52 protein-coding genes (2 of these 52 running past the window's edge) are annotated in these 55,947 nt (G+C 66.0%); 23 read left to right on the top strand and 29 right to left on the bottom strand.

Annotated features, from left to right (window positions below; translation table 11 throughout):
• A protein-coding gene (locus IP91_RS21420) for a hypothetical protein (protein WP_199754694.1) crosses the window boundary here: on the top strand, positions 1-318 show its 3' portion. Its footprint begins 753 nt before the window's first position; the window shows 318 of its 1,071 coding nt (coding positions 754-1,071); the start codon falls outside the window, past its left edge; its stop codon occupies positions 316-318.
• Between the two features lie 6 nt (positions 319-324).
• Here the strand turns inward: IP91_RS21420 and IP91_RS21415 are convergent, their stop codons facing one another.
• Entirely contained in the window at positions 325-879 is a 555-nt protein-coding gene (locus IP91_RS21415; RefSeq protein WP_145651769.1) for an FKBP-type peptidyl-prolyl cis-trans isomerase, read from the bottom strand.
• A gap of 115 nt (positions 880-994) precedes the next feature.
• Here IP91_RS21415 and IP91_RS21410 point away from each other — a divergent pair, with 115 nt between their 5' ends.
• From IP91_RS21410 to IP91_RS21400, 3 genes are all read left to right on the top strand, one after another.
• A complete protein-coding gene (locus IP91_RS21410; protein WP_145651767.1) occupies positions 995-2,128 on the top strand; it encodes a cupin domain-containing protein in 1,134 nt (377 codons plus the stop codon).
• 33 nt (positions 2,129-2,161) lie between these two features.
• Positions 2,162-2,632 carry a DUF7931 domain-containing protein gene (locus IP91_RS21405; protein WP_145651766.1) on the top strand — a complete coding sequence of 157 codons (471 nt, stop codon included), beginning with the start codon at positions 2,162-2,164 and terminating at the stop codon, positions 2,630-2,632.
• Between the two features lie 323 nt (positions 2,633-2,955).
• Positions 2,956-3,231 carry a hypothetical protein gene (locus tag IP91_RS21400; RefSeq protein WP_145651764.1) on the top strand — a complete coding sequence of 92 codons (276 nt, stop codon included), beginning with the start codon at positions 2,956-2,958 and terminating at the stop codon, positions 3,229-3,231.
• A 392-nt stretch (positions 3,232-3,623) separates the two neighbouring features.
• Here IP91_RS21400 and bamC read toward each other — a convergent pair whose 3' ends face one another.
• The 8 genes from bamC to IP91_RS21360 form a co-directional block, all read right to left on the bottom strand.
• The gene (gene bamC / locus IP91_RS21395; protein WP_229474789.1) at positions 3,624-4,802 is read right to left on the bottom strand and encodes an NlpB/DapX family lipoprotein; all 1,179 of its coding nucleotides are present in this window, start codon (positions 4,800-4,802) and stop codon (positions 3,624-3,626) included.
• Between the two features lie 91 nt (positions 4,803-4,893).
• Entirely contained in the window at positions 4,894-5,772 is an 879-nt protein-coding gene (dapA, locus tag IP91_RS21390; protein ID WP_145651762.1) for a 4-hydroxy-tetrahydrodipicolinate synthase, read from the bottom strand.
• An 80-nt stretch (positions 5,773-5,852) separates the two neighbouring features.
• Complete coding sequence (locus tag IP91_RS21385; RefSeq protein ID WP_145651926.1) at positions 5,853-6,434, bottom strand: class I SAM-dependent methyltransferase; 582 nt, start codon at positions 6,432-6,434, stop codon at positions 5,853-5,855.
• 42 nt (positions 6,435-6,476) lie between these two features.
• On the bottom strand, positions 6,477-7,151 hold the full coding sequence (locus tag IP91_RS21380; RefSeq protein ID WP_145651760.1) for a site-2 protease family protein: 675 nt from the start codon (positions 7,149-7,151) through the stop codon (positions 6,477-6,479).
• 118 nt (positions 7,152-7,269) lie between these two features.
• Positions 7,270-7,893, bottom strand: coding sequence for an L-threonylcarbamoyladenylate synthase (locus tag IP91_RS21375; RefSeq protein WP_145651758.1), 624 nt, complete (start codon positions 7,891-7,893; stop codon positions 7,270-7,272).
• An 11-nt stretch (positions 7,894-7,904) separates the two neighbouring features.
• On the bottom strand, positions 7,905-8,774 hold the full coding sequence (htpX, locus tag IP91_RS21370) for a protease HtpX (RefSeq protein WP_145651756.1): 870 nt from the start codon (positions 8,772-8,774) through the stop codon (positions 7,905-7,907).
• Between the two features lie 102 nt (positions 8,775-8,876).
• Positions 8,877-9,710 carry a 3',5'-nucleoside bisphosphate phosphatase gene (locus IP91_RS21365; RefSeq protein ID WP_145651924.1) on the bottom strand — a complete coding sequence of 278 codons (834 nt, stop codon included), beginning with the start codon at positions 9,708-9,710 and terminating at the stop codon, positions 8,877-8,879.
• Between the two features lie 58 nt (positions 9,711-9,768).
• Entirely contained in the window at positions 9,769-10,653 is an 885-nt protein-coding gene (locus IP91_RS21360; RefSeq protein WP_145651754.1) for an alpha/beta fold hydrolase, read from the bottom strand.
• A gap of 184 nt (positions 10,654-10,837) precedes the next feature.
• On the opposite strand from IP91_RS21360, the gene IP91_RS21355 reads away from it, so the two are divergent.
• The 5 genes from IP91_RS21355 to IP91_RS21335 all read left to right on the top strand — a co-directional run bounded on the left by IP91_RS21355 (position 10,838) and on the right by IP91_RS21335 (position 17,175).
• Positions 10,838-11,362, top strand: coding sequence for a gamma carbonic anhydrase family protein (locus IP91_RS21355; protein ID WP_145651752.1), 525 nt, complete (start codon positions 10,838-10,840; stop codon positions 11,360-11,362).
• 3 nt (positions 11,363-11,365) lie between these two features.
• The gene (gene hslO, locus IP91_RS21350) at positions 11,366-12,307 is read left to right on the top strand and encodes an Hsp33 family molecular chaperone HslO (RefSeq protein WP_145651750.1); all 942 of its coding nucleotides are present in this window, start codon (positions 11,366-11,368) and stop codon (positions 12,305-12,307) included.
• Positions 12,308-12,470: 163 nt separating this feature from the next.
• Positions 12,471-14,894, top strand: coding sequence for a TonB-dependent receptor (locus tag IP91_RS21345; RefSeq protein ID WP_145651748.1), 2,424 nt, complete (start codon positions 12,471-12,473; stop codon positions 14,892-14,894).
• Positions 14,891-16,012, top strand: coding sequence for a glycerophosphodiester phosphodiesterase (locus IP91_RS21340; protein WP_145651746.1), 1,122 nt, complete (start codon positions 14,891-14,893; stop codon positions 16,010-16,012). Before IP91_RS21345 ends, IP91_RS21340 begins: the two co-directional genes overlap by 4 nt.
• Positions 16,013-16,113: 101 nt before the next feature.
• Complete coding sequence (locus IP91_RS21335; RefSeq protein ID WP_145651744.1) at positions 16,114-17,175, top strand: SDR family oxidoreductase; 1,062 nt, start codon at positions 16,114-16,116, stop codon at positions 17,173-17,175.
• A 206-nt stretch (positions 17,176-17,381) separates the two neighbouring features.
• Here the strand turns inward: IP91_RS21335 and IP91_RS21330 are convergent, their stop codons facing one another.
• The 6 genes from IP91_RS21330 to pyrG form a co-directional block, all read right to left on the bottom strand.
• Complete coding sequence (locus IP91_RS21330) at positions 17,382-18,548, bottom strand: hemin-degrading factor (RefSeq protein ID WP_145651742.1); 1,167 nt, start codon at positions 18,546-18,548, stop codon at positions 17,382-17,384.
• A 205-nt stretch (positions 18,549-18,753) separates the two neighbouring features.
• Positions 18,754-21,027, bottom strand: a complete 2,274-nt coding sequence (locus IP91_RS21325) for a TonB-dependent receptor domain-containing protein (RefSeq protein WP_145651740.1) — start codon at positions 21,025-21,027, stop codon at positions 18,754-18,756.
• A gap of 172 nt (positions 21,028-21,199) precedes the next feature.
• Positions 21,200-21,544 (bottom strand): cell division protein FtsB, encoded by a 345-nt coding sequence (gene ftsB, locus IP91_RS21320; protein WP_145651738.1) that lies wholly within the window; start codon positions 21,542-21,544, stop codon positions 21,200-21,202.
• Positions 21,545-21,616: 72 nt separating this feature from the next.
• On the bottom strand, positions 21,617-22,900 hold the full coding sequence (gene eno / locus IP91_RS21315) for a phosphopyruvate hydratase (RefSeq protein ID WP_145651736.1): 1,284 nt from the start codon (positions 22,898-22,900) through the stop codon (positions 21,617-21,619).
• Positions 22,901-23,194: 294 nt separating this feature from the next.
• On the bottom strand, positions 23,195-24,049 hold the full coding sequence (kdsA, locus tag IP91_RS21310) for a 3-deoxy-8-phosphooctulonate synthase (RefSeq protein ID WP_145651734.1): 855 nt from the start codon (positions 24,047-24,049) through the stop codon (positions 23,195-23,197).
• Positions 24,046-25,713 carry a CTP synthase gene (gene pyrG, locus IP91_RS21305; RefSeq protein ID WP_145651732.1) on the bottom strand — a complete coding sequence of 556 codons (1,668 nt, stop codon included), beginning with the start codon at positions 25,711-25,713 and terminating at the stop codon, positions 24,046-24,048. The genes kdsA and pyrG overlap by 4 nt, the downstream gene beginning before the upstream one ends.
• Before the next feature lie 203 nt (positions 25,714-25,916).
• On the opposite strand from pyrG, the gene IP91_RS21300 reads away from it, so the two are divergent.
• Positions 25,917-26,357 carry a PRC-barrel domain-containing protein gene (locus tag IP91_RS21300; RefSeq protein ID WP_145651730.1) on the top strand — a complete coding sequence of 147 codons (441 nt, stop codon included), beginning with the start codon at positions 25,917-25,919 and terminating at the stop codon, positions 26,355-26,357.
• Between the two features lie 193 nt (positions 26,358-26,550).
• Here the strand turns inward: IP91_RS21300 and IP91_RS21295 are convergent, their stop codons facing one another.
• On the bottom strand, positions 26,551-27,030 hold the full coding sequence (locus tag IP91_RS21295; RefSeq protein ID WP_229474786.1) for a GNAT family N-acetyltransferase: 480 nt from the start codon (positions 27,028-27,030) through the stop codon (positions 26,551-26,553).
• Between the two features lie 1,325 nt (positions 27,031-28,355).
• Here IP91_RS21295 and IP91_RS21290 point away from each other — a divergent pair.
• Positions 28,356-28,847: a hypothetical protein gene (locus tag IP91_RS21290; protein WP_145651728.1), complete on the top strand. Its 492-nt coding sequence runs from the start codon at positions 28,356-28,358 to the stop codon at positions 28,845-28,847.
• Between the two features lie 274 nt (positions 28,848-29,121).
• Entirely contained in the window at positions 29,122-29,271 is a 150-nt protein-coding gene (locus tag IP91_RS26115; RefSeq protein ID WP_158643184.1) for a hypothetical protein, read from the top strand.
• A gap of 85 nt (positions 29,272-29,356) precedes the next feature.
• Here IP91_RS26115 and IP91_RS21285 read toward each other — a convergent pair whose 3' ends face one another.
• Both IP91_RS21285 and IP91_RS21280 read right to left on the bottom strand, forming a co-directional pair.
• Positions 29,357-29,809 carry a hypothetical protein gene (locus IP91_RS21285; RefSeq protein WP_145651726.1) on the bottom strand — a complete coding sequence of 151 codons (453 nt, stop codon included), beginning with the start codon at positions 29,807-29,809 and terminating at the stop codon, positions 29,357-29,359.
• A 61-nt stretch (positions 29,810-29,870) separates the two neighbouring features.
• Entirely contained in the window at positions 29,871-30,365 is a 495-nt protein-coding gene (locus IP91_RS21280; RefSeq protein ID WP_145651724.1) for a GNAT family N-acetyltransferase, read from the bottom strand.
• A 233-nt stretch (positions 30,366-30,598) separates the two neighbouring features.
• Between IP91_RS21280 and IP91_RS21275 the strand changes: the two genes are divergently transcribed.
• Positions 30,599-31,276 carry a hypothetical protein gene (locus IP91_RS21275; RefSeq protein WP_145651722.1) on the top strand — a complete coding sequence of 226 codons (678 nt, stop codon included), beginning with the start codon at positions 30,599-30,601 and terminating at the stop codon, positions 31,274-31,276.
• On the opposite strand, the gene IP91_RS21270 is transcribed toward IP91_RS21275, so the two are convergent.
• Positions 31,273-34,515 (bottom strand): error-prone DNA polymerase, encoded by a 3,243-nt coding sequence (locus IP91_RS21270; protein WP_145651720.1) that lies wholly within the window; start codon positions 34,513-34,515, stop codon positions 31,273-31,275. The genes IP91_RS21275 and IP91_RS21270 overlap by 4 nt on opposite strands.
• A 291-nt stretch (positions 34,516-34,806) precedes the next feature.
• Between IP91_RS21270 and IP91_RS21265 the strand changes: the two genes are divergently transcribed.
• The 3 genes from IP91_RS21265 (at position 34,807) to IP91_RS21255 (ending at position 40,347) form a co-directional block, all read left to right on the top strand.
• On the top strand, positions 34,807-37,194 hold the full coding sequence (locus IP91_RS21265; RefSeq protein WP_229474784.1) for a TonB-dependent receptor plug domain-containing protein: 2,388 nt from the start codon (positions 34,807-34,809) through the stop codon (positions 37,192-37,194).
• Positions 37,195-37,360: 166 nt separating this feature from the next.
• On the top strand, positions 37,361-39,487 hold the full coding sequence (locus IP91_RS21260; RefSeq protein WP_145651716.1) for a bifunctional 2',3'-cyclic-nucleotide 2'-phosphodiesterase/3'-nucleotidase: 2,127 nt from the start codon (positions 37,361-37,363) through the stop codon (positions 39,485-39,487).
• On the top strand, positions 39,484-40,347 hold the full coding sequence (locus tag IP91_RS21255; protein WP_229474782.1) for a tetratricopeptide repeat protein: 864 nt from the start codon (positions 39,484-39,486) through the stop codon (positions 40,345-40,347). The genes IP91_RS21260 and IP91_RS21255 overlap by 4 nt, the downstream gene beginning before the upstream one ends.
• 10 nt (positions 40,348-40,357) lie before the next feature.
• Here IP91_RS21255 and coaD read toward each other — a convergent pair whose 3' ends face one another.
• The 6 genes from coaD to IP91_RS21225 form a co-directional block, all read right to left on the bottom strand.
• Complete coding sequence (coaD, locus tag IP91_RS21250) at positions 40,358-41,512, bottom strand: pantetheine-phosphate adenylyltransferase (RefSeq protein ID WP_145651714.1); 1,155 nt, start codon at positions 41,510-41,512, stop codon at positions 40,358-40,360.
• A 68-nt stretch (positions 41,513-41,580) separates the two neighbouring features.
• A complete protein-coding gene (locus tag IP91_RS21245; RefSeq protein WP_371860639.1) occupies positions 41,581-42,972 on the bottom strand; it encodes an ATP-binding protein in 1,392 nt (463 codons plus the stop codon).
• Positions 42,973-42,980: 8 nt separating this feature from the next.
• A complete protein-coding gene (locus tag IP91_RS21240) occupies positions 42,981-43,640 on the bottom strand; it encodes a response regulator (protein ID WP_130188050.1) in 660 nt (219 codons plus the stop codon).
• Between the two features lie 33 nt (positions 43,641-43,673).
• Complete coding sequence (locus tag IP91_RS21235) at positions 43,674-45,185, bottom strand: Do family serine endopeptidase (RefSeq protein WP_145651712.1); 1,512 nt, start codon at positions 45,183-45,185, stop codon at positions 43,674-43,676.
• 186 nt (positions 45,186-45,371) lie between these two features.
• A complete protein-coding gene (locus IP91_RS21230) occupies positions 45,372-45,827 on the bottom strand; it encodes an Hsp20 family protein (protein ID WP_145651710.1) in 456 nt (151 codons plus the stop codon).
• A 121-nt stretch (positions 45,828-45,948) separates the two neighbouring features.
• Positions 45,949-46,401, bottom strand: coding sequence for an Hsp20 family protein (locus IP91_RS21225; protein ID WP_145651708.1), 453 nt, complete (start codon positions 46,399-46,401; stop codon positions 45,949-45,951).
• Between the two features lie 242 nt (positions 46,402-46,643).
• Between IP91_RS21225 and IP91_RS21220 the strand changes: the two genes are divergently transcribed.
• The 4 genes from IP91_RS21220 to IP91_RS21205 all read left to right on the top strand — a co-directional run bounded on the left by IP91_RS21220 (position 46,644) and on the right by IP91_RS21205 (position 50,158).
• Positions 46,644-48,548, top strand: coding sequence for a M61 family metallopeptidase (locus IP91_RS21220; protein WP_145651706.1), 1,905 nt, complete (start codon positions 46,644-46,646; stop codon positions 48,546-48,548).
• Between the two features lie 225 nt (positions 48,549-48,773).
• Entirely contained in the window at positions 48,774-49,397 is a 624-nt protein-coding gene (locus tag IP91_RS21215) for a glutathione S-transferase family protein (RefSeq protein WP_145651704.1), read from the top strand.
• A gap of 85 nt (positions 49,398-49,482) precedes the next feature.
• Positions 49,483-49,680 (top strand): hypothetical protein, encoded by a 198-nt coding sequence (locus IP91_RS21210; RefSeq protein ID WP_145651702.1) that lies wholly within the window; start codon positions 49,483-49,485, stop codon positions 49,678-49,680.
• Positions 49,681-49,783: 103 nt separating this feature from the next.
• Positions 49,784-50,158: a VOC family protein gene (locus tag IP91_RS21205; RefSeq protein WP_145651700.1), complete on the top strand. Its 375-nt coding sequence runs from the start codon at positions 49,784-49,786 to the stop codon at positions 50,156-50,158.
• Positions 50,159-50,220: 62 nt separating this feature from the next.
• On the opposite strand, the gene IP91_RS21200 is transcribed toward IP91_RS21205, so the two are convergent.
• The 3 genes from IP91_RS21200 to imuA form a co-directional block, all read right to left on the bottom strand.
• Positions 50,221-51,015 (bottom strand): alpha/beta hydrolase family protein, encoded by a 795-nt coding sequence (locus tag IP91_RS21200; RefSeq protein WP_371860638.1) that lies wholly within the window; start codon positions 51,013-51,015, stop codon positions 50,221-50,223.
• A 213-nt stretch (positions 51,016-51,228) separates the two neighbouring features.
• On the bottom strand, positions 51,229-52,704 hold the full coding sequence (locus tag IP91_RS21195; RefSeq protein WP_145651698.1) for a Y-family DNA polymerase: 1,476 nt from the start codon (positions 52,702-52,704) through the stop codon (positions 51,229-51,231).
• Positions 52,634-53,350: a translesion DNA synthesis-associated protein ImuA gene (gene imuA, locus IP91_RS21190; RefSeq protein WP_145651696.1), complete on the bottom strand. Its 717-nt coding sequence runs from the start codon at positions 53,348-53,350 to the stop codon at positions 52,634-52,636. The genes IP91_RS21195 and imuA overlap by 71 nt, the downstream gene beginning before the upstream one ends.
• Before the next feature lie 185 nt (positions 53,351-53,535).
• Here imuA and IP91_RS21185 point away from each other — a divergent pair, with 185 nt between their 5' ends.
• Together IP91_RS21185 and IP91_RS26655 are read left to right on the top strand one after the other, a co-directional pair.
• A complete protein-coding gene (locus tag IP91_RS21185) occupies positions 53,536-53,952 on the top strand; it encodes a hypothetical protein (RefSeq protein ID WP_145651694.1) in 417 nt (138 codons plus the stop codon).
• A gap of 41 nt (positions 53,953-53,993) precedes the next feature.
• The gene (locus IP91_RS26655; protein WP_259772467.1) at positions 53,994-54,125 is read left to right on the top strand and encodes a hypothetical protein; all 132 of its coding nucleotides are present in this window, start codon (positions 53,994-53,996) and stop codon (positions 54,123-54,125) included.
• A gap of 95 nt (positions 54,126-54,220) precedes the next feature.
• On the opposite strand, the gene IP91_RS21180 is transcribed toward IP91_RS26655, so the two are convergent.
• Positions 54,221-55,285: an extracellular catalytic domain type 1 short-chain-length polyhydroxyalkanoate depolymerase gene (locus IP91_RS21180; RefSeq protein ID WP_199754692.1), complete on the bottom strand. Its 1,065-nt coding sequence runs from the start codon at positions 55,283-55,285 to the stop codon at positions 54,221-54,223.
• 157 nt (positions 55,286-55,442) lie between these two features.
• Between IP91_RS21180 and IP91_RS21175 the strand changes: the two genes are divergently transcribed.
• A protein-coding gene (locus tag IP91_RS21175) for a PRC-barrel domain-containing protein (protein ID WP_145651692.1) crosses the window boundary here: on the top strand, positions 55,443-55,947 show its 5' portion. The gene runs 314 nt beyond the window's last position; the window shows 505 of its 819 coding nt (coding positions 1-505); the start codon lies at positions 55,443-55,445; its stop codon lies off the right edge, out of view.

Raw genomic sequence — 55,947 nt, 5'->3', positions numbered from 1 at the left:
ATCCGCGTGCTGGCCGAGAAGTATCCGGGCAAGGTGCTGCTGGTCGATACCCACAAGCCGGCAGCGGCGGAACCCGTGGCAGAAGGCGCGGTCGCGCCGGGCACGCTGACCTGGCGCGGCAACCTGGGGCATGTGACCTTGCCGGACGCGTGGCACGTGGTGCGGGTGACGCCGGGCGACCCGGTGCAGTTCGCGCACGAAGCCGGGCATGGCGAGGAGAAGACGCAGGTAAAAGGCAACGGGCAGCCGAAGCCGCCCGCCGGGTCCGCGAAAAAATCCTCCGCGAAAGGGGAGCGGCCGCAGCCGCCCCTGAAATAACGACGATCAGTGGATCGGGTGGCTGCGGAAGTGGTCGCCCTCGCCGCCCTCGTCGCCGTCATCGCCTTCGTCGTCACCGTGGTGGTGGCCATGGGCGCCGTGCACGTGTTCGTGGGCGATTTCCTCGTCCGTGGCTTCGCGCACTTCCAGCACCTTCAGGTCGAAGCGCAGGGCCATGCCGGCCAGCGGATGGTTACCATCCAGCACGACCTTGTCTTCGGCGATATCGGTCACGGTGAAGATCATCGCTTCCTCGTCGCTGTCGCCATCGGGCATGCCTTCGAACTGCATGCCCACTTCCAGCGGTTCCGGCAGGCGCGCGCGCGGCTCCACTTTCACCAGTGCGGGATCGTAGTCGCCAAAGGCATCGTCCGGCTCGATCTGGATCGTGTTGGCGTAGCCGGCTTCCTTGCCGTCCAGCTCTTCCTCGATCTTCGGCAGCGTGTTCTCGTACCCGCCGTGCAGGTACACCATCGGCTGGCGGCCGTCTTCGATCAGATTGTTCTGCGCGTCGGACAGCTTGTACTGCACGGTCACGACGGTATTCTTGGCGATTTTCATTGCGTTTCCTTTCTTTATAAGCTGGCGCGATTATACTCCCTGCCCGCGGGTGCCGTTCCTGGCGCGCGAGCAGCCGGGATGGCCGGTACGCGCAGGCCATCCCTTATAATGGGGCATGAAAAATTCCGCGCCACTCCGCCTTCTCGGCGATATCACGCCAGCGCAGTTCCTGCGCGACTACTGGCACAAGAAACCCCTTCTGATCCGCGGTGCCATTCCCGGCTTCCAGCCGCTGCTGCCGTTCGACCAGCTGGCCGAGCTGGCCACCAAGGACTATGTCGAATCGCGTCTCGTCACCGCCACCGGCGGCGAATGGGACATGCAGCACGGCCCGCTGCAGGACCTGCCGGCGCGCACGCAGCGCGAGTGGACGCTGCTGGTCCAGGGCGTGAATCTGCAAAGCGATGCGGCCGATGCGCTGCTGCGCCAGTTCCGCTTCGTGCCCGATGCCCGCCTGGACGACCTGATGGTCAGCTTCGCCACCGATGGCGGCGGCGTGGGCCCGCACTTCGATTCGTATGACGTGTTCCTGCTGCAGGCCGAAGGCCAGCGCCGCTGGAGCATCGGCCCGCAGAAGGACCTGACGCTGGTCGATGGCCTGCCCCTGAAGATCCTGGCCAAGTTCAAGCCGACCGAGGAGTTCGTGCTGGAACCGGGCGACATGCTGTACCTGCCGCCCCACTACGCGCACGACGGCATCGCCATCGGCGACTGCCAGACCTATTCGATCGGCTTCCGCTCGCCGTCCTACCAGGAACTGGGCGAGGCCTTCCTGCAGTTCATGGCCGATTCGATCGACCTGCCGGGGCGCTATGCCGATCCGGAACTGGCGCCGTCGGCCAAGCCGGCCGAGATCCCGCAGGACATGCTGGGCAAGCTGGCCGACGAGCTGAACAAGATGCAGTTCACCGAGGACGACTTCACCATCTTCCTGGGCGAATACCTCTCCGAGCCCAAGCACAATGTGTTCTTCACAGGCCCGGACGAGCCGCTGCCGGCCGGCCGATTCGCCAAGGCCGCGGCCAAAAAGGGCGTGAAACTGTCGCGCAAGACGCAGATGCTGTACCGCGGCAAGAACGTCTTCATCAACGGCGAATCGTTCGCCATCGGCCGTGCCGACAAGGCGGCGCTGGAGGCCCTGGCCAACCACCGCCAGCTGACCGGGACGGAAGCGGCGGGCGCCTCGGAAGACGTGCTGGAAGCCCTGTACGCGTGGTACACGGATGGCTGGCTGGAACTGAACGACTGAATTCAACGACGCAGTAATCGACAAGGAGAGCGCATGGACAGGCAGCCGTTCGATACCCGCGCCGGTTTCCAGGCGCAGCTGGACCAGTGCCTGTCCCGCGCCCGCCTGACCTTGCAGATGTTCGATGCAGACTTCGGCTGGTGGGAGCTGGGCAGCACGCGCAACGACGCGCTGCTGCGGGCGTTTTTCGGCCACGGCGGGCGGCTGCAGCTGGTGGCGCACAGCAACGCCCGGCTGGAGCGGGATGCGCCCCGCTTCCTGCGGCTGCTGCGCGATTATGGCCACCTGATCGAATGCCGTGTCACGAACCGGGCGCTGCAGATGCTGACGGATTCCTTTTGTGTCGGGGACGGCCACCACATCGTCCGGCGCTTCCACAGCGATTATTTTCGCGGCGAAGCATTTTTTGATGCCCCTTCGTCAACCAGAACGGCTCTGGAACGTTTTAACGAAATCTGGACCGAAACCCGGCCCGGCCTGCACGGTAACGTGACAGGGTTGTAGCGGCGGATTCGGTACAATTTTGCCTGCACGACAGGTAGTGTATTAAGTAGGTGAACAAGGCAAGCCGGTAGTGGGCCGCAAGGCAACCGAGTATCGCAACTATAGTCATACCAGAAACATTGTGTTACGCTAAATAGTTGCAGAATGCTCTTGTGTTGCTATTGCGACTCATGAAAAATCGCTATAATATTCTGTTAGGAAGTTTCCGTTGTCGAGGGCACCATTTGGTCCGAAAGACCACGAAACGCCCTAATGAGCGATAATTACCGGTAATTATTCATCGCAACATCGTTATTAATTTGTGAATTAATTAAGGAAAACAAATGAAAAAATCCCTGCTGATCGCCTCCCTGCTGGCCGTTGCTCTGGCTGCTTGCTCGAAAAAAGAAGAAGTGCCTGCTGCTCCAGCTCCAGAAGCCACCGCTCCTGCCGCTCCAGCTGCTGACGTCGCTGCTCCAGTCGCCGCTCCTGCTGACGCAACGGCTCCTGCCGCTGCTGACGCTGCTGCTGCTGCTGCCGCCGCTTCGGACGCTGCTTCCTCCGCTGCATCGGCTGCTGCCGCTGCTTCGGACGCTGCTTCGGCTGCTGCTGCCAAGTAATTGGTACCGGACGGCTGCCTTCGGGCGGCTGGCCTGATAGAACCGCCCTTCGGGGCGGTTTTGTTTTGGGCGGAAGGTTTTGTCGGTCGTCGCGCCGCGGGGCCTACCCTAAGCGCCCGCGGTTATTACCTCGGTTGCGGGCCTTTTCGCGGGTATGCAACCTTCTGCTCGCACCTCGATGGCGTTGGCAAACTGCTGGGGTCCGCCTTCTCCTCGCACCTCGATAGCGTTGGCAAACTGCTGGGGTCAGACCCGCGATAATGGCAGTGACCAAGCTCGAAGCCTCGGGCGCTGTGGGTCAGCCCCCTGCCGTGCGGCGGCCCTTTGCGACTTCTGGCTCCCAAAACAAAACCGGCCAAGCGGCCGGTTTTGTTTGGTCGAGCAGGCTGAAATTACTTCAGCTCATCCTGCAGCAGCGACAGGATCTTTTCCGCCGTCGGCGAGCTGTTGGCCACGCCCTTGTTGTCCTGCACGGCCACCTGGCTGGTGTTGCCGCCTTCGGCCGCCTTGACGGTGATGCGGTAGCGCTGCGCTTCCTTGTCGGCATCCGACGAGCCCCAGCTGAACAGGCGCTTCAGGAAGCCCTTCTTCTCGACATCGTCCGCCACGTAGCGCACGAAGTACACGCCCTGCACGCGGTCGCGGTCTTCCACGGTGAAGCCGGCACGGTCCAGTGCCAGGCCCACGCGGCGCCACGAGCGGTCGAAGCCTTCGTCCGTTTCCACGTAGCGGCCGGCGCCCTCGCCTTTCAGCGTGGCGTGCAGCGGCTGCACGATGGCGTTGTCGACGGCCGTGCGGGCGGCGGCGCCTTCCGTGCCGCCCAGCTTCACGAGCAGGCGCGACAGGAATTCCGCTTCCAGGTTCGGGTCCGATGGACGGGGCGTCCACTGGACGATTTCCTTTTCCGGACCGGAGGCGACTTCTTCCGCGCCGCGGTGGCTGATGAAGATCTCGGTCGAGCCATCGGCATTGCGCTCGATGCGGGTGCGGTACTTGTCACGCTCGCCCGTCGAATAGGCCGAATCGAAGACGCGGCCGATGGTGCGGCGGATGATGCCTTCCGGGATCTTGGCGCGGTTCTCGTTCCACTCCGTTTCCAGCAGGCCGGCCGTGGCATTGTCCACCACCAGCGTGAAGCCGTTCTCTTCCCAGAATGCCTTCAGCTTCGGCCACAGGACGTCCGCCGGCTGCTTGACGACCAGCCAGCGCTGGTTGCCGGAGCGCTCGACGCGGATCTGCGAGTTGCCGGTGGTGGCGACCGTATTGCCGTCGGCGGCTGCACCGGGCGCTGCGCCAGGCAGTGCGGCACCGGCCTGGCCGGCACGCTGCGCGGCATAACCGGAAGCGGTGGCCACGCCGTTGCCGCCCGTGTCCGGCAACGCATAGCGGTTGTCCTTCTGCAGCTGGGTCAGGTCGGGCGGCACGTCCAGCGTGGACGCCTTCTTGGCCGATTTGTAGTCCACCGTGGTTTTGCCGACCACCGATTCGACCATGCCGCAGCCGGTCAGGCTGAGCATCATGACGCCGAGCACGAGGCTGGCTTGCGGAGTGGAGAAAGCTTTCTTGGTCATGTGGTTACAGAAGTAAAAGCTGAAAACAGCGGGATGATCGTCGCGGCGGCAGGGCCACCGCGGTCGTGGCACGTCGAAGTTCCGGCGGAGACTAGGCCAGGACGCCGGCGTCGCGCAGCGCGGCGCGCACGGCCGGCTGGCATTCGGCGGCAAGCGGCACCAGTGGCAGGCGGATGCCGGCCGGCATGCGACCCATTTCCGCCAGCGCCCATTTCACCGGCACCGGATTGGGCTCGATGAACAGTTTCTGGTGCAGCGGGAACAGCTTGTTGTTGATGGCGACCGCGCGGGCATTCTCGCCGGCCATGGCGGCGGCGCACAGCTCGGCCATCGCGCGCGGTGCCACATTGGCCGTCACGGAAATATTGCCCTTGCCGCCGGCGAACATCAGCGCCATCGCGCTCGGATCGTCGCCGGAATACACGGCGAAGTCGGCCGGCACCTGGCGCAGCAGGTCGAAGCCGCGGCCGATATTGCCGGTGGCATCCTTGATGCCGATGATGTTCGGGACAGCCGCCAGGCGCGCAACCGTCTCGTTGGACATGTCCGCCACGGTGCGGCCCGGCACGTTGTACAGGATCACGGGCAGGTCCACCGCTTCGGCGATCGCCTTGAAGTGCTGGTACATGCCTTCCTGCGTCGGGCGATTGTAGTAAGGCACCACCTGCAGCGTGGCATCGGCACCGGCTTCCTTGGCATAGCGCGTCAGCACGATGGCTTCGGCGGTGGAATTGCCGCCGCTGCCCGCGATGACGGGGATGCGGCCGGCCACGCGGTCCACGCAGGCCTTGATCAGGGCACAGTGCTCGGCCACGGTGACGGTGGCCGACTCGCCCGTGGTGCCCACGATGACGATGCCATCGGTGCCCTCGGCGATATGCCAGTCGATCAGCCGGTCCAGGCTTTCATAGTCGAGACTGCCGTCCGCATGCATCGGGGTGACGATTGCAACAATGCTGCCCTTGATCATAGATGGAACCACTTGCTAAAAGTTTTCAAAACGTCGATTGTAGACGATCGCCTGCTGCCGTGGTGCATTTCGCACTGGAATCAGTCCTCTGGTCGGCCTTGCGGACTGCCCAGCAGCGTGGCCTCGCGGGGGAAGCCGGGCCGCACGGCGCAGATCCGCTGCACCATGGCCTGCGCCGGATTTTCTTTCCCACGTACATTAACGACGCCCTCCTCGAATGCGATGACACGCAGCCCATGCTGCCCTGCCAGTTCCAGCAGCTCGCCCGCCTTCAGCAGGAAATCGGGATTGCTGGGCTTGCCGAACGCGGCGTTGCCCTCGGCGAAGGTTTCGTAGACCAGCATGCCGTTCGGCGCCAGGCTGCCCAGCATGTCCGCCAGCAGTGGCCGGTGCAGGTAATTCGTCACCACGATGCCGGCAAAGCGCTCCGGGCCGAACGGCCACACGGCGCCCTCGCCTTCCAGGTCGATATCGCTGGTGACGATGCCGGGACCGGCGGCTTCGGCCAGCGCGGCCGGATCGCGGTCGACGGCGATCACGGCATGGCCCAGGCCGACCAGGTGCCGCGCATGGCGGCCGCGGCCACAGGCCAGGTCCAGCACTTCGCCGCCGGGCATCAGGGGAGCGAAACGGCGCACCCAGGGAGAAACTTGGTCGATCATCATGGTATTTCTCGGTTCGGCAGATCAGTTCAGCAAATCGGTTCAGTTCAATAACAGCGCCGCCAGCGGCAGGACCAGCAGGTTGACCAGGGCCAGGAAGCCACCCACCAGGCGCCCCAGGATCGGGCTCAGCAGGCCCGTGTACATCAGCACGATCAGGCCGAGGAAGATCCAGGTCGTATGGCGCTCGATGCGCGCATAGCCGCGCGCCAGGCTCATCGGCAGCAGCGACGTGACGATGCGGCCGCCATCGAGGGGCGGCACGGGCAGCAGGTTGAACACGCACATCACGGCATTGACCTTGACGCCGGCTTCCGCCATCTTCAGCAGGAACGGCTCGCTCACGTTCATGCTGGCCATCAGCACCAGCGCGACCATCCAGCCGATGCCCATCGCCAGGTTGGCCAGCGGGCCGGCGGCGGCCACGAAGCCCATCTGCTTCTTCGGATTGCGCAGGCGCCCGTAATCGACCGGCACGGGCTTGGCGTAGCCGAACGGCATCTGGATCGCCAGGTACAGGACCAGCGGCAGCACGATGGTGCCGAACGGATCGATGTGCTTCGTGGGATTCATCGACAGGCGGCCCTGCTGGTAGGCGGTGGGGTCGCCGAAATAGCGCGCCACGTATCCGTGCGCAGCCTCGTGCAGGGAGATCGCGAACAGCACCGGGATCGCGTACACGGCAACGGTCTGGATGGATTGGCTCAGGTCAGTCATCGGGGCAAAATTTTACCAGACAGCATCATGCTGCCCGGCGGGTTTCAGGGAAAGGAAGAGGTAAAGTTGGGCAAAGATCGCCGGACCGAGGCCGGCTGCGGTTCGGTCCGGACGGGTGCTACAGCCCGACCACGGCCGGGTCGCCGCGGCCCAGGCGCACCAGCGTCGGCTCGGCACCGGACAGGTCGACGACGGTCGTCATCTCCATGCTGCAGGCGCCGCCATCGATGATCAGGTCGATCTGCTTGCCGATGCGGGCCTCGATCTCCTCCGGGTCGTTCAGCGGTTCCGTCTCGCCGGGCAGGATCAGCGTGGACGAGATCAGCGGTTCATCCAGCTCGCGCATCAGCATTTCCGCGATGGGCGACTCCGGCACGCGCAGGCCGATGGTCTTGCGCGACGGATGCGACAGCCGGCGCGGCACCTCGCGCGTGGCCTCCAGGATGAACGTGAACGGCCCCGGCGTGGCGGCCTTCAAGGTGCGGAACTGCTTGTTGTCCACCCGCGCATACACGCCGATCTCGGACAGGTCGCGGCACAGCAGCGCCAGGTGGTGCTTCTCGTCGATGCCGCGGATGCGTCGCAGCTTTTCGACGGCCGCCTTGTCGTCCACGTGGCACACCAGTGCGTAGCAGGAATCGGTGGGGATCGCCACGACGCCGCCGCCGTGGATGATCTGGGCCGCCTGCTTGATCAGGCGGGCCTGCGGGTTCTGGGGATGGATCTCGAAATATTGTGCCATGGGTTCCGGGCTTACCTGAGTGCCTGCAATGCGGCGATGCGTTCTTCGAACGGCGGGTGGGTGGAGAACAGCGCGGACCAGCCGCCGCCGCCGGAAATGCCGGACGCGGCCATGTTCTGCGGCAGGCCGCCCGGTTCCACGCCGGACAGGCGCGCCAGCGCGTTCTGCATCGGGCGGGTGCTGCCCAGCAGCTTGGCCGAGCCGGCGTCGGCGCGGAATTCGCGCTGGCGCGAGAACCAGGCCACGATGATCGAGGCCAGCAGGCCGAACACGATCTCGCAGACGAACACGGTGATCATGTAGCCGGGGCCGCGGCGTTCCTCGTTCTTCAGCAGCACCTTGTCCACGAAGAAGCCGACGATGCGCGCGAAGAACACCACGAAGGTGTTGACCACGCCCTGGATCAGCGTGAGCGTGACCATGTCGCCGTTGGCGATGTGCGCCACCTCGTGGCCCAGCACCGCCTCGACTTCCTCGCGGTTCATCGACTGCAGCAGGCCGGTGGACACGGCCACCAGCGCGGAGTTTTTAAACGCGCCGGTGGCGAAGGCATTCGGCTCGCCGTCATACACGGCCACCTCCGGCATGCCGATGCCGGCGCGCCCGGCCAGGCCCTGCACGGTGGACAGCAGCCACTGCTCGGTGGAATTCTGCGGCGCATCGATCACGCGCGCGCCGGTGGTCCACTTGGCCATCGGCTTGGACAGCAGCAGCGAGATGATGGAACCCGTGAACCCCACCACCAGCGAAAACGCCAGCAGGCCGCCCATCTCCAGCTGCCCACCCGCACCGGGACGGCCGATGCCGAGCAGCGACAGCACGATGGACAGCACCAGCATCACGGCGAGGTTGGTGGCGATAAACAGAATGATGCGTTTCATGGCGAGTCTCCGGTCAAAAAAGGCCGTGATTCATGTAAGGTTATTCGTGGAAAATACAAGCGTGCCGCCTGCCAATATTGGCCTGCGGGAATTAAAGCCGTCTTAAAACCAGTCGTGCCAGACCGGCGTGACATTGGCCGGCAGCGGCGGCAGCGCGGCGAATTCCACGCGGGCCTCGCCGGGCGCATGGAAATCCGTGCCGCGCGAGGCCAGGAAGCCGTAGGCATTGGCCAGCTGCGCGTAGACCGGATACTGGTCCGGCGTGTGGCTGCCCGTGACCACTTCGATGGCGCGGCCGCCCAGGGCCTTGAACTCGTCGAACAGGGCGCCCTGCTGCAGCGGCGTGAACCGGTAGCGGCCGGGGTGGGCGATGACGGCAATGCCGCCGGCGCCGTGGATCCAGCCCAGCGCTTCCTTCAGGGTGGCCCAGCGGTGCGGCACGTAGCCCGGTTTTCCTTCGCTCAGGTACTTCCGGAACACTTCCGGCGTGTTCGCGCAATAGCCCTCGCGCACCAGGAAGCGGGCGAAGTGCGTGCGCGACATCAGCGCCGGGTTGTCGACGAAGTCCAGCGCGCCTTCGTAGGCGCCGGGGATGCCGGCCCTGGCCAGCTGCACGCCGATCTCGCGGCCGCGCGCGTCGCGCCCGGAGCGGGTGTCGGCCAGGCCCTGCAGCAGCGCCGGATTATGTTCGTCGATCTGCAGGCCCACGATGTGCACCGTCTCGCCGCCCCACGTGATGGAGATCTCCACGCCCGGGACGAAGCGCATGCCTTCCGACGCCGCCGCCGCACGGGCCGCGGCGATGCCGCCCACTTCGTCATGGTCCGTGAGCGCCCACACATCCACGCCCGCCTGGCGCGCATGGCGTGCCACCGCGGCCGGCGCGAGAACGCCGTCGGAGACATTCGAATGGCAGTGCAGGTCGACTTTCAGCATGGTGGATTGGGTGCTCATGAGGCGTCATTGTACGCTGCCTGCGCGGCGCCTGTCGCCCTCACCGGCCCCGGCCGAGGAAGTCGTCGAGCAGCGCCGCCAGCATGGCCGGCTGGTCGTGGTGCAGCATGTGGCCGGCATCGGGCAGCATCTTCGCTGTCACGTCGGCCAGGTTGGTCATGCGCCGGTCCACTTCCAGGCGGCCCGCTTCCCGGCCGCCCAGCCACAGCCACATATTGGTGTCGGCCGCCTCCACCCATAGCACGGGCGCCGTGATGCGCCGCCAGCACGCCATGATGTCGTCCGCGTGGTACGGCAGCGGGCTGGCCCGCTTGTGCACCGGGTCGCCCAGGATTTCCCACTCGCCGGCGGCATTCCGCGCCGACCAGTGGCCCGCCAGGAAGGCGGCCCGTTCGTCCGTCAGGCGCGGGTTGGTCTTCTGCAGCCGCGCCGCCACGGCCTGCAGGGTCGGATAGCCACGCATCTCGGGCGGCGCCTGCAACTGGTCCAGCCAAGTAGCGTAGCGCCCCGGCGCATCCTCCGGCACGGCGCTTTTCAGGCCGAAGCCCTCCAGGTTGACGAACCTGCGGATGCGCGCCGGCCGCACGCCCGCATAGATGCCGGCGATATTGCCGCCCATGCTGTGGCCCACCAGGTCCACCTGTCCTTCCGGCTGGTAGTGCAGCAGCAGCGCTTCCAGGTCCGCCAGGTAGTCGGGGAACCAGTAGGTGTCCGCGCCGGACCGTTCGGTCAGGCCGAAGCCGCGCCAGTCCGGCGCGATCACGTGCCAGTCGCCCTCGAGATGGTCGACGACGAACTGGAACGAGGCGCCCACGTCCATCCAGCCATGCAGCATGAAGAGCTTGGGCGCGCCGTCGCGGCCCCAGTGACGGACGTGGGTGCGCAGGCCGCGCACGGTGAGGAATTCGGAACGGGATGGGGTCATCGATGGCTCTCGGGTAAGCGCGGCCTTGAAAACCGGTGCCGCGGCGCCACATGCGGACCTTCGGTTTCGCAAGCCGCAGGGCAACCGCATATTAGCACGACCGTTCTAATGCTTTTTTTCCAGCGGCTCCGGGGAAGGGAGGGCGTAAAATATCGCCAATATTCCCTCTCCGAAAGGCCAGCCGATGGGCATTTACCAGCTGGGCAGCGACGCGCCCGAGATCGACGCGAGCGCCTTCGTGGCCGACAGCGCCCATGTGATCGGCAAGGTGACGCTGGCGGAGAACAGCTCGGTGTGGTTCGGCGCCACGCTGCGCGGCGACAACGAGCGCATCACCATCGGCGCGAACAGCAATGTGCAGGAAAACACCGTGATGCACACGGACATGGGCTACCCGCTCACGATCGGCCGCGACGTGACGATCGGCCACCAGGTGATGCTGCATGGCTGCACGATCGGCGATGGCGCGCTGGTCGGCATCCAGGCGGTGATCCTGAACGGCGCCAAGATCGGCCGCGGCTGCCTGGTGGGGGCCGGCGCCCTCGTCACGGAGGGCAAGGAGTTTGCGGACCACACGCTGATCATCGGCTCCCCTGCCCGGGCCGTGCGCGAACTGACGGCGGAAGACGGCGCGCGCCTGCTGGCGATCGCCGCCGGCTATGTGGAACGCGCCGGGCAATACAAGACAACTTTGAAAAAGATCGGATAACGCATGACCCAGGATACGCTGCAAAAATTCATTTTCGAGAACGCTGCCGTGCGCGGCGAGCTGGTGGACATCTCCGCCACGTGGCGCGAGATCCAGTCGCGCCACCAGTACCCGGCGGCCGTGAAGCGCCTGCTGGGCCAGATGGTGGCCGCCGCCGCCCTGCTCTCCGCCAACCTGAAGTTCAACGGCTCGATCGTGATGCAGATCCATGGCGATGGCCCGATCCGCCTGCTGGTCGTGGAATGCGATTCGCAGCTGCGCATGCGCGCCACCGCCAAGCTGGTCGGCGACGAGCCGATCCCGGACGACGCCACGCTGACGGAACTGCTGAACCAGGGCGGCCGCGGCCGCTTCATCATCACGCTCGATCCGGCCGAGAAGGTGCCGGGCCAGCAGCCCTACCAGGGCGTGGTGCCGCTTGACGGCGAGGACGTGGCCACCGTGATCGAACACTACATGCTGCGCTCCGAACAGCTGGACACGAAGCTGTGGCTGGCCGCCAGCGACGACGTGGCGCGCGGCCTGCTGCTGCAGAAGCTGCCGCTGCATGGCGGCAAGGCCGAAGCGGCGCCGCTGTCCCAGGAAGAAGCGCTGGAGACGTGGAACCGCGCCGTGATGCTGGGCATGACGCTGAAGGAAGAGGAAATCCTGAGCACCACCATCGACGTGCTGCAGCAGCGCCTGTTCTGGGAAGAGACGATCCGCGTGTTCGATCCCGCGCACCCGGAATTCTTCTGCAGCTGCACGCGTGAAAAGGTGGGCAACATGCTGAAGATGCTGGGCCAGCAGGAAGTGGAGGAAGCGCTGGCCGAACAGGGCGAGCTGGGCGTGAACTGCGATTTCTGCGGCAAGCATTATGACTACGATGCCGTCGACTGCGCGCAGCTGTTCGCCAGCGATGCACCGGCCGAAGCGCTGATCCATCCGAGCGAAGCCAAGCACTGAGAATCCGCTTGAGCGAACGAGCCCGCCGCGCCCCCGCCCGGCGGGCTTTGTTTTGCCCGTCATATTGCTGTCATCCCGTCGTCATCGCCCCGTCATATCGCCCCGCTACGCTGCGCTTCGTTGCATTTTCCCCAACGAATAACAACCGAACGAAGAGCAGACGATGAAGAAGCAGATCAAGGCCGCCGTGCTGGCGAGCCTGGCCCTGACGCCGCTGGCGATGGCACAACAAGTGGCGGCCGCCGTGGCAGCGATGGAAACCGCCGCCGCCCCCGTGGCGGAGAGCGGTGCCGGCAGTGATGCAGGAACTGAAAGCGCCGCGGCGGCGGCCGGCCCGATGGCCACCGTGGAAGTGGCTTCGCGCCGCACCCGCTCCTCCGTGGCGCTGAAGAGCGACGAGATCCAGAAGATCCTGCCCGGCACCAATCCGCTGAAGGCACTGCAAACGCTGCCCGGCGTGAGCTTCCAGACGGCCGACCCGTGGGGCAACAACGAGCAGAACCTGTCGCTGTTCGTGCACGGCTTCTCCGGCCAGCAGCTGGGCTACACGATGGATGGCGTGCCGCTGGGCGACCAGCAGTACGGCAACTACAACGGCCTGTCGCCGCAGCGCGCCGTGATCTCGGAAAACGTGCGCGGCGTGGTGCTGTCGTCCGGCGCGGGCGACCTGGCCACGGCGTCCACCAGCAACCTGGGCGGCACGATCGAGACCTTCTCGGCCGACCCGCTGGCCACGCGCGGCCTCGCTGCGCAGCAGACCGTCGGCAGCCACAAGACGTCGCGCACTTTCCTGCGCTATGATTCGGGGAAAATGAGCGGCCAATCCGGCGACAGCAGCTTCTACGTCTCGGCCCTCCACCACGAAGCGCGTGCCTGGGACTTCCAGGGCCGCCAGGGCGGCGACCAGCTCAATGCCAAGTTCGTCAACGACAACGCCAGCGGCCGCCTGACCGTCTTCTTCAACTACAGCGACAAGATCGAGCCGAACGAGGACAGCACGGTGCGTTCGGCCACCGAAAAATTCCAGCCCTATACGCGGCCGTTCACGTATCCGGACTTCAACCTGGCGCTGGGCTACCTGTCGCCGACCGGCGCCACGCCCGCGGCGGACGGCAACAACTACCGCAACTACTACAGCGATGCGCAGCGCGAGGACTACCTGGGCTACGTGAAGTACGACTGGAACCTGTCCGACAGCGCCACCTGGTCGAACCAGGTGTACTACCACTACGACGACGGCGTGGGCGTGGTCGCCGGCCCGATCGGCGTGGCCGGCCTGCCCGCGCTGTTCGCCATCTACTACCCGAACCAGAACCTGAAGCAGGTGTTCGGCAATTCGGGCTATGCCACGCGCACCACCGAGTACCAGATCAACCGCACCGGCTGGCTGTCCACCTTGCGCAGCGAGATCGGCAACCACACCGTGCAGGGCGGCCTGTGGTTCGAGCACAATGAGTCGCAGGCCTACCGCCGCTGGTACGCGCTGGACGTGAACAACCCCAGCTCGCCGTACGACCGTCCCGAGAACCCGCTGATCACGCAGTACGGCAGCGAAATCGACAACAAGGTCGTGCAGCTGCACCTGCAGGACGAATGGCGCGTGCGGCCCGACCTCGTGGTGCAGGGCGGCTTCAAGTCCAGCCTGCAGTTCGCGCGCGGCATGATGCCGGTGCAACCGAAGCCGGGCGCGATTTCCGGGAATTCGCCGGCGCTGCCGGAAGGCGATATCGACACGAAGAAATGGTTCCTGCCGCAGCTGGGCGCGCGCTGGGACGTGACGCCGCGCGAGCAGGCGTTCGTGAACGTGCAGAAGAACATGCGCCAGTTCGTCACGTATGGCGGTGGTGGCGCGTCGCCGTGGAGCCTGGCCAGCCAGGCCGCGTTCGACCTGTTCAAGGCCACCGCCAAGCCGGAAACCTCCGTCACGTTCGAGGCCGGCCTGCGCTCGAGCCGCACCTTCGATGCCGGCGTGCTGACCGGCTTCGACGGCCAGGTCAACGTCTACCACGTGAACTTCAAGGACCGCCTGCTGACCATCAGCCCTACGCCCGTGATCTCGTCCATCATCGGCGGCAATCCGGTGCTGGCCAACGTGGGCAGCGTGAAGATGGACGGCATCGACCTGTCCGGCACGTTCCACTTCGGCCGCACGTTCTCGTTCTACGACGCGGTGTCGTACAATAAATCGAAGTACGACGACAACTACAGCAATGGCAAGGACACCGTGGCCACGGCCGGCAAGCGCATCCCGGGCAGCCCGGAATGGATGAACAAGTTCATCGCCTCGCTGAACGTGGCGGACACGGAGTTCCAGCTGTCCGGCGACTACGTGGGCAAGCGCTACGCCACCTATACGAATGACCTGTCCGTGAAGAGCTACTTCCTGCTGGGCCTGGGCGTGTCGGGCAAGCTGCCGTTCCTCGATGGCGGCTGGGTGAAGAACGCCCGCTACCGCGTCAACGTGACGAACCTGGCCGACCGGCAGGGCGACCTGAACGTGGTCGTCGGTGCGGCGGACAAGACCTACAACACTTTCCCGATCGCCCCGCGCCAGGGCTTCGTGACCCTGATGGCGGATTTCAAATGACGGTGCAACGTTACCTGTCGCGCCGCGCGTTCATCGCCGCGGGTGCTGCCACGGCAGGCGCCCTGCTCCTGCCGGCCACGGCCCTCGCCAGCGTGCCCGCCGCCGCGGGGCGCCCGCTGGTGTTCGCGCACCGGGGCGCCTCGGCGCTGCGGCCCGAGCACACGCTGGCGTCGTACGCCAAGGCGATCGCCGATGGCGCCGATTATGTCGAACCGGATCTCGTCTCGACGAAGGATGGCGTGCTGGTGGCGCGCCACGAAGCCTTCCTGTCCGAGACGACGGACGTGGCGGGGCGTGCCGAATTCGCCAGCCGCCGCGCCAGGAAGACGGTCGACGGCGAAGCGCATGACGGCTGGTGGGTGGACGACTTCACCCTGGCCGAGCTGAAGACGCTGCGCGCCATCGAACGCATTCCCCAGGCCCGTCCCGGCAGCGCGCAGTACGACGGCATGTTCCAGGTGCTCACGTTCGAGGAGGTGATCGACTTCGTGGCCGCGCAATCGGCCACGACGGGCCGCCTCATCGGCCTGGTGCCGGAACTGAAGCACTCCACGTACTTTGCCCGCGTGGGCCTGCCGCTGGAGGACCGCTTCATCGCCACCCTGGCCGCGCACGAATACACCCGCCGCGCACCCGTCGAGATCCAGTCGTTCGAGGTGGCCAACCTGCGCTACCTGCGCGAGAAGCTGGGCAGGCGCGCCAACCTGCGGCTGATGCAGCTGGTCGGCGTGGGCAATGTCAGGCCGAGCGATGTGACGGCGGCCGGCGGCACCCTCACCTTCGCGCAGATGGCGACACCGGCCGGCCTGCGCGACGTGGCCCAGTATGCCGACACCTTCGCGCCACCGACCCGTGCGCTGATCCCCTGGGGCGCCGATGGCCGGCTGGCCGCGCCCACCGCGATCGTTGCCGATGCGCGCGCCGCCGGCCTGCGCGTGGAACCGTGGACGTTCCGTCCCGAGAACCGCTTCATGGCCGCCGACTTCCGCGACGGCGCCGGCGACAATGCCCGCAACGAGGCCGGTTCGGTGGCCGAGATGCGGCGCTACCTGCAGCTGGGGCTGGACGGCTTCTTCACCGATGATCCGGCGCTGGGGATGCGGGCGGTCGCCGGCTGACGCGTGCCCATTCGTATCGTGCGGCGCCGCACCGCTTCCGCGGGCGACGCCTGCCGGCTAGGTTTCCGCTACAGTCGTGCTTTGTCCACCAGGAGAACAGCATGACGAACAAGGCACTCATCATTGGCAGCAGCGGCGTGGTCGGCAGCGCGCTGGCCGAGCGGCTGCTGGCCGAAGGCTGGCAGGTGCACGGTGTCTCGCGCGGCCGTACGCCGGGCGTGCCGGGCGTGCAGCAGATCAGCGCCGACCTCACGTCCTCCGATGTGGCAGGCGCCCTGGCCGGCGTGGATCCCACCCATGTCTTCATCACGGCCTGGTCGCGCCAGGCGAACGAGGAAGAAAACATCCGCGTCAACGGTGCGATGGTCAGGAACGTGCTGGATGCGGTCGGCCCGGCCGGCACCGTGCAGCACGTGGCGCTGGTGACGGGCCTGAAGCACTACCTCGGCCCGTTCGAGGCGTATGGCAAGGGCGCCGTGCCCGTCACGCCGTTCCGCGAGGAGCAGGGCCGGCAGGACGTGGCCAATTTCTACTACGAGCAGGAAGACCGCGTGTTCGACGCGGCGCGGCAGTACGGCTTCACGTGGAGCGTGCACCGGCCGCACACGATCATCGGCTTCGCCATCGGCAATGCCATGAACATGGGGCAGACGCTGGCCGTCTACGCCACGCTGTGCAAGCACACGGGCCAGCCGTTCGTGTTCCCGGGCAGTCGCCAGCAATGGGAGGGCCTGGCGGACATGACGGATGCGCGCCTCTTGGCGAAGCAGCTGCTGTGGGCCTCCACCAGCGATGCCGGCCGCAACGAAGACTTCAACGTCGTCAATGGCGATGTGTTCCGCTGGCAGTGGCTGTGGCCGAAGCTGGCCGACTACTTCGGCGTGGAAGCGGCACCACTGCCGGCCGAGACCAGCCCTCTCGAAGCCCGCATGCAGTATGCGCCGGCCCTGTGGCGCGAGATCGCGCAGCAGCACGGCCTCGCCGAGCCGGATGTCACGCGCCTGGCCTCGTGGTGGCACACGGATGCCGACCTGGGCCGGCCAATGGAAGTCATCACCGACATGACGAAGAGCCGCAAGGCCGGGTTCCTGGAATACCAGAGCACGCCCGAGGCCTTCTTCGACCTGTTCGAGCGGCTCAAGCGCGAGCGGCTGATTCCCTGATCGGCCGCGGCACTTGAAGACCGGCGGAACGGTCGCGGCGCATGAGAACCGGCTGAGCGGTCGCGGCGCATGAGAACCGGCTGAGCGGCTGCGGCGCATGAAACCGGCGGAACGGTCGCGGCGCTTGACAACCGGCTGTGCGGGCGCGGCGCTTGAAAACCGGAGGCGGCGGCGGCCTTGCTTGGGCTGCCGCAGTTGCAGCGCCCCTACCCCTTCGGCAGCCCGCTGGCCAGCTCGATCCACGCCGGCGGCTGCGGCTTGCCCCGTTCGCGCACGCCGAAGAACGTGACGACCAGGTCGCCCCCGTCGTCATAGAACTCCACCGAAGTCACGCCGGCGCGCTGCAGCACGTAGCCGGCCCGGAACGCCTTGTCGCGCAGGTGCAGGTTGAAGTCGGGATCAAGCACGTTGAAGTAGCCGCCGGCTTCCTGCACCTTGCCCACCTTGCCGCTGTAGATCTGCGTAACGCCGGGGTTGCCGAGGAAAGCCATGATGGCGATCCCTTTCGCGGACGCCCCTTCGAGCAGCTGGCGCACGGCCTGCGGCGTGACCTTCCGCGCCGCGCCGGCCGGTGCCAGGCGCAGCGCCTGCTCGCGCGACAGCTTGAACTCGGCGACGATGCGGTTGAACTGGTGCACGTCCGTCATCTCCTGCCAGGCCTGCCGGAACTCCTTCACGTCGACCGACGCATCCGGCTTGTCCGCCGCCTTCAGTGGCGCGGCCAGGACCGCCAGCCTGCCGTCCTGCGCCGGATGGCGGAAGTCGGCCACCAGCTTGTCGAACACGGCCACCTTCGTGTCGTCCTTCAGGTAGACCTTGTGCACGGCGGTGCCGTATGCATCGAAGAACTGCAGGCTACGGGACACCGTGCCATCCTTGCCCGGCTGGACGACGGCAAACGCATGCTTCCAGTGGGCGAAGTGGAAGCGCAGGTCGATCGGTCCGCCCAGGTAGCCGCCGGCAATGTTCAGTTCGCGGGCTTCCTTCTCGGCGTCCCGGGCACCGTCATCGCCCTGTTTCGCTTCCGGCAGGCGGGAAGCGACGCCGGTGACTTCGATGACGCCGTTCTCGTTGCGCGTCAGGCCCAGCACCTTGCCCAGGTCGAGCGCACGGCGCATGATCTCCCGCGGCGCATGCCCCGTGTCGGCCAGGCGCGTGGCGGTCGTGCCGATGCCGGTCGCCAGCAGTTCCGCCTCCGACACGCCCAGCGTGCGCGCCGCGTCGCGGATGCCGAGCTTCGGCTGCTCGGTCCTCAGCGTGGTCCAGCGTTCGGCCAGCGTGGCCGCGGCAGCGTGCGTGAAGAACAGCGCGCCGGCCAGCGCCAGCACGCAAGCCGCGGACGACTTCCAGTGGTGCCCATTCCGCTGCTGCATTTCAGGCTGAGGCATTTTCGGCTGAGGCATTTTCGGCTGAGGCATTTTCGGCTGAGGCATTTTCGGCTGAGGCATTTTCGGCTGAGGCATTTTCGGCGGATGTGCGTTGGGCCGCTGCATTTTCGGTCGCGGCGTGTTCAGTTCCGGCATGCTCAGTTGCGGCATGTTCGGTTGCGGCATTTTCGGTTGGTTCATCCGGTTCTCCTCAGTAGATCAGTTTCAGCGTGACGGCGCCATGGCGCCCCGGGCGGGCCTGGCGCCCGATGTCGGCGAGCGTGGCGGCCGTGGTGCCGGCGGCCAGGCTGCGCGACGAGGCGTAGTCCCAGTAGGTCTTGTCGGCGAGGTTGTAGACGCCGGCCGTGATGACGGCATGCGTGCCGATGTTCAGGTAGGCGGTGAGATCGGCCACGGTGGCGCCGGGCACGGCGAAGCGCGGGCCGTTGACGCTCGTGACGACGTCGCTGCCGGCCTGCTTGCCGCGCACGTTGAAGATGGACAGCGCGCCGCCACCCCGCTTGCCCGGATCGTCCCAGGCCAGCGTGGCGCTGACCTTGCGCGGCAAGGTCGACGCCAGTTCGCTTTCGGCACCCGTGTCGTTGTTGCGCGCCCTGCTGTGCTGGACGCCCGCCGCCAGCAGCAGGCTGGCGCCATCGAGCGCGCCGTTCCAGGCGCCGAAATCGAAGCGCCCCGTGGCTTCGGCGCCCCAGCTCTTCGCATCGGCCACGTTCTCGGGACGGAACAGTCCCTGCACGATCGTCGGATAGTTCACCGGGTCGGGCGGCTGCGCGGCATATTCGATGAAGTCGTCGTACTTCGTGTGGAACAGCGATCCGCTCAGAGTCAGGCCGCGCACCGGGTGGCCGGAGATGCCCAGCTCGAACGCGTTGCTGGTCTCCTTCTTCAGCGCGGCATTGCCCAGCACGGCATAGCCGGTGCCGGCGCCCGTGTAGCTGAACGAGTCGTAGGTGCCCGTCAGTTCGGCCGGCGTGGGCAGGCGCGTGCCGCGCGTGTACTTCGCGAACACTTCCAGCTCGGGGGTGAGCAGGTACGTCAGCGCGAGGCTGGGCGTGACGACATCGTCGCGGCGCTCCACCACTTCCCTCTGCGCGGCCGGCACGGCGACCACATAGGTCTGCAGGTTCTTCGGTTTCAGCTCGCGCCAGTCGTAGCGCAGGCCCGGCGTCAGCGTCAGGCGCTCGGCCAGCTTCACTTCGCCGCGCGCGTAGGCGGCGAACTTCGTCGTGTCCGTATCGGCCATGCGGTTCTTGCTGGTGATCTGGTGCGCGCCGGTCGCCAGCACGATGCGGTCCTCGTACCACGGCCGCCGGATCTCGCCGTTTTCCGCGCTGATGCCGTACGAGAGCTTGTGCGCGCCCACCTGCTTCACGGCGTCGCTCGTGAAACCGCGGGTGTCGTTGAAGTAGCCCGTGTCGATGGCGCGCTGCGTCCGCTGGCCGGTGCTGATGTACACCCCGTCGGTATGGTCTTGCACCTTCGAGTTCTGCACGTAGAGGCGTGAATCGAGGCGGTCGAACAGCGCGGTGCTGCTGGTGAACCGGTGGTCGAGACTGAAGCGGCTGCGGCGCGTGGTCGAATCCTGCGCCACGCCGGCCGGATACAGCGCGCTGGTCTTGTTGATGTATTCGCGCTGGTGGCTGGCCTGGTAGGCATCGACGGTGGCGGTGAGCTTGTGGCCCGCTCCCGGCGACCATGCCAGCTTGGCCAGCAGCGCATCGGAGTTCCAGTCGTCCGGATTGAGCACTGCATTGCCGGCCGATTCCAGCAGCTTGCCGTCGCGGTGCACCAGCAGCGCCAGCACTTGCAGGTTGCCGGCATGCGCTGCGCCGGTGACCGCATGCATGCGCATCTCGTTCGAGCCGTCGTAGCCGAACTTGTAGTCGGCGTACACGGGTTTGTCGGCGCTGACATAGTCTTCCGGCGCCTTGGTGACGAACTGCACGGCGCCGCCCAGGCCCGGCGTGCCGGGACCGCTGGCCGTGGTGCCGGAGACGATGGTCACTTCGCGGAAGGTCTCCGGATCGAAATAGTCGCGGCCGATGCCGAAGCTGTTCAGCGTCGAGCCGTCCGGCTTCGGTGCCGCGTCGGGCAGCGCGATGCCGTCCAGGTCCATGCTGACACGGTTGCCATCGATGCCACGGATATTGAAGCCCGTGTTGCCGGTGCTGTCCCACACGCTGCCGGACCCGCTGGCACCGTTCGGCACGCTGACCAATGGCGCATAGCGGGCGATGTTCTGCATGTTCTGCGCGCCCTGGCGGGTCAGGTCGTCAGACGTGAAGGTGGTGGTCGTGCCAACCGTGCGAACGTTGTCGTCACGCGGTGCGGTGACGAGGATTTCGCCAAGCGCGGTGGTGGTGGTGCCTGTGGATGGCGATGCGTTTTGCGCTTGAGCCAGCGGGCTCAGCGCGGACAGCAGGAGAGCCGGCAGCAGGGGCCGGCGCGCAGTCAGGGCGTTCATGGTGTTCCAGTCGGGAGTCAGTCGAAAGCTGGCTTCCGGTAGAACGGCTTAGCTGGCGCAGAGCGGTATCTTAATGCAAATGATTCTCATTTTCAAGAACTTGATGAACCATCAGCCACAGATGCTTCCGCCGCCCGAAGGATGTCCCGGTGCCTGGCACCAGGCCACGAGCTCAGCGACGCGCGGGCTTCTCGGGCTTTTCGCTGGCCGGCAGTGCGGGCGTGACGCCGTCGCCGGCGGCCTGGCCCTTGCGCAGGATCTGCACGTAGATCTCGTTCTGCTTGATCATCGACAGCTCGTAGCGCGCGCGCTCCTCGACGGCGCCGGTGCCGTCCTTCAGGTCGCGCACTTCGGAGTCGAGCTTGGCGTTGCGGCCACGCAGCTCTTCGTTCTTGTCATGGGCGGCTTCGACCTGCTGTTCCAGGTCCTTCACGCGCAGCCATCCGCCCTTCCCCAGCCATAGTGGATACTGGATCAGCAGCAGCAGTGCCGCCAGGGCAAGGGTTATCAAACGCATAGGGAAATGAAGAACCGGCCGGGAGAACCCGGCCGGCGTCTTGTCAAAAAGTTGCTGTCAGTTTAGAGCATTTTACTTCAGGTTGTAGAACGCATCGCGGCCCGGGTAGGAAGCGATGTCGCCCAGGTCTTCCTCGATGCGCAGCAGCTGGTTGTATTTCGCCATGCGGTCCGAACGGGACATCGAACCGGTCTTGATCTGCAGCGCGTTCAGGCCCACGGCGATGTCGGCGATCGTGGAATCTTCCGTTTCGCCCGAGCGGTGCGAGATCACGGCCGTGTAGCCGGCGCGCTTGGCCATCTCGATGGCGGCGAACGTTTCCGTCAGCGTGCCGATCTGGTTGATCTTGATGAGGATGGAGTTGGCGATGTTCTTCTGGATGCCTTCCTTCAGGATCTTGGTGTTGGTGACGAACAGGTCGTCGCCCACCAGCTGGACCTTCTTGCCCAGCGCTTCCGTCAGGATCGCCCAGCCTTCCCAGTCGCCTTCGGCCATCGCGTCCTCGATCGAGATGATCGGGTACTTGTCGGCCCAGGTGGCCAGCAGGTTGGTGAATTCGGTCGCGCTCAAGGAAAGGCCTTCGCCTTCCAGCACGTACTTGCCATCCTTGTAGAACTCGGAGGCGGCGCAGTCCAGGCCCAGCGCGATCTGCGTGCCCGGCTCGTAGCCCGCTTCCTCGATGGCCTGGATGATCAGCTTGATGGCTTCCTCGTGATTGGTGACGGACGGTGCGAAGCCGCCTTCGTCGCCCACCGCCGTGGTCAGGCCCTGCTTGTGCAGGATTTTTTTGAGCGTGTGGAACACCTCGGCGCCGTAGCGGATGGCTTCCTTGAAGGTCGGGGCGCCCACCGGGATGATCATGAATTCCTGGATGTCCAGGTTGTTGTCGGCGTGCGCGCCGCCGTTGATGACGTTCATCATCGGCACCGGCAGCTGCATCGAACCGGAACCGCCGAAGTAGCGGTACAGCGGCAGGCCCGCTTCTTCGGCGGCGGCCTTGGCGACGGCCATCGACACGGCCAGCATGGCGTTGGCGCCCAGGCGGCCCTTGTTCTCGGTGCCGTCCAGGTCGATCAGCGTGCGGTCCAGGAAGGCCTGTTCGTTCGCGTCCAGGCCCATGATGGCTTCGCTGATCTCGGTATTGATGTTCTCGCAGGCCTGCAGCACGCCCTTGCCGAAGTAGCGCTTCGGATCGCCGTCACGCAGCTCGATGGCTTCGCGCGAACCGGTCGACGCGCCCGACGGCACGGCGGCGCGGCCCATCACGCCCGATTCCAGCAGCACGTCGCATTCGACGGTAGGATTGCCGCGCGAGTCGATGATCTCGCGGCCGATGATGTCTACGATGGCACTCATGGGTAGTCTCCAAGTTGGGTAACGGTGACGTGCGCCGCGGCTTCGTTGAAGCCAGCGCAAAATTGCAGCAAGGGTAACAGAGGATGGCTTTGTAGGGAAGGAGAGCGCCCTACTACATTGTTCGGCTACGGCACCGGTTTCGCCAGTGAAAACGGGCCCGGCAGGCGATGGAAAACGATCCGCCGGCCGAACGGGAAAGGCCTGGCGGTAAATGAAAAAACCGGCCGCCAATGCAGAAAGGGCCCGGCAGCCATGGTGGCGCGGGCCCTTTCAGTGAAACAGCGACGACAGCGCTTACTCGAAGCTGTTCTCGAGGAAGCCGGCCTTCTTCGTGATGCGATCGAGTTCGATCAGCGTCGACAGCAGTTCCTTCATGCGGCCCAGCGGCACCGCGTTCGGGCCGTCCGACAGCGCGGTGGCCGGCGTCGGGTGGGTTTCCATGAACAGGCCGGCCACGCCCACGGCGACGGCCGCGCGCGACAGCACGGGCACCATGTCGCGCATGCCGCCGGACGAGGTGCCGTTACCGCCTGGCAGCTGCACGGAGTGCGTCGCGTCGAAGACGACAGGGGCGCCCGTCTCGCGCATGATCGCCAGCGAGCGCATGTCGGACACCAGGTTGTTGTAGCCGAACGAGGCGCCCCGTTCGCAGGCCATGAAGTTGTCTTCGTTGAGGCCCTTCGCCTTCGCCGCGGCGCGCGCCTTGTCGATGACGTTCTTCATGTCGTGCGGTGCGAGGAACTGGCCTTTCTTGATGTTCACGGGCAGGCCGGACTGGGCGCAGGCCGTGATGAAGTCCGTCTGGCGGCACAGGAAGGCCGGCGTCTGGATCACGTCCACCACCGACGAGACGATCTCGATCTCTTCGATCGAGTGCACGTCCGTCAGCACCGGCACGCCCAGTTCGCGCTTCACGTCGCCCAGGATCTCCAGGCCCTTCTCCATGCCGGGGCCGCGGTACGACGTGCCGGAGGAGCGGTTCGCCTTGTCGAACGACGACTTGTAGATGTACGGGATGCCCAGTTCGGCCGTCATTTCCTTCATGGCGCCGGCCACGTCGAAGGCCATCTGGCGCGACTCGATCACGCAGGTGCCGGCGATCAGGAAGAACGGCTGGTCGAGGCCGATGTCGAAGTTACAGAGTTTCATGCTGCCTCTCCTTGCTGTGCCGATGCGCCGCGCGCTTTATGCTCCAGCGCCGCCGTGATGAACGACTTGAACAGCGGGTGGCCGTCGCGCGGCGTCGATTTGAATTCGGGGTGGTACTGCACGCCCATGTACCACGGGTGCGCATTGTCGCCTTCGCGCGGCAGTTCCATGATCTCGCACAGGTCTTCCGTCGGCGTACGGGCCGCCACCACCAGGCCCGCTTCTTCCACGCGGCTCAGGTAGTGGTTGTTCGCCTCGTAGCGGTGGCGGTGACGCTCGGTGACCACGCCGCCGTAGATCTCGTGCGCCAGCGTGCCCGGCTTCACGGCGCAGGCCTGCGCGCCCAGGCGCATGGTGCCGCCCAGGTCCGAGTTCACGTCGCGCTTCTCCACCTTGCCGTCCTGGTTCTGCCACTCGTCGATCAGCGCGACGACCGGCTGGTCGGTCTGCGGCTCGAACTCAGTGGAGTTGGCGTTCGTCAGGCCGGCCTTGTGGCGCGCGTATTCGATCAGCGCCACCTGCATGCCCAGGCAGATGCCCAGGTAGGGAATGCCGTTCTCGCGGGCATACTGCGCCGCCTTGATCTTGCCTTCCACGCCGCGCTTGCCGAAGCCGCCCGGCACCAGGATCGCGTCGTACTTGGCCAGGTCGCCGGTGCCCTTCGCCTCGATCTCTTCCGAGTCGATGTACTCGATGTTGACGCGGCTTTCCGTGTGGATGCCGGCATGGCGCAGCGCTTCCGTGAGCGACTTGTACGATTCGGTCAGTTCGACGTATTTGCCGACCATGCCGATCGAGACTTCCTGCTTCGGATGTTCCAGCGTGTGGATCAGGTTCGCCCACATCGACAGGTCGGCCGGGGCCGGATCGATGTCCAGCGCCTCGCAGATGATCGCGTCCAGGCCCTGGTCGTTCAGCATCTGCGGCACCTTGTAGATCGTGTCCACGTCCCACACGGAGATCACGGCGCGTTCCTCGATGTTCGAGAACAGCGAGATCTTGGCGCGCTCGTCTTCCGGGATCGCGCGGTCGGCGCGGCACAGCAGCGCGTTCGGGAAGATGCCGATCTCGCGCAGCTTCTGCACCGAGTGCTGGGTAGGCTTGGTCTTCAGTTCGCCGGCGGAGGCGATGTACGGCACCAGCGTGAGGTGCACGAACGCGGCGTTCTTGCGGCCGGCGCGCAGGCTGAGCTGGCGTGCCGCTTCCAGGAACGGCAGCGATTCGATGTCGCCCACGGTACCGCCGATTTCGCACAGCGCCACGTCGTAGCCTTCCGCACCGCGGCGGATGTAATCCTGGATTTCGTTCGTGATGTGCGGGATCACCTGGACGGTCTTGCCCAGGTATTCGCCGCGGCGTTCCTTGCGGATCACGGATTCATAGATCTGGCCGGTGGTGAAGTTGTTCACCTTGCGCATGCGGGTGCTGATGAAGCGCTCGTAGTGGCCCAGGTCCAGGTCGGTCTCCGCGCCATCGTCAGTGACGAACACTTCGCCGTGCTGCATGGGGCTCATCGTGCCCGGGTCCACGTTGATGTACGGGTCCAGCTTGAGCATGGTGACTTTGAGGCCGCGCGATTCGAGGATGGCGGCGAGGGAGGCGGCTGCGATCCCCTTACCAAGGGACGAGACGACGCCACCAGTGACGAAGACAAATTTGGTCATTGCGAGATGAGGTGCCCGAACGGGCACGATGCGGGAAATTGAAATTATAGCGTAATCCGCCCGCCTCATCATCCTCCCCTTGCCTCTGGCCCGACGCGGCGTGGGTCGGAGAGTGTCGGTTTATTGTGCGAAAACTAACAGACTTGACACCATCGGGCGTCCACAATGGACTCCACTTCAACAGCATTCAACAGGAGGCAACCATGAGCTACGAACGCGATGCATACGGCAACTACGTCGACCAGGGCAAGCAGGACAATCAGGGTCCCGGCCCGCGCCTGATGGGTGCCGACACGATCATTGGCGATCACATCCACAACCTGAAGGATGAGCACCTGGGCTCCGTCAAGGAAATCATGCTGGACATGCAGAGCGGCCGCGTCGCCTACGTGGTGATGGCTTCGGGCGGCGTGCTGACGATCGGCGAAAAGCTGTTCGCGATTCCCTGGGAAGCGCTGGCGCTGGACACCGCCAACCACCAGCTGCGCCTGAACATCGACAAGGAGCGCATCGAGAACGCGCCCGGCTTCGACAAGGACAACTGGCCCGACATGGCCAACCAGGCCTGGACCACGGAAATCCACAGCTACTACGGCACCACCAGCCGCTCGACCGGCTCGACGCTGGACCGCGATCTGCTGTAACGGCAGCAGGCATTCGGCGGCTGGCGGATGTTCCGCCGCCGCCCTCCCCTCACCGGTTGTGTCCTGCGCGGACCGCCGGCTGCGGCCCGCCGGATAACCCCTTGCCGGCCGCTAACGCGCTCTCCAGCGAGGGCGCGTTTCTCGTTCCAGAGCGCGTTTTCGGGTAGCCTGTTCTCATGTCCTGGGCGTTTTCTCATGTCCCGGTTAGTTGCTGCGTCCAGCGCATGGGCACATCCACGATGCCATCGTGCGCTACCGGCTCCCCTTCCGGTACAAAGCCGAGATGCCGGTACATCGCCATCACGCGCACCGCCGCGTTCACGGTAAAGCTGCCCGGATTGCCCAGCGCGATCGCTTCGTCCCGTGCCAGCTCCCACAACCGTCGGCCAAGGCCCTTGCCGTGCAGGGATTCGCTGACGAACAGATGGAACAGGTGGGCGTTGTCGCGCATCGCAACGATGCCGGCGAGCAAGCCATCCTCCATCGCCACGTGATAACGGTACCGTTCCTGGGCAAGGTAGCGGCGCTGGCCGTCGATGCCGACACTGGCCATGAACTGTTCGGCGCCCTTGCCTGACGGATGCTGCGTCAGGAAGGGCATCAGCGCCATGATCAGGGCGGCGATCGCGGGGGCGTCTTCAGGGGTGGCCGGGCGGAAGGTCAGATTGTCCATCAGAATATTTTATGGGTGGGCTGTCGGGCAGCGCAACGGCTCAGCTGTGAATGGCGAACTGCGATGTTGACGGGATTCCGGACAGGCCACAGCGATGGGTGCCGGTCCATGGGCGACTGGGGACTGGGCGACTGGGGACCGGGGACTGGGGCGGCACGGTTGGGGCCTGGTCGGGTTGGGTGTGTGGCCGGCGGTCGGCGCCGGGTTACGGTTCTGGGGCGCAGGCATTGGGCGAGCAGGATGAAAGCGCCTCGCTGCCGTCGCGTTCTTCGGTGTGGACCTCGTAGGGTCGATGCGGTCGAGGAAAAGGATGAATGCATCGCGCTGCAACTGCATCGCGCGGCAAGCGGCGGCAAGGCGGCAAGGCGTGCGGCGGATGGCGTGTGACGGATGGGGTGTGACGGATAGAGTTTGATGGATCGCGCGTGACGGGCGGCGGACGGGCGGCTGGCGGCTGGCGGTGTGTGACTTGTGCCGTATAGCGTGTCGCGTGTGGCGTGCTGCCTGTAACGGCCGGCTGGCGGGGTGGCCGGTGGTTGACAGAGCGACGGTAGGAGCAGGAGGAGCGGTAGCAGGAGGAGCGGTAGCAGGAGCTGTGGTAGCAGAAGCGGCAGCGGCAGCAGAAGCGGAAAGGAAGCAGCTGGAAGCAGGCGCGTACCGTCGATTCAGCACCACAGTCGAGTTTGCCGCGGCACGAACAGGGTGGGTATCCGGCCCGACTCCATCAAGTGAATTTTCTTCAAATTCTCATCCTTCCGCTTTTTTGCCATCAAACGCCCTCTTTTGCCTTCTATGCGGGAGCAGCTGGAGAGCATTCGAGGGCAATCGGGCGTAAAAGAGCGCCACGACTCAAAATTGGAAAAAGTTTCCCAGAGGGGTAACATTTTCACGACTGAACCAGTTCCTCCTCAGACTTATTTCTGCTGTACGGTCGTCCTTGCCCGCGGCCATCTGGAACGGGCTAATGCGCATTCTCCATCCGGCGCTGGCAGTCCGCGCTGCATCACCCTCTTTGACGTTTTCCGGTGAAACTATGCCGTCCGGTAATCGCTGACAGGGCCTTTTGATTTCACACGCAGCATGACGGCTGCCTAGTTTGTCCGCGTCGTATTCCTCCGCCCCAATTCGGATTTATGCATCACGCCGGAGCTTGTGAACAGCTGGAATGTAGTTGCCCCTCTGGGAAATTTTCTTCAATTTCTGCGCATTTTTCTCCTTGGTCCTGCAATGCCCTGAATTGAACTCTTCCGCCACTGCCGAGTCGAACATTCAGAGGTATTCGAGGGCGTTCGAGAGCGATAGAGAATCCGGCGGAGGAAATAGCGATGACTTACATGACGGCCGTGGGACTGGCACCCGCTACGTTGGTCAAACTGATCCAGCACTTTGAAAATCGGCAAGACGAAGTCGACCTGGCGGTCGAGCTTACAGCGATTGTCGACACGTGGCTGGCCGATCGGGCGAGCGCCGCCCGGTTCGCGGATAGGCAGGGCGTGCAAGCAGCCGACGTGCCACGCGGCTATCACTGGAAGGAGCTGTTCCTGCCCCATGGCACGCGCTTGCGCCTTTACTTGAACGGACCGGACGATGAAGCGGTCGTCATCGGCAACCAGCTGATGTTCGAAGGGGTGCCGACGTCACCGAACAAATTCGTGAGCCGGTACCGGCACCTGCCCTGCAACGCCTGGGAATACCTTTCCGTGCTTTTTCCCGGCGAGCGAAAATGGGTGCGTGCGAATCACCTGCGTCGCAGCCATGCCGGACCGCGCGACAGGCGCAACAGGTCGCTCCAGACAAAAAGCTCGTCTTTGCCATAGCGCAGAAGGTCCGTGTCCGGCGAAGAAGCTTTCGGCATCACGGCTTTAAGAGAACGGCAAACGCACTGCGGTCATGCGTGGATTGCTCCGAATGGTCACACCGGATGTGATATGCCAAACAATTATGCAGATCGTGAATACCAGGATTGCGCCAAGATATACGTTTGGAATATACCGAGAATCTAAAATCGAAATTGGATTTATATCTTCGATGCGCCCATACTGGCTTCATTGTCGAAGCAATTCATTCGAAGCACTTATTCAGGAGGTCATCATGACTTACGCCATCAACGCAGTGAAACGTGTGTCCGCAGAAGGCTCCGTGTCGCTCAGCCGTCTGGCCAGTTCGCTGGGCGCCTTTGCCCGCCGCGCACTGGAGCAAGCCGGCGCCCCTTACGTGGACGGCCACCTGCCACCGCACTAAGCCGCCGCGTTAAGTATTGCGCTGCCGTTCAAACAAAACCCCCGCCGATGCGGGGGTTTTGTTTTTGCCGCGGCGGCTTCCGTCTTCAGTCCGCCACTGTCCAGTCAAACGTTCCCGATCCATCCTCCAGCAACTGCCGCAGTCCCGCCGCGAAACGTGCTTGCGATGCTGCGCTGACAGGCGCTTCGGCAGTGACCGTTTCATAGCCCTGGGGGCCGGGGTAGGCAATCTCGAACAGCAGCTGGAGATCATTCGCGCCCTGGCCGGTGTACTTGAAATTCACGCGGACACCATCGCCTTGCCCGAACGGCACGGCGCCCGGGGTAATGGTGCCGTCGGCCAGACCGGCCAGCGTGGTGGCCTTGTCTTCCAGCTCGCCCGCAGCCACTTCTACCGGGGCAGTAAACGCGCTTTCATTAGGGGTGAACGTCAGTTGCCGGGCATCCTCCGGATAGGGTTCAAGCGCGACACGCAGCGTTGCGAGGGGTGACAGATCTTGCGATGGCATGGCTTCTCCTCCAGTTGGAATAATGCCCATGCTACCGTTTCCGGCCACCGGCGGGCGATTATCTTTTATGAAAATTCCATCGGCGCGGCGTTCAGGATACCCGCAAGCTCCGCCCCAGGAACAACGCACCGGGAAGCGGGTTGTAAATGTAGGGCGGGATCGGTGTAAAACCCAACTCCGTGTACAGTTTCACCGCGGTCGTCATCGTGCCGAGCGTGTCCAGGCAGATGGTGCGGTAGCCGGCCATGCGGGCTTCTTCGCAGATGCGCTCGGCCAGTGCGCGGCCCAGCCGGCGCTCCCGGTAACCGGGCCGCACGAACAGCCGCTTCATTTCGGCGCATTCGTTATCGACGGGGCGCAGCGCCACGCAGCCGATTGCGTGCGCGCCATCCCAGGCCAGCAGGATGCGGCCACGGGGCGCGGCGTATTTGCCGGGCAGGTTCGCCAGCTCGGCTGCGAAATCCTGGAAGCACAGTTCGAAACCCAGCGTGGCGGCGTATTCGCGGAACAGTTCGCGCACGATGGCCTCGTCACGCGGCAGGTCGGCGTCGCGAATGCTCAGTGTCGTGTGGTACGGCTGGTCCATGGCTACCTCCCGTTGGCGGGCAATGATCGAGCAGTCATGCTAGCGTGGCCGCCGGTCCGCGGCTGCGGCACTTTGAAACGTGCGTGCGGTGGTTCGCTCTCCATATGTGCGGGGCTCAACAGAAATCCTGACTCGACCGTCGCGACGTCATGTTGCCCGCTGCCGGCATCGCAAATGGTCTACCATCGCAGCGATTCGACAACTCATGCAGGAGCCGAAATGCAGGAGCCGAAATGATCCGTGCGCTATTGCTGCTGGCCTGGCTGGGCCTGGGCCCGTCCCTGGCGCAGGCCGCGGCGACCTGCCCCCGCAACGGTGACGGATGGACGGCGGCCTGCTTCACCGGCACCGGCAGCGAGCGCCGTGTCAAGCCGCGCTACCTGGCGAGACTGGATTGGAACCGCTACGGCATGGCCACGATCATTGTCGACCAGCCCCGCGAACTGCTGGCCGTCGACCGTAGGGGCAAGGTGGCCGTGCCCGATATCCGCCATACGGGCGACTTCGATTATCCGGATGCGGAACATGGCATCGGCCGCTTCACGGCCCGCTCGGCAACCGGCCGGCGGCAATGCGGCTACTTCGCGGCGGAACGCTTTACGGTGGTGGTCGCGCCCGTGTATGACCAGTGCGAGGCCTTCCACGATGGCGAGGCGGCAGCATGCCAGGACTGCGTGCGCTATTGCCGCGACGAGGACTGCCATGACAGCGTGCTGGTGGGCGGCCGCGGCGTGGTGCTGGCGCCGGATGGCAAGGTGCTGCGGTCCTTCACGCCGGCGACGATGGACAATGTCTGCGGCCGCGACCAGGCCAGCGTGCGGCGCCCCGGCGCCACGGCCGTTCTGACATGTCCGCCGGCGGCCGACTCGCCCTTTGCACTGCCGCCGGCTGATCCAGCAGCGGACAGCTAGCAGAAATCGCGGCTCGACGTGGGCAGGCGCCCCAGCAGGGGCGACAGGTCCACCAGGCGCTTGGCGACCAGGTGCCGCACGATGCCTTCCTGCTGCCAGACGCCATACACGCCAAGGAGCGACGCGCCCAGCACCTCGCGGCGGTACTGGTCCACCAGGTCCGGCCAGACGATCACGTTGACGTTGCCCGTTTCATCCTCGATCGTGATGAACAGCACGCCCTTCGCCGTGCCGGGCCGCTGCCGCACGGTGACGATGCCGGCGCCGCGCGCCAGCTGGCCGTCCGCGAAGGTGTTCAGCACCTCGGCCGGCAGGAAGCGCTTCTGCAGCAGTTGCGGGCGCAGCAGCGCCAGCGGATGGCGGCCCAGCGTCAGGCCCTGCGAGCGGTAGTCGCCGATGATGTCGTCGCCTTCGCTCGGCGGGCGCAGCGCCGGCGCTTCTTCGACCGGCATGGTGGGCCGCAGCAGGTCCTTGTCCGGCGCGGCGCCCACCGCTTCCCACAGGGCCTGGCGGCGGTTGCCGGCCAGTCCCTGCAGGGCATTCGCGCCGGCCAGCACCTGCAGGTCGTGCCGTTCCAGCTGGGCGCGGCGCGCCAGGTCCGCCACGCTGGCGAACGGCCGCAGGCCGCGTGCCTGTTCGATGCGTTCGGCCGATTCGACGCGCATGCCGCGGATCAGCGACATGCCCAACCGCACGGCGGGTTGATCGCCGTGCGTTGTCCCATCCTGCACGGCAGGTTGATCGCCGTGCGCTTTTCCATCCTGCAGGCCGGATCGCACCCCGGCGTCCTTCTCCTCCAGCGTCGAATCCCAGCCGCTGATGTTCACATCGAGCGGCCGCACTTCCACGCCATGGCGCCTGGCGTCCTGCACCAGCTGCGACGGTCCGTAGAACCCCATCGGCTGGCTGTTGAGCAGCGCGCACAGGAAGGCGGCCGGTTCGTGGCACTTGATCCACGAGCTGATGTAGGTCAGCAGCGCGAAGCTGGCCGCGTGCGATTCGGGGAAGCCGTATTCGCCGAAGCCCTGGATCTGCTCGCAGATGCGGTTGGCGAACTCGATGTCGTAGCCCCTGGCCGTCATGCCCTCGACGATGCGGCCGCGGTACTTGTCCATGCCGCCCTTGCGCTTCCAGGCCGCCATCGCGCGGCGCAGCTGGTCCGCCTCGCCGGCCGAGAAGCCGGCCGCGATCATTGCCACCTGCATCACCTGCTCCTGGAAGATCGGCACGCCCAGCGTGCGCTCGAGCGCGTCGTTCAGCCCTTCCGGATAGTCGATCAGCGAAGGATCGAGGCGGCGCTGCAGATACGGGTGCACCATGCCGCCCTGGATCGGGCCGGGGCGCACCAGCGCCACCTCGATCACCAGGTCGTAGAAGCGGCGCGGACGCAGCCGCGGCAGCATCGTCATCTGCGCGCGCGACTCGATCTGGAACACGCCGATGGTATCGGCGGCGCACATCATGTCGTAGGTGGCCGTGTCGTCGCGCGGCACGTCCTGCATGCGGAACTGTTCGCCGCGCCGCGCCGCGATCAGGTCCAGCGCGCGGCGCAGCGCGGTGAGCATGCCCAGCGCCAGCACGTCCACCTTCAACAGGCCCAGTTCCTCCAGGTCGTCCTTGTCCCACTGGATCACGCTGCGGTCCTTCATCGTGGCGTTCTCGATCGGCACGAGGCGCGACAGCTTGTCCTGCGCGATGACGAAGCCGCCCACATGCTGCGACAGGTGGCGCGGGAAGCCCAGCATCTTCTGCGCCAGGCTGGCCCAGGCATTGGCCAGCGGCGTGTCCGGATCGAGGCCGCATTCGGCGAAGCGGTTCAGCAGCTCGTGCTTGCTGTCGAACCAGTGGTGCGACTTGGCCACCTTCTCGACGATGGCCAGGTCGATGCCCAGCGCCTTGCCGGCGTCGCGCAGCGCACTTTTCGGCCGGTAGCAGATCACGGTGGCGGCCAGCGCCGCGCGGTGCCGGCCGTATTTTGCGTAGATGTACTGGATGACTTCCTCGCGGCGCTGGTGCTCGAAGTCGACGTCGATGTCTGGCGGCTCGTCGCGCTCGCGCGAGATGAAGCGGCCCATCAGCAGCGTGCTCTCGGCCGGATTGACCTCCGTGATGCCGAGGCAGTAGCACACCGTGCTGTTCGCCGCCGAGCCGCGGCCCTGGCACAGGATCTCCTGCGAGCGGGCGAAGCGCACGATGTCGTACACGGTCAGGAAGAAGTATTCGTACTGCAGCTCCGCCACGAGTTCGAGCTCGTCCTCGATCTGCTGCTGCACCTTGGCGGGGATGCCGCTCTCGAAGCGCGCGTGGGCGCCGCGGTAGGCTTCCTGGCGCAGGTAGGAGGCCGGCGTGTGCCCGGCCGGTATCAGCTCGTTCGGGTATTCGTAGCGCAGCTCGTCCAGCGAGAAGGTGCACAGCTTCGCGATGCGTACCGTTTCGGCCAGCGCCTCGCGCGAATAGACGTTCGCCAGCCGCACGCGCGGGCGCAGGTGCTGCTCGGCGTTCTGCGCCAGGTCGTAGCCGCAGTCGGCCACCGGCTTGCCGAGGCGGACGGCGGACAGCGTGTCGTGCAGCGGCTTGCGGGAGCGCACGTGCATGCACACATGGCCCACGGCCACGACCGGCAGGCCATGCTGCGCGGCGATCTCCTCCACGCTCTGGCGGTGCCCTTCGTCGAAGGCGCGCTGCAGCAGGTTCAGGCCCAGCCAGGCACGCTCGCCGAAATTGGTGGCCATCCACGCGGCCTGCACGTGCAGCCGGTCCACGTCCTCGTGCTCCCACACGGGATAGGCCGGCAGCAGGATCAGCAGGCAGTCCGGCAGGCCGCGCAGGTGGACGCGCTCCGGCGGCGGTGCGGCGATGTCTTCCGCGCGCAGCACGTAATGGCCCTTCTCGGCGCGCGTGCGGCCCAGCGTGATCAGCTCGGAGAGATTGCCGTAGCCGTTGCGGTTGGTGGCCAGCGCCAGCAGCGTCAGCGACTCCTCGCCCTGGTGGTTGGTGAGGCGGAACCAGCTGCCGATCAACAGGTTGTGGTGCCAGCCCGCCCCCTTCGCCTCGCCATGGGCGCGCACCACGCCGGCCAGCGAACACTCGTCCGTGATGGCCAGCGCCGTGTAATCGAGTTCGATCGCGCGCGCCACCAGCTCTTCCGCATGCGAGGCGCCCTGCAGGAACGAGAAGTTCGTCATGCAGAACAGTTCGGCATATGGTGGCAGGCCTTGTGGCGGTGCAGGGTTGGACATAAGGTGAGCAAAATACTGTATAAACGTCCAGTATTCTACACCCCGTTTGGCACTGCCGAGCCCGTGTCCTGGGGCCAGGCCCCCGGGACATGCATTATCAAAGGCGATATTGTTCGGCAGCTCAACCATCCAGTTGAATAAAGATTGGTCGCTTAGCAGATTTGCCAGCACTGTGAAAGCAAATAAACAATTTTTACAATGGCAGTGCAAATTTGTGACAACCTCAAAATTGCCCTTAGTGCAAGCACGGTCGTGCCGATAAAATCGCCGTTTTGCTTATCGGAGAATGCCGTGTCCACGCTACGCCTTGCCGTCCTGTCCGCCCTGTACGGGTCGACCGCCCTTGCCTTCTCGCCCGCCGTGCTGGCCCAGGCCACGACGGCCGAGCCGATGCAGTCGGTCAGCGTGGTGGGTTCGCGCCGCATCACCAGCTCGGCGACGGACACCGTGGTGCCGGTCGACGTGATCCCGATGACGGCCGCGGCCGAACGGGGCGGCCAGTTCGACCTGTCGCAGACGCTGACCAATATCTCGCCCTCGTTCAACTCCACACGCCAGTCCGGTGCCGATGGCGCCGACCTGATCGACTCCGCCGCGCTGCGCGGCCTGGGCTCGGACCAGACGCTGGTGCTGGTGAACGGCAAGCGCCGCCATTCCACCGCGCTGGTCAACCTGTTCGGCGCGCGCAACCGCGGCAACACGGGCACCGACCTGAACGCAATCCCCATGCTGGCCATCAAGGACGTGCAGGTGCTGCGCGACGGCGCCGCCGCCCAGTACGGCTCCGATGCCATCGCCGGCGTGATGGACATCGGCCTGAAGAAAAGCCTGGGCTGCGAAGCCGTGGCGGGCTATGGCCAGTACTCGGCCGGTGACGGCGAGAACTACCTGGCGTCCGCCTACTGCGGCATCGCGCTGGGCGGCGGCGTGGTGGGCATCACGGCCGAATACCTGGACCGGGGCCGCTCCGACCGCTCCGAGCCGGACAATCCCCGCATCATCGGCGACAGCAAGACCAAGAACAAGACGCTGTACGTGAACGGCGAGATCCCGACCGGCGCGTTCAACAACACCGGCCGGCTGTACTTCACGGGCGGCCTGCAGAAGCGCGACGCGTCGTCGGCCGCGTTCGGCCGTGGCGGCATCGGTTCGGACGATATCCCGAGCCGCAACTCGGCGGCAATGTACCCGGACGGCTTCGTCCCGTTCATCAACGGCGAACTCGATGACCGCTACGCCACCGTCGGCCACCGCGCCCAGCTGGGCGAGTGGAATGCCGACCTGTCGCAGACCTACGGCTACAACCGCCTGCGCTACGACATCGCCAACACGCTGAACGCGTCGATCGCCAATGCCGACCTGCTGGGTGGCGGCAAGGGCATCAGCCCGAACAGCTTCGATGCGGGCGGCTTCTCGTTCGAGCAGTGGACCACCAACCTGGACTTCTCGCGCTACTTCAACGGCATCGTGGGCAAGGGCCTGAACGTGGCCTTCGGCGCCGAGTACCGCGTCGAGAAGTACAAGATCTTCGCCGGCGAACCGGGTTCCTACATCGATGCCGATGGCGTGGGTGAAGGCGGCAACGCGGGCAGCCAGGGCTTCCCCGGCTTCCAGCCCGGCGACGAGACGAACGCGCGCCGCCACAGCAGCGCCGTCTACCTCGACACGGAAGCGGACCTGACGGACGCCGCGAAACTGCAGGCCGCCGTGCGCTGGGAAAACTACAGCGACTTCGGCTCCACCTGGACCGGCAAGCTGGCCGGCAGCTACCGCCTGACGCCAACTGCCCTGCTGCGCGGTTCGGCCAGCACCGGCTTCCGCGCCCCGTCCCTGCAGCAGCGCTACTTCTCGTCCACGTTCACGGACTTCATCGGCGGCGTGCCGACCGACGTGGTGCTCGCGCCGAACGGCGGCGCCGTCGCCAACCTGGCCGGCATCCCGCCGCTGAAGGAAGAAAAGTCCACCAGCTTCACGCTGGGCGCCACCTGGACGCCGCTGGAGAACGTCTCCGTCACGGCCGACCTGTACCAGATCCGCATCCGCGACCGCATCGTGCTGTCCGGCCGCTTCGATGCCGACAACTACCCGGAACTGGCGGCACGCCTGTCGACGCTGGGCGTGGGCCAGGCGCAGTTCTTCGTCAACTCGGTGGACACCAAGACGCGCGGCATCGACCTGACCGCGTCGCACCGTGGCACCCTGCTGGGCAACCGCCTGACGACGTTCCTGGCGGCGAACTTCAGCAAGACGGAAGTGGAAGACATCCACGCCCCCGCTTCGCTGAGCGGCTACGAGGACGTGCTGCTGTCCGAACGCGAGCGCCTGTTCATCGAGCAGGGCGGCCCGCGCCGCAAGGTCACGCTGGGCTTCGACTACATCACGGGCCCCGTCGAGACGGACTTCAAGATCATCCACTTCGGCCCGCAGACGCTGGGCACGTTCAGCGGCACGGCAGCCGGCGTGCCGAACCTGCACTACGAAGCGAAGACGTCCGCCGACCTGGCCTTCACGTACACGGTCAACCCGAACGTGAAGATCACGGCGGGCGGCAACAACCTGTTCAATGCGAAACCGACGGCGCAGAACGCCGACGAAACGGACAACGGCTTCAAGTACGACAGCGTGCAGTTCGGCCTGAACGGCACCTCGTACTTCGCCCGCCTGCACGTGAAGTTCTGAGGCATTGGTGTCCGACAGCGGCTTCATGGTGTCTGACACCGATTTACCAGCTTGCCACCACCCTTGAACCTGGATGCCTCGCCCCGTGCGGGGCATTTTTTTGTCATCGCGGCGTCATACGCCACGGCTAAAGTCGCGCTTTATTTTCCATTCGGGGAGACAAGCAATGAAGAAGAATCACGTGATGCTGGCAGCGCTGATCGCGGCCGGCGTGGTGGGCTGCGGCAGCAACGACCATGATGCACCGACGCTGCCCGCTTCCCCGGCCTCCGACAGGATCGCCGAAGGCACCACCGTCACGTTCGCGCTGATGGAAACGACCGACCTGCACTCCAACGTCCTGGGCTACAACTACTACGCGCTGGCCGAGGACACCAGCCTGGGCATGGACCGCACCGCCACGCTCGTTGCGGCGGCCCGCGCGGAAAACCCGAACAATGTGCTGCTCGACGATGGCGACGTGATCCAGGGCACGCTGCTGGGCGACCTGCAGGCCGTGACGACGCCGGTGCCCTGCTCCGGCACGCTGGCCGTGCACAAGGCCATGAACGCGCTGAAGTACGATGGCGGCGGCATGGGCAACCATGAATTCAACTACGGCCTGCCGTTCCTGTCGCAGGTCACGAACACGGACTTCAATATCCCCGGCGTGACGAAGCCGGCCGGCACCTGCGGCGCGCCGGCCTTCCCGCTGGTGCTCAGCAATGTCACCGGCGTCGCCAGCGGCAAGCCGATCTTCCAGCCCTACAAGCTGCTGCCGCGCGCCTTCACGGCCACCGCACCGGATGGCAGCCCGACCTCGGTGCTGCTCAATATCGGCATCATGAGCTTCGTGCCGCCGCAAATCCTGGAATGGGACCAGAAGAACCTGGCCGGCAAGGTGGCCGTCTCCGGTGCGAAGGAAACGGCGCAGCAGTACATCCCCGAGATGCGCAGCAAGGGTGCCGACGTGATCGTGGCGCTGTCGCACGGCGGCCTCGATACGGCGCCGTACAGCCCGAAGATGGAAAACCCCAGCTACCACCTGGCCGGCACCGGCATCGATGCGCTGATGATCGGCCACTCGCACCTGATCTTCCCGAAGGGGAAAGAGACGGGTGCCGCGGCGCTCGACCCGTCGTTTGCCGCGCTGCCGGCCAGCGCCAACATCGATGCCGTCAACGGCTTCGTGAACGGCGTGCCGACCGTGATGGCGCAGAGCTGGGGCCGGCGCCTGGGCATCATCAAAATGACGATGGTGTACCAGGGTGGCAAGTGGGTCGCGCAGCCGGGCAAGACCACGGTGGAATCGCGCGGCTTCAAGTACAAGGACGGCGTGACCAATGTGGCGGCCGATGCGTCCATCGCCACGCTGATCGCCACCGAGCACGCGGCCACCATCGCCTATGCCAAGCAGCCGCTCGGCGTGACCACCGATTTCGAGATGTCCTCGTACTTCTCGCTGGTGGGCGACGTGACGGCGATCCAGCTGGTGAACCAGGCGCAGATCGACTACGTGAAGAACTTCATCGCCACGTCCACCGATGCCACGCTGGCCAGTTATAAAACCATTCCGGTGATCTCGTGCAGCGCGCCGTTCAAGGCCGGCCGCAACGGTCCTTCCGACTTCACGGACGTGGCACCGGGCGCGACGCCGGCCGCGCCGGTGGGCCTGCAGATCCGCAATCCGGGCGACATCTACCTGTACAGCAACAACAACCTGCAGGCCGTGAAGATCAAGGGAGCGGACCTGAAGAAATGGCTGGAAGCTTCCGCCAGCCAGTTCGGCCAGATCGATCCGGCGAAGACGACAGAACAGGACCTGGTGCCGAGCTACGGCACGATCTACAACTACGACGTGTTCTATGCCGAGAACAACGCGCTGACGTACCAGATCGACGTGACGAAGCCGGCCGGCAGCCGCATCGCCAACCTCACTTACCTGGGCAAGGCCGTGGCCGATGGCGACGACTTCATCGTCGCCACCAACGACTACCGCGCGGGCGGCGGCGGCAACGTGCCGGGCATCGATGGCAGCAAGACCATCATCAAGTCACCCGATGCCAACCAGGCCGTCGTGTCGAACTACCTGCAGAAGCTGGGCACGTCCGGCGGTGGCAAGGTCACGCTGGCGGCCAATGGCAATGCGCGCAGCTGGTCGTTCGCCAAGGTGAAGACGGCCGGCCCGGTGATCCTGCGCTCCGCGCCGGGCCACCTGGCGATCGCGCGCGCCAATGGCGTGAACGTGGTCAGCGGCGAAGGCGGCCTGGATGCCAGCGGCTTTGCCAAGTACGCCATCGACCTGTCGAAATGATGGCAGTCCGTTTGCTGGCAATGCTGACGGTGGAAATGATGGCAGCCCGCCTGCTGGCAACGCTGACGGTGGCCGTGGCCCTTGCCGGCTGCGGCAACGAGCCGCCACCGGACGCGGCACGCATCGAAACGCTGGGCATGGCGGCCGCCCAGCGCGGTGACATGGCCGCCGAACGCCAGCTGCGCACGCTGGCCGATGGCGGCAGCGTGGTGGCGCGGCGCGAGCTGGGCATCCTGTACCGCGCCCGTCCAGAACGGCGGGACGACGCAATGACCCTGCTGCGCCAGGCCGCGCTGGCAGGCGATGCGCAAGCCGCCTATCACCTCGGCGAGCTGTATCGCACGGCGGCCAGCAGCGCTGCAGGTACGGATACCGGCACCGGTGCCGGTGCCGGTGCTGGTGCTGGTGCCGGTGCTGGTGCCGGTGCTGGTGCTGGTGCTGGTGCCGGTGCCGGTGCTGGTGCTGGTGCTGGTGGTGGTGGTGCCGGGCCGGCCTCGGCATGGCCGTGGTACCAGCGCGCGGCCGAGGGCGGCCAGGCGAAGGCGGCGCTGATGCTGGGGCTGATGGCGAAGAACGGCGACGGCGTGCGGCGCGATGCGGCCACTGCGGCGCGCTGGCTGCAGCTGGCCAGCGAACTGGGCAACGCGCATGCGATGTTCCTGCTGTCGTATGCCTACCGCGAAGGGGATGGCGTGGTGCGCGACATCGAACGCTCCCGCATGCTGCTGGAAGAATCGGCCGAACGGGAATACCCGCCGGCCCTGCATGAACTGGCGCTGACGGTGGCCGACCCGCAGCGCGCCAGCCACCTGATGAAGGAAGCCACCGAACACCGCCGCAACAACTGGAACCGCTTCTAGAGGGCGGGTTTCATTCCGATCCCAGCAGCGCCAGCTCCCGCGTCATGTTGACGACCGCGGCCTCGCTGTACTGCTCGGCGAACCAGGGCTCCGTGAACAGCGTGCCGGCGGCAGCCTTGCCGCGCAGGTGCTCCAGTACGCGGGTGCGGTGCTGGCGATAGGGTTCGTCCGGCACGTGGGCGTATTCGGCGCGGATGCCGCGTGCGTAGTGGCCGTACACTTCCTCGTCCTGGCCCAGGATCGCCAGGTCCACGCCCAGCATGCTTTCCTTCAGCCGGTGCGCCAGCGTGCTGCCCTGCAGGTGGTCCGTCACGCGGATGAGCGTGGCCACTTCCTGCGCGCGAGCCGCATCCGGTTCCAGGCCGCTGGACAGCCACAGCTGCGCGCTGGCCTCCTCGTTCGAGACGGTCGCCGTGGCATCGTGTTCGTACTGCGCGTCATGGAACCAGAAGGCGGCCCGCACCAGGTCCGCATCGCGCGGGCTCTGGTGGGTATTGGCGGCCCAGGCGCGGATCTCCGTCAGGCCGTGCACCAGGTGATCGAGGTTGTGGTAGTGGCGCGTGGCGCCGCCATAGCTCTGCGCGCCCGTCAGGCGGGCAAACCACTCGGAAGTATTCGGCCGCGTGGCATTGCCGGTCTGCGTCGTGCCGAACAGCGACTGCCATTCCTGGTGCAGCCAGCGCAGGATCCAAGCGCGGTAGGCCGGCCCGGGCACGAATTTCTTGGTCGTCCAGTTCCAGCCCACCGGGCCTTCCAGCGCCTTGACGAAGCTGGAGCTGACCGACCCGAGGTCGCGCGGCGGCATCACGAACAGCGTCTTGGCGCCGCCGATCACTTCCACATTGGTCTGCTGGATCAGGTTCTCGTAATCGAAATCGGCCGTGGTGCGGATGCCGCGGATCAGGTAGTCGACGCCATGCCGGCGCGCCACGCGGGCCGTGTAGTCGCTCTTCACGATCACCACCTGCACATTGTCCCAGTGCCGCTCCGCGCAGCTCTCCAGCACGATGGCGCGCCGTTCCTCGGCCGAGAAACGGGGCTCCTTGCTGGCGTTCTGCGACAGGAAGACGATCACCTCGTCCGCGATCGAACGCGCCTCGCCGATCACCCACATATGGCCGTTGGTGATCGGGTCCAGCGTGCCCGAGAATCCGATTTTCTTCATGCGCTGCCCGTTGACTGAAATGAGACAGCCATTCTAGCCCAGCACCGGGGCAGCGGCAGATCAGCAGGTCAGGCGGAGAGTTTGGCCAGCGACGGTGTCTTGATGCCGTGTTTGGGCGCTTCCGCTGCCGGGAACGTCACCTGCACCAGCAGGCCGCCCAGCCGTTCGGAGGCGTCCAGCGTCAGCACGGCGCCATGGCGCTCCGCAATCGCCTTGATGATGGCCAGCCCCAGGCCGCTGCCCGTGGCGGTGCTGCCGGGCACGCGGTAGAAGCGGCTGAACACGCGCTCGCGTTCTTCCGGCGAGATGCCCGGGCCGCTGTCTTCCACCGCCAGCACGGTGCCCGTGTCGGTGGCGCGCACCGAGACATCGATGGTGCCGCCGGCCGGCGTGTACTTGATGGCGTTGTCGACCAGGTTGCGCAGCATGACGAGCAGCGCATCGGCCTGGCCCTTCACGCTCGCTTCGTCCGCATGGTGCAGGCCCAGGTCGATCGTGCGGGCCTGCGCCGCGCCCACCATGTCGCCCAGCGTGCGCTTGACCAGGTCCGTCAGGTTGACGGGATCGAGCTTCTGCTCGGCCGCTTCCTGCCGCGCCAGCACCAGCAGCTGTTCGACGAGGCGCGTGGCCCGCTCGATGCCCGCCGTCAGGCGGCCGACGGCCACGCTGCGCGCCGCCGCATCGTCGGCGCGTTCCAGGCTCAGTACCTGCAGCTTCAGCGCGGCCAGCGGCGAGCGCAGTTCGTGGGCCGCATCGGCAACGAAATGCTGCTGCGCGTCGAACGCCGTGCGCACGCGGCCGAACAGCAGGTTCAGCTCGTGCACCAGCGGCTTCACTTCGTCGGGCAGGTCCGCTTCGGAGACGGGCGACAGGTCGTCGGCCTGGCGCGACGCCACCTGGCGGCGCACCCGCGCCACCGGTGCCAGCGAACCGCTGACGACCCACCACACCACCAGCATCAGCATCGGCGCCATCAGCGCGATCGGGCCCACGGTGCGCAGCGCCAGCGCGCCGGCCATGCGCTTGCGCACCGCCATGTCCTGGGCGATCTGCACGGTCTGGTTGCTGGTCTGGACGGAGAACACGCGGTAGGTGGTGCCCTTCGCCTTCACGTTCGAAAAGCCCAGCACGGCGCGCTGCGGCAGTTCGGCGCGCGAGATGGAGCGGAACACCTGGATGCCATCCGGCGTCCACACCTGCACCACCATCTCGTCGTTGCCGGGATCGGCGCTGGGGCTGTTGGCGGCGTTGGCCAGCGGCGCGCCGGAGCGCAGCGCCAGCGCCATCTGCTGCATGTGGTAGTCGAAGATCTGGTCGGCGTCGTGCAGCGCGCTGCGGTAGGCGATCATCGCCTGCGCCAGCGCCGCCATCGTGATCGCGGCCAGCAGGAACCACAAAAGCCGTCCCCGCAGGGAGTGCGACACGTTGACCTTCATGCTGCCGACCGCGGGCATCTTCATGCCGAGTTTCATGCCTTCGGCACCATGTAGCCCAGGCCCCGCACGTTCTGGATCAGTTCCGCGCCCAGCTTCTTGCGCAGGCCGTGGATGTACACCTCCACGGCATTGCTGTTGACTTCATCCTTCCAGCTGTACAGCTTTTCCTCCAGCTGGGCACGCGACAGCACGATGCCGGGCCGCGCGATCAGCGCTTCCAGCACGGCCCATTCGCGGGCCGACAGGTTCACCTGCACGCCATTGGCGATCACTTCGCGGGTTTGCGGGTTGATCGACACGCCCTTGTGCTCGAACACGGGTTCGGCCCGGCCCGCGGAACGGCGCAGCAGCGCGCGGATGCGGGCCAGCAGCTCGTCCAGGTCGTAGGGCTTGAGCACGTAGTCGTCCGCGCCCGCATCGAGGCCGGCGATGCGCTGCTCGACGGCGTCGCGCGCCGTGGCCACCAGCACCGGCGTGAGCTCCTTGCGCAGCCGCATCGAGCGCAGCACTTCCAGGCCGTCCTTGCGCGGCAGGCCCAGGTCGAGCAGCACCAGGTCGTAGGTTTGCGTCTGCAGTGCGGTGTCGGCCATGTCGCCGTCCTTCACCCAGTCGACCGCGTAGTGCTCGGCCCGCAGCAGATCGAGCACCACTTCGCCGATCATTACATCATCTTCCACCAGCAACAGGCGCATATCGTTTCCTTTATTTCTTCGTTGCGGCGCAGTTTATCCCAATCGGACCGGAATAAAGATCCGCTCTTCGCCGCGCTGGATCAGCAGCGCCACCGATTTCGACGATTTCGACACCATGTCGCGCACCTGGTCGACCGAGTTGACGACGCGGCCGTTCACGGACAGCAGCACGTCGCCCGGCTGCACGCCGGCACTGGCCGCGGCGCCGCCCGCCTGCTCGATCACCAGGCCGGCCGGCAGGCCTGCCTCGCGCCGCTCCAGCGGATCGAGCGGCCGCAGCGCCAGGCCGAGGCGCAGCTTGGCGGCCGGCTCGCGCGCATCCGACACAGCCGCCACGCGTTCGTTGGCATTGCCCAGCTTGGCCGCCAGGCTCACCTGCTTGCCCTGGCGCCAGACGTCCAGCGCCACCTTGTCGCCCGGCTTGGCCAGCGCGACATACGCCGTCAGTTCGCCGGCACCGACGATCTTCTGGCCGTTCACGCTGCGGATCACGTCGCCCGGTTTCAGGCCCGCCTGGTCGGCCGGGCTGCCGTTTTCCACATTGGCGATCAGCGCGCCTTCCGGCGTGGCCAGGCCGAACGAATCGGCAAACTCCTGGCCCACTTCCTGCGCCGTCACGCCCAGCCTGGCGTGCACCACCTTGCCGGTGGCGATGATCTGGTCCTTGATGCGGTTGGCCACGTCGACGGGAATCGCGAACGACAGGCCCTGGTAGCCGCCCGTCTGGCTGTAGATCTGCGAATTGATGCCGACCACTTCGCCCTTCGTGTTGAACAGGGGGCCGCCCGAGTTGCCGGGGTTGACGGCCACGTCGGTCTGGATGAACGGCACGCTGCTGTCGTCGAGCGAACGGCCCTTGGCGCTGACGACGCCGGCCGTCACCGTGTTCTCCAGGCCGAACGGCGAACCGATCGCCAGCACCCACTCGCCCACCTTCACGTCCATCGAGCGGCCCAGCGGCACCACCGGCAGGTTCTTCGCATCGATCTTGATGACGGCAACGTCCGTCTTCGGATCCGAGCCCAGCACCTTGGCCTTGAACTCGCGGCGGTCGGTCAGCTTGACGGTCACTTCGCTGGCATCGCGCACCACGTGGGCGTTGGTCAGGATGATGCCGTCGGCACTGACGATGAAGCCGGAACCGACGCCATGGCTCGGCGCCTCGCGGCCGCCGCCCCGGCCCTGCGGGCCCTGGAAGCGGCGGAAGAATTCGTAGAACGGATCGTCCGCGAAGGGCTCGGCGCCACCGCGGCCGTCATAGCCCGCCTTCACGGTGCCGGTGGTGCTGATGTTGACCACGGCCGGCCCGTTGCGCGAGGCGATCACGGAGAAGTCGGGCAGCGCGATCATCGGCGCCGCGGTGGGCGCGGGCGCGCCGGCGGCAGCGTTCACGGGCGGCTGCGTGGCGACGGGCGTGGCCGGCACGGCCGCCGCGGGAGCGTGTTTTTCCTGCACGGCGATGGCGGCGCCCGCACCGAGCGCGCCCACCGCGACCAGCGCCAGCACCAGGCGTTTCATCGTCATCGAGACTGTGTTCTTGCTCATTGCTGTACTCCTGAGGAATCGGTTATCGATGGTAGCAATATGAGGACCCAAGCTTAGGTGCCACTTAACAACAGGCGTTGTCACGCGTGGGCGCAACGGCACGCACAAAGGCCGGGTTGCCCCGGCCTTCCTTACTGTCTGTTCCTGTCACCGCCGCACTGGCGGTGCATTACCTGTATAGCCGGCTTATGCCGCGTCGCGCTTCTGTTCCAGGGTCGTCACGTTGTTCGGCGCGATGCCGTCGATCGCGATCTTGCGGGGACGGAGCGCCTCGGGCACTTCGCGCACCAGGTCGATCGTCAGCATGCCGTTGTCGAACGACGCGCCGGTGACCTTCACGTGGTCGGCCAGCTGGAAACGCTGCTCGAAGTCGCGGGCCGCGATGCCGCGGTGCAGGAAGGTGCGCTCGCTGGCGTCCTTCTGCTTGCGGCCGGTGATGATGAGGGCATCGCGCTCGGTGTCGATGGACAGCTCGGAACGGTCGAAGCCGGCCAGCGCCATCACGATGCGGTACTGGTCTTCCGCCACCAGCTCGATGTTGTAGGGCGGGTAGCTGGGCGCGTCGGCGCCGTTCAGCAGGCTGGCCAGGCGGTCGAAGCCGATGCCGGTGCGGTACAGGGGGGTCAGGTCGAAAGTACGCATGATTTATCCTTTCAGTAAGCGATAAGGGGGCGGTCCCCAGGCGGGCAACCGCGGGTACGGATCAGTTCAAGGAGTTGTGTGGCAGCGCGCCGTGGCGCGCTGCCGTCAGTGGCGCTTGCCGTTATGCTGCAACGCGCGACTGCTCGATCGCCGGGGCGTCGCTGCCGCCGCCGATTTCGATCTTGCGGGGCTTCATCGCTTCCGGCACTTCGCGCACCAGGTCGATCGTCAGCATGCCGTTCTGGAACGACGCGCCCGTGACCTTCACGTGGGTGGCCAGCTGGAAGCGCTGTTCGAAGTCGCGTGCCGCGATGCCGCGGTGCAGGTAGGTGCGCTCGACACCATCCTTCTGCTTGCGGCCGACGATGTGCAGCGTGTCGCGTTCGCTGGTGATGTCGATCTCGGCACGGTCGAAGCCGGCCAGCGCCATCACGATGCGGTACTGGTCTTCCGAGACGAGCTCGATGTTATACGGGGGATAGCTGGGCTGCGATTCGGCGCTGTTGAGCATTTGTGCCAGGCGGTCGAAGCCGATGGCGGTACGGTACAGCGGGGTCAGGTCAAAAGTACGCATGGTGGATATCCTTTCAGTGTGTCAAGCGATATCGAGTGTTCAGAGCTGTTAAAGCCAGACATTTGAAGCACTCACTGCCGGCCCCCTTCTGGGCAACCGGTGCATCCGATATACGGTCGCACGGATGGCTTTCAAGAGGTTTTTGCGATGGTTTTCGAAAAAGGCGCACTGTTACATTTCGAGACATTCGAAATTTCCTGCGTGCTACACTCGTCGGCTTGGACCAACTTGACCACACGCCAATGACGATGCCCTCTTCCCTGCGCGCAGCGATCCTGCCTGCCCTGTTTGCCACTGCCTTCGCCACCTCCGCCCACGCCGCACCGCTGCCGACCCCGCTGGACCAGCCCTACCCGGGCACGATCCAGATGAAGATCGATGCGTCCGACACGGCCCGCAACATCTTCCGCATCCGCCAGTCCATCCCCGTCAAGCCGGGCAGGATGACGCTGCTGTTCCCGCAGTGGGTGACGGCGCAGCACGGCCCGACCGGCATGCTGCACCAGATGGCCGGCCTGAAGATGTCCGCCGACGGCAAGCCGGTGGCGTGGAAGCGCGATCCGCTGAACGTGTTCGCGTTCCAGATCGACGTGCCGCGCGGCGTGAAGACGCTGGACGTGGAATACCAGCACCTGTCGCCGACCGAGGCAGGCCAGGGCCGCATCGCGATGACGCCGGACATCCTGGGCATCCAGTGGCAGTCGATGACGATGTACCCGGCCGGCTACCGCACGCGCCGCATCCCGATCCAGACCACGCTCACCTTGCCGGCCGGCTGGCAGTACGGCACCGCGCTGGAAACGGCCGCGCGCCAGGGCGACGAGGTGCAGTTCAAGACGACCGACCTGGAAACCTTCATCGATTCGCCCCTGTTCGCGGGCCGCTACTACAAGCAGATCGACCTGGATCCGGGCGCGAAGATTCCCGTACGCCTGAACATCGTGGCCGACACGCAGGAAGCGCTGGACGCCAAGCCGGAGCAGATCGAGCCGCACCGCGAGATGGTGAAACAGGCCTATAAACTGTTCGATTCGCAGCACTACGCGCACTACGATTTCCTGTTCGCGCTGTCGGACGAATTCGGCGGCGTGGGCCGCGAGCACCACCAGTCCAGCGAGAATGGCGTAAAGGCGAATTACTTCACCGAGTGGAACAAGACGGAAGCCACGCGCACGCTGCTGCCGCACGAATTCACGCACTCGTGGAACGGCAAGTTCCGCCGCCCGAAAGGCCAGGACGTGCCGGACTTCAACACGCCGCTCGACAACAACCTGCTGTGGGTCTACGAAGGCCAGACGCAGTACTGGGGCCAGGTGCTGTCCTCGCGCTCGGGCCTGATCAAGAAGGAAAGCGTGCGCGACATGATCGCCAACATGGCGGCCACCTATGCCAACGTGCAGGGTCGCAGCTGGCGCACGGTGGTCGACACCACCAACGATCCGATCATCAGCCAGCGCCGCCCGCAGGTGTGGCCAAACTGGCAGCGCAGCGAGGATTACTATTCGGAAGGCGCGCTGGTCTGGCTGGACGTGGACACCAAGCTGCGTGAACTGTCCGGCGAGAAGCGCTCGCTGGACGATTTCGCCCGCGTGTTCTTCGGCGTCGACAACGGCCAGATCGTGGCGAAGCATTACACGTTCGACGACGTGGTCAAGGCGCTGAACGGACTGCAGGCGTTCGACTGGGCGCCGTTCCTGAAGAAACGCATCGAGGAAACCGGCCCGGCCCCGCTGGACGGCCTGGCGCGTGCCGGCTGGAAGCTGGTCTACACGGACAAGCAGACCGATTTCCTGAAGGGCGTGGAAGACGTCAGCAAGACCGCCAACTTCCAGTACTCGCTGGGCTTCTCGGTGGGCAGCGACGGCAAGATCGCCGCCATCGTGTGGGACGGCATCGGCTTCAAGGCCGGCCTGTCGGGCAACACCACGATCCTGGCCGTGAACGGCCGCGCCTACAAGCCGGAACTGCTGCGCTCGGCCATCACGGCCGCTACCAAGGACAGCAAGCCGATCGACCTGCTCGTCAAGCACGGCAACGACTACCGCACCGTGTCGCTGGACTACCACGAGGGCCTGAAGTACCCGCGCCTGGAACGCATCGAAGGCACGCCGGACCGCCTGGAAGCGATCCTGCAGCCGCGCAAATAACACTGCTGCCAGCTGCCGAGCCCGTGTCATGGTGGTGAAGCGGGTTCGTGGCGCCCGCTCCATGCCCGCGTAACGGCCCATCCCTGCAAGGATGGGCTCCTTCCTGGCCCCATGTGACACGAGCTCGACAGCGCTGCACGACAACAGCGGGCGTACTTCCTCCGGGACGTGCGCCCGCTTTTTTTATCGGCTACGCTACTGTTTTGCCCGATTGGAGAGCGACCGATGATCACCCTGCATACCTGGACCACGCCGAACGGCCGCAAGCCCGTCATCCTGCTGGAGGAACTGGGCGAGCCGTACGAGATCGTGCCCGTCGACCTGCGCCGCAACCAGCAGTTCGAGCCGGGCTTCCTGAAGCTGTCGCCCAACAACAAGATCCCGGCGATGGTGGACGACGGGGCCGAGGGCGGCACGGTCACGCTGTTCGAAAGCGGCGCCATCCTCACCTACCTGGCGGACAAGTTCGGCAAATGCCTGGCGCCGTCCGGCCCGGCACGCTGGCAGGCGATGCAGTGGCTGCACTGGCAGATCGGCGGCCTGGGACCGATGCTGGGCCAGCTGGGCTTCTTCGCGCAGCAGGACGATGCGTTCGCGCTCGACCGTTTCGTCAAGGAAGCGGACCGCCTGCTGACGGTGCTCGACACGCAGCTGGGCAGTTCGCAGTACGTGGCGGGCGACGACTACACCATCGCCGACATCGCCTGCTACACGTGGGTGCAGGCCGCCACCGAACGCCTGCAGGCGCCGCTGGGGGACATCCTGGCGTCGAAAGCGGATCTGCAGCGCTGGATTGCCCTGGTCGGTGCGCGGCCGGCCGTGCAGAAGGGCATGGCGTGGCAGGTCTAGTGGGGCGGCTACGGTAAAATACGGCCAGCGCTGATCGTACCGATTCGCCATTCACGGAATAACTGCAACAGGACGGGAGAAAGACATGGCGAAGAAAGAAGAGCTGGACGAAGAGACGCTGGCGTTCATCCAGTGGTGTATCGAAGTGGAAGGTTTCCTGGTCGCCGGCGGCGCCACCGTCAAGGAAGCGCAGGACCACATCGAGGAAGAGAGCGACTGGTTCAGCGACCAGTACTGCGACGGGCTGACGCCGGAAGAAGCCGCCAAGGAAGCGCTCGCTTGAGCGTTTCCGGCAGCAGCGCCATGGCAAGCGTTGCCGAGCTGCCGGTCCGCAGCGGCAGCCCGGCCGGCATGCCTCCGGACCTGCTGCCGGCGATGCATTGAGCATGCTGCACCATCTGTCCCTCGCCGTCGCCGACCTGCAGCGCGCAGCGGCCTTCTACGATGCCGTGCTCGCGCCGCTCGGCTACAGCCAGGTATTTGCCGACGACGAAGCCGTGGGCTACGGCCTGCCGGGCGGCGACGACCAGCTGTGCCTGAAGCTGGCCGCGCACGTGACCGTGCCCGGCCCCGGCTTCCATCTGGCCTTCACGGCCACCGACCCCGCGCAGGTCCAGCTGTTCCATGCGGCGGCACTCCATCATGGTGGCCGCTGCAACGGCCTGCCCGGCCCGCGGCCGGAATACGGCGACGGCTACTACGCCGCGTTCGTGTTCGATCCGGATGGCTATCGGATCGAAGCCGTCATCAACCCGGGCTGACAGGCCGCTGATCGGCAGGCAGCCACGGTACCTGCCGGGTGCCCTCTTCTACAGAACGCAACCTATCGGCCCGCACCCGGTTCCGCGGCCAGGTACCGCGTGCTCCACGCCGCAATCAGGTTGGCGACATACACGGCATCGTCCCGCTTCGTCAGCAGGTGGTCGGCCGTGTCGAGCGATACATAGCTTTTCGGGTGCTTGGCGGCCACGAAGATGTCCATCGCGTTGTCGATGGCCACCGTGGTGTCGCCCGGTGCGTGCATCACCAGCAGCGCCTTGCCCAGCGCGGCGATCTTCGGTGTCAGCCGGCTGCTGGCCACGTCGTCGAGGAACTGCTTGCGGATGCGGAACGGCCGGCCCGCCAGCTGCACTTCCGCCTCGCCTTCCGCCGTGATGGTAGCGATGCTGTCGCGGAACAGGTGCGTGACGTGCGACGGGTCGCTGGGCGCCCCGATCGTCACCACGGCGCGCGCTTCCGGCACCGCGCCGGCCACCGCCAGCGTGGCGGCACCGCCCAGGCTGTGGCCGATCAGGATCTGGGGCGCGGCGAAGTGGACGCGCAGGTAATCGGCCGCCGCGGCCAGATCTTCCACGTTCGACGAGAAATTGGTGCTGGCGAACTCCCCTTCGCTGGCGCCCAGGCCCGTGAAGTCGAAGCGCAGCACGGCGATGCCATGCTCCGTCAGCGCGGCGGCGATGCGGGTGGCCGCGAACACATCCTTCCCGCACGTGAAGCAATGCGCGAACAGCGCGTAGGCGCGCACCGCGCCATCGGGGGCATCGAGGCGCGCCGCCAGTTTCGCGCCGTGCGTGCCGGGAAAGTCGAGTCGTCGTGCCTGCAGGGTGCCTCCTGTCATCGGGTCGTGACGCTACTGTGCCCGGGAACGGGCCGGGCTACAAGATGGCTGCGATGCCTGGCTGCGATGTCAGGCTGCGATGCCTGGCTGGGATGCCTGGCGGCGATGTCTGGCCGCGATGTCTGGCGGCGATGTCTGGCCGCGATGTCTGGCCGCGATGTCTGGCGGAGATGCCTGGCGGCGATGTCTGGCCGCGATGTCTGGCCGCGATGCCTAGCCGAACAGGCCATGCAGGTACCAGCGCGCTTCCATGTCCTCGCTGCCACCCGGCAGGCGCTCGCGGTAGACCCAGTAGTGGGCGTTGTCCTCCCCTTGCGCGATGAAATAGTCGCGCGTCTGCGTTTCGCCCCACCAGCCCGCCTCGATGCGCTCGGCCGCGGACACCATGCGCAGTGGCGAACAGTAGAACGGCCGGTGATTGCGCACCAGCAGCGGGATCGGCTTGGGCAGCAGCCAGGCCGGGCGCGGCATGCCGCCGGGCGGCAGCTGCGCCACCACGTCCGCCGGGCGCAGCTTTTCCTGCACGGGCACCCAGCTGTTGGCATGCTCGGGCCGGTAGTCGGCCTTCGGCGCCGCCTGCAGCACATTGTCCGCGCCCAGCCGCGCCACCAGCAGCTCGAACAGGCGCTGCCGGTCCTCGTTGGTGCCGCCCGGCTCGGGGAACAGCGAGTCGGACAGCGGCGCCATCGGTTTCACCTCCGGCGCCTCCAGGCACAGGCCGATCACGGGCGCTTCCAGCACCAGCTTGGCCAGCCGCTCCTTCAGCAGCCGCACCAGGTGATCGTCGTTCCACACCGCCTCGGCCAGCAGGATTTCCACGGCCGTGGGCGGGCGGGCCACCCGGCCCCTTTCATGCTCCAGCCTCAGCACGATGCGTTCGACGGCCAGCTGGCGCACGTTGAGCCAGCCCGTCAGCTGCTGCAGCAGGCGTCCGGCGCCGGCCATCAGCAGGTCGGTGTTGTCGACGCGGTCGAACAGTTCCAGCTTCGCCTGGAAGTTGAGGGGCGCCTCGATCCAGCGGAACATTTCCGGGGCCTGGCCCAGTGCCGCATCGAGCATTTCCAGCAGGGCCGCGCCACAGCGCCGCTGCAGGCCCGGGCGCGGCAGGCGCGTCACGTCGCCCACCGACAGGCAGCCGATGCCTTCCAGCCAGGCCAGGTAGGGCCGCGCCGGCGGCAGCAGGCCCACGGGCAGGCCCTGCAGGCGCCGTTCCATCCGGGCGATCGTGAGGGTGCGTCCGGCGCCGCCGCGCGCCAGCAGCCACGCGCTGCGCGCCGTGGGCGCCACGCCCAGCACGCCCGTAAAGCCCAGCGCGCGCAGGCTCGCCCGCACCCGCGCGCACAGCCGCAGGATGCCGCCGAACAGGCGCAGGCTGGCGCCCACATCCATCAGCAGCGTGGCCTCCTCCCCTTCCGCCACCTGTGGCGTGAACTGCAGCATCGCCATCGCCACCGCATGCAGCGCCTCCTCCTCGCGGGCCGGTGCGCGCTCCTGCAGCGTGGCTTCCGGCGCCATCATCAGCGCGCCCCCGCGCCGCATGCCCGGCAGCACGCCGGCGCGGCGTGCCGCGGGCGAGACGGCCAGCACCACCTCCTTCTCCAGCACGGCCGTGCAGGTGTCAGCCGACCAGCTCGGGCAGAACACTTCGAGCGGGAGCCGGGGCAGGTGCAGGCCGATCCAGAGGCGCATGGCGTTGTAGCAGTGAAGGGGTCAAGGGCAAAAACAGCGGCGCCTCGCGTTGCGGCCCCCGGCGTTTCACGAAATCGATATGGATGCCGCCGGCGGCGGGATGCAGCGCCAGCCGCAGCGGTGCCGGCGAGGCCGACTGCGCCGCCACCAGCGGCCGCATCAGGCAGAACAGCGTTTCACCGCTTTGCGCCGCCAGGTGCAGCCGGCGCAGGGCATCGTCCCGCACATGCTGCTGCCACAGCAGCACGGCGCCGCAGGAACCGCTGCGCAGCACCTGTTCGGCCGCCCACAGCGCATCCGAACTCTTGCCCGTGTTGCGGATCCACAGCAACTGCGTGGGCGGAATGCCGAGCGCCGCCAGCCCCAGCGCCTGCGGTGCATACGGCGGCTGGATCAGCACCACGGGCCGCTCCAGCGCCATCAGCGCCGGCTGCAGCAGGCGCATCTCGCCCACGCCGGGCTGCTGCAGCAGCAGCTCGACCAGCGTGCCCGTGGGCCAACCGCCGCCCGGCAGCTGGTTCGACAGCACGGGGTAGCCGGTGTCGACGCAGCGGTCGTGCGATTGCGCCAGTTGCGATGCAAGCCAAAGAGAAGGATGCAACGCTTCCGGCGCCGGTAAATGGGGGCGCAGGGTCGAGCAAGCCATGGTGGAAACCAAAAATACTGTATGGGCATACAGTATCCGCTATGGGACGTTTTGACAAGACTTTCTTGTCCCGGACTTGCGAACAGTTAACATTTCAGCATGGCGAAACGGGCGTTTGAGCGGTGCCAAGGCGGCTTTCCGGGCAGCGCGCCTAATCCGCACACCTACCCGACTCGACCATTCGAATGCTCTGGACAACCATCAACATCCTGGTGCCCGTGCTGCTGCCTTACGTGATGATCCTGCTGATTGCGCTGGACCAGATCGTGCACGACCGCCCCGGCATCGGTGCCGCAACATGGCGCTCGCTGCTGAAAAATCCGTCGATCCGGGACAGTTGTTCTGGACCGCCATTTCAATGTTTGCTGCCCTCGCCTACGATGCAATCGATGCATGGAACGGACATCCCGCGGCACGATTTCATCGGTCTGATCTGCGGACTTTGCCTCCTTGGCGGCTTCGTCTGCACCGTGCTGGTCGGCTTCAGCACGCTGCGCACGACAACGGGAGGCAATACCAATTGGTACGTGATCGGCACTTCGATCGCGATCACCGGCATGCTGTGCGTTTTCTACCCGATGATTCATTTCTGGCTTCAGTGATGGTAGACTGACCGCCCTGCACTAGCAGCATAACGGAGGCAATGATGCTCGAGTACATGGAAAAAATCGTGCGCGACGATGCCAAGTTCGCCAGGGTGATGATGTCCCTTACGGCCGTGTGCATGCTGCTGATGGGGACCGGGATTGCAGTCGTTCTCCTGAATCCTCATTGAACATTGACCGGGCCGCGGTCAATTTTTTTTCCCGCTTTTTTGCCCGCTTTTTTTCCCGCTTTTTTGTCCGCTTTTTTGTCCATTATTTGCCGGCCTCAGCGCCGGTGCCTGCCAAAGAACTCCAGCATCATCCGGCTGGCATCCGGCCCCTTCGCATGGAAGGCGATGCCGGGATCGCCGCCGCTCCAGGCATGCGCGAGCGTGTCGATGCGCACCACCCGCAGCAGCACCTTCTTCCCCACCAGGTAATCGCGGATCTCGTGCCCGCTGCGCGTGCCGCGGCGCGTCACCTTGACGGGTGCGTCGGCGGGAATGCCGTTCAGCAGGAGACTTTGCTCCACCAGCTGCTGCTGGTTGACAGCATGCACGACGGTATCGGCATCGCCCTGGATCAGGATCGTCGGCATGAGAAGAAACTCGCTGCGCCGCGCCAGCACTTCGCGGATCGCCGGCTCGGTGCGCAGGCCGCCGCCGCGCCGCATCACGCCCAGTGCGCCGACGGCGCCATTGCCCGCGCCGAACACGGGACCCGAATGCAGACCGACGGCCGCGAAGATGTCCGGATAATTGAGCGCCATGATATTGGCCAGCCCGGCGCCGGCCGAGATGCCGCACACATAGATGCGCCGCCGGTCGATGGCATGCTGCGCCAGCACCTGCGCCAGCAGCGCCGCCACCGGCTGGACATCGCCGCCGCCCTCCTGCGTGGCCCGTTCGAACCAGCGCCAGCAGCGCTGCGGGTGCGTGGCGGACGACTGCTGCGGATACAGCACGGCATAGCCCTTCTTCTCCGCCACCAGGTTCATGCGCGTGCCCTGCGCGAACTGCGTCGCGGTCTGCTGGCAGCCGTGCAGCATCAGCACCAGCGGCAGGCCGTCGCGCACGGCATCGGGCGGCACGGCGTGCGGCAGGTACAGCCAGTAGCGCATCGGCTGGCCCGTGCCCAGGTATTGTCCGGCAAGCCAGCGGCCCGGCGCGACGGGAGCCGGCGTACGCACCCGCGGCGCCTTCACCGCCGCGGCCTTGGCCGGCCGTTTCCGGCGACTGCTTTTCGGTAACGCCAGCATGCTGTCGACCATCTTCAGCGTGGCGCGCCCCTGCGCATTGCCCGCCTTGATGAGCGTGCGCAGCAGCCGCGCGGCACTGTTTCGCCTGGCCATGCCTGCCTCCTTTCGTCCAGCCCGCACCCAACGGAACGGCGCCCACACTATTGACTCTCGGTAAGGACGCAAAAAATTTGCTTGCGCTATTCTGGCATGCGCACCGCCGGGCTAATGCACGGCGGCTTTCCACGAACCCGTAGCACAGGAGACCACTATGAGCTATCTCGACCGAGACCCGTTTGGTATTTACCGTGACAACGACAGCGCCGGCCCGGGCCCGCGCCTGATGGGTGCCGACACGCTGATGGGCGAAGACGTCTACAACCGCCAGGAAGAAGACCTGGGCGACATCAAGGAAATCATGCTCGACATGCAGTCGGGCCAGATCTCGTATGCCGTGCTGTCCTTTGGCGGCATCCTCGGCATGGGCAACAAGCTGTTCGCCGTGCCATGGCAATCGCTGCAGCTGGACACCGTCAACAAGCGCTTCATCCTCGACGTGCCGAAGGAAAAGCTGGAGAACGCTCCCGGCTTCGACAAGGACAACTGGCCCGACATGGCCAGCGCCGAATTCGGCTCGCAGATGAGCGGCTTCTGGGGCACCCAGCAGGCCCTGCCGGGACAGCGCACCTCGTCCGGCAGCGTGATGGGCAGCGGCACCAGCACCATGCAGAGCGAATCGAGCTTCGGCCAGAGCAGCATGGGTGACCGCAGCGCCG

Source organism: Pseudoduganella lurida, from assembly GCF_007830455.1.
In the GTDB taxonomy this organism is placed as follows: domain Bacteria; phylum Pseudomonadota; class Gammaproteobacteria; order Burkholderiales; family Burkholderiaceae_D; genus Rugamonas; species Rugamonas lurida.
Note: the sequence above shows the minus strand (reverse complement) of the source record. Positions and strands in the feature narration are given on the sequence as shown.

What these genes read in the sequence shown, in the direction of transcription:
- IP91_RS26115 (WP_158643184.1), top strand. Translation starts at nt 29,122, where the DNA reads ATGACTTACGCCATCAACGCAGTGAAACGTGTGTCCGCAGAAGGCTCC.
- dapA (WP_145651762.1), bottom strand. Translation starts at nt 5,772, where the DNA reads ATGATCAAGGGCAGCATTGTTGCAATCGTCACCCCGATGCATGCGGAC.
- IP91_RS21355 (WP_145651752.1), top strand. Translation starts at nt 10,838, where the DNA reads ATGGGCATTTACCAGCTGGGCAGCGACGCGCCCGAGATCGACGCGAGC.
- IP91_RS21235 (WP_145651712.1), bottom strand. Translation starts at nt 45,185, where the DNA reads ATGAGCAAGAACACAGTCTCGATGACGATGAAACGCCTGGTGCTGGCG.
- IP91_RS21185 (WP_145651694.1), top strand. Translation starts at nt 53,536, where the DNA reads ATGCTCTGGACAACCATCAACATCCTGGTGCCCGTGCTGCTGCCTTAC.
- IP91_RS21415 (WP_145651769.1), bottom strand. Translation starts at nt 879, where the DNA reads ATGAAAATCGCCAAGAATACCGTCGTGACCGTGCAGTACAAGCTGTCC.
- IP91_RS21240 (WP_130188050.1), bottom strand. Translation starts at nt 43,640, where the DNA reads ATGCGCCTGTTGCTGGTGGAAGATGATGTAATGATCGGCGAAGTGGTG.
- IP91_RS21255 (WP_229474782.1), top strand. Translation starts at nt 39,484, where the DNA reads ATGATGGCAGTCCGTTTGCTGGCAATGCTGACGGTGGAAATGATGGCA.
- IP91_RS21210 (WP_145651702.1), top strand. Translation starts at nt 49,483, where the DNA reads ATGGCGAAGAAAGAAGAGCTGGACGAAGAGACGCTGGCGTTCATCCAG.
- kdsA (WP_145651734.1), bottom strand. Translation starts at nt 24,049, where the DNA reads ATGAAACTCTGTAACTTCGACATCGGCCTCGACCAGCCGTTCTTCCTG.
- IP91_RS21200 (WP_371860638.1), bottom strand. Translation starts at nt 51,015, where the DNA reads ATGACAGGAGGCACCCTGCAGGCACGACGACTCGACTTTCCCGGCACG.
- IP91_RS21360 (WP_145651754.1), bottom strand. Translation starts at nt 10,653, where the DNA reads ATGACCCCATCCCGTTCCGAATTCCTCACCGTGCGCGGCCTGCGCACC.
- IP91_RS21230 (WP_145651710.1), bottom strand. Translation starts at nt 45,827, where the DNA reads ATGCGTACTTTCGACCTGACCCCCCTGTACCGCACCGGCATCGGCTTC.
- IP91_RS21340 (WP_145651746.1), top strand. Translation starts at nt 14,891, where the DNA reads ATGACGGTGCAACGTTACCTGTCGCGCCGCGCGTTCATCGCCGCGGGT.
- IP91_RS21330 (WP_145651742.1), bottom strand. Translation starts at nt 18,548, where the DNA reads ATGCAGCAGCGGAATGGGCACCACTGGAAGTCGTCCGCGGCTTGCGTG.
- IP91_RS21260 (WP_145651716.1), top strand. Translation starts at nt 37,361, where the DNA reads ATGAAGAAGAATCACGTGATGCTGGCAGCGCTGATCGCGGCCGGCGTG.
- coaD (WP_145651714.1), bottom strand. Translation starts at nt 41,512, where the DNA reads ATGAAGAAAATCGGATTCTCGGGCACGCTGGACCCGATCACCAACGGC.
- IP91_RS21300 (WP_145651730.1), top strand. Translation starts at nt 25,917, where the DNA reads ATGAGCTACGAACGCGATGCATACGGCAACTACGTCGACCAGGGCAAG.
- IP91_RS21365 (WP_145651924.1), bottom strand. Translation starts at nt 9,710, where the DNA reads ATGCTGAAAGTCGACCTGCACTGCCATTCGAATGTCTCCGACGGCGTT.
- hslO (WP_145651750.1), top strand. Translation starts at nt 11,366, where the DNA reads ATGACCCAGGATACGCTGCAAAAATTCATTTTCGAGAACGCTGCCGTG.
- IP91_RS21215 (WP_145651704.1), top strand. Translation starts at nt 48,774, where the DNA reads ATGATCACCCTGCATACCTGGACCACGCCGAACGGCCGCAAGCCCGTC.
- IP91_RS21325 (WP_145651740.1), bottom strand. Translation starts at nt 21,027, where the DNA reads ATGAACGCCCTGACTGCGCGCCGGCCCCTGCTGCCGGCTCTCCTGCTG.
- eno (WP_145651736.1), bottom strand. Translation starts at nt 22,900, where the DNA reads ATGAGTGCCATCGTAGACATCATCGGCCGCGAGATCATCGACTCGCGC.
- IP91_RS21290 (WP_145651728.1), top strand. Translation starts at nt 28,356, where the DNA reads ATGACTTACATGACGGCCGTGGGACTGGCACCCGCTACGTTGGTCAAA.
- IP91_RS21220 (WP_145651706.1), top strand. Translation starts at nt 46,644, where the DNA reads ATGACGATGCCCTCTTCCCTGCGCGCAGCGATCCTGCCTGCCCTGTTT.
- IP91_RS21295 (WP_229474786.1), bottom strand. Translation starts at nt 27,030, where the DNA reads ATGGACAATCTGACCTTCCGCCCGGCCACCCCTGAAGACGCCCCCGCG.
- htpX (WP_145651756.1), bottom strand. Translation starts at nt 8,774, where the DNA reads ATGAAACGCATCATTCTGTTTATCGCCACCAACCTCGCCGTGATGCTG.
- IP91_RS21375 (WP_145651758.1), bottom strand. Translation starts at nt 7,893, where the DNA reads ATGGCACAATATTTCGAGATCCATCCCCAGAACCCGCAGGCCCGCCTG.
- IP91_RS21385 (WP_145651926.1), bottom strand. Translation starts at nt 6,434, where the DNA reads ATGATCGACCAAGTTTCTCCCTGGGTGCGCCGTTTCGCTCCCCTGATG.
- IP91_RS21245 (WP_371860639.1), bottom strand. Translation starts at nt 42,972, where the DNA reads ATGAAGATGCCCGCGGTCGGCAGCATGAAGGTCAACGTGTCGCACTCC.
- IP91_RS21410 (WP_145651767.1), top strand. Translation starts at nt 995, where the DNA reads ATGAAAAATTCCGCGCCACTCCGCCTTCTCGGCGATATCACGCCAGCG.
- IP91_RS21405 (WP_145651766.1), top strand. Translation starts at nt 2,162, where the DNA reads ATGGACAGGCAGCCGTTCGATACCCGCGCCGGTTTCCAGGCGCAGCTG.
- ftsB (WP_145651738.1), bottom strand. Translation starts at nt 21,544, where the DNA reads ATGCGTTTGATAACCCTTGCCCTGGCGGCACTGCTGCTGCTGATCCAG.
- IP91_RS21205 (WP_145651700.1), top strand. Translation starts at nt 49,784, where the DNA reads ATGCTGCACCATCTGTCCCTCGCCGTCGCCGACCTGCAGCGCGCAGCG.
- imuA (WP_145651696.1), bottom strand. Translation starts at nt 53,350, where the DNA reads ATGGCTTGCTCGACCCTGCGCCCCCATTTACCGGCGCCGGAAGCGTTG.
- IP91_RS21345 (WP_145651748.1), top strand. Translation starts at nt 12,471, where the DNA reads ATGAAGAAGCAGATCAAGGCCGCCGTGCTGGCGAGCCTGGCCCTGACG.
- IP91_RS26655 (WP_259772467.1), top strand. Translation starts at nt 53,994, where the DNA reads ATGATGCTCGAGTACATGGAAAAAATCGTGCGCGACGATGCCAAGTTC.
- IP91_RS21275 (WP_145651722.1), top strand. Translation starts at nt 30,599, where the DNA reads ATGATCCGTGCGCTATTGCTGCTGGCCTGGCTGGGCCTGGGCCCGTCC.
- IP91_RS21195 (WP_145651698.1), bottom strand. Translation starts at nt 52,704, where the DNA reads ATGCGCCTCTGGATCGGCCTGCACCTGCCCCGGCTCCCGCTCGAAGTG.
- IP91_RS21400 (WP_145651764.1), top strand. Translation starts at nt 2,956, where the DNA reads ATGAAAAAATCCCTGCTGATCGCCTCCCTGCTGGCCGTTGCTCTGGCT.
- IP91_RS21335 (WP_145651744.1), top strand. Translation starts at nt 16,114, where the DNA reads ATGACGAACAAGGCACTCATCATTGGCAGCAGCGGCGTGGTCGGCAGC.
- IP91_RS21225 (WP_145651708.1), bottom strand. Translation starts at nt 46,401, where the DNA reads ATGCGTACTTTTGACCTGACCCCGCTGTACCGTACCGCCATCGGCTTC.
- IP91_RS21380 (WP_145651760.1), bottom strand. Translation starts at nt 7,151, where the DNA reads ATGACTGACCTGAGCCAATCCATCCAGACCGTTGCCGTGTACGCGATC.
- IP91_RS21270 (WP_145651720.1), bottom strand. Translation starts at nt 34,515, where the DNA reads ATGTCCAACCCTGCACCGCCACAAGGCCTGCCACCATATGCCGAACTG.
- IP91_RS21280 (WP_145651724.1), bottom strand. Translation starts at nt 30,365, where the DNA reads ATGGACCAGCCGTACCACACGACACTGAGCATTCGCGACGCCGACCTG.
- IP91_RS21285 (WP_145651726.1), bottom strand. Translation starts at nt 29,809, where the DNA reads ATGGGCATTATTCCAACTGGAGGAGAAGCCATGCCATCGCAAGATCTG.
- bamC (WP_229474789.1), bottom strand. Translation starts at nt 4,802, where the DNA reads ATGACCAAGAAAGCTTTCTCCACTCCGCAAGCCAGCCTCGTGCTCGGC.
- pyrG (WP_145651732.1), bottom strand. Translation starts at nt 25,713, where the DNA reads ATGACCAAATTTGTCTTCGTCACTGGTGGCGTCGTCTCGTCCCTTGGT.
- IP91_RS21180 (WP_199754692.1), bottom strand. Translation starts at nt 55,285, where the DNA reads ATGGCCAGGCGAAACAGTGCCGCGCGGCTGCTGCGCACGCTCATCAAG.